Here is a 55,514-nt window from a genome sequence, read left to right on the forward strand (position 1 = left end):
CGCGGGTCGTGCCGAAGGCGCTGCCGACCTCCGCGCAGGGCGGCTAAGCCGCGCGGCTCCTCCTGGAGCCTGTGAAGAAAACCACTTCCTGTGGTTTTCTTCTATCGCGAGCCCGGTACACGCCCGGACTCGCTCACATGAAACAGTCACTTGCATGACTGCTTCATGCTCGGCCCTCATGGCCGACCTGAGAGGTTGAAAAAAACTCACAACCTCTCAGCCGAACAGGTCGCCGTGCGCGATGCGCTGCTCCAGGTTCAGCAGGTAGCGCTTCGTCGGCAGGCCACCGCCGAAACCGGTGAGGCTGCCGTCCGCGCCGATCACGCGATGGCAGGGCAGCACGATCGGCAACGGGTTGCGTCCGTTCGCGGCACCCACCGCCCGCACCGCCAGCGGCTTGTCGATGCGCCGGGCCAGTTCGCCGTAGCTGATCGTGATGCCATACGGAATCCGTCCCAGCTCCTGCCACACCTCCAGCTGGAACGGCGTGCCCACCGGATGCAGCGGCAGCTCGAAGTGCTGGCGCTGGCCGGCGAAATATTCCTCCAGTTGCACCCGGGCGAACTGCAGCGGCGCCGCCGCGCGTACCCAGCCCGGATGCGCCTGCTTCGGGTGCCGTTCGCGCTCGAACCAGACCTGGCGCAGGCCATGCTGGTCCGCCACCAGGCGCAGCGTGCCGACCGGGCTGTCCATCTCGTCGTACCAGATCGTGTCGGGGCCAGCGGTCATGCCATCGTCTCCGTCTTGCGTGGGCGAGGTGGCGTGTCCGCGGCACCGCGCCAAAGGTGGATCACGGCGTACGCGCGCCACGGGCGCCAGCGGTTCGCCAGTTCGGTCAGCGCCTTCGTGCCCAGCGGCGTGGCGGATGTCGTCGCCTCGCGGCGCAGGATCAGGTCGGCCGCGGGGAACGCGTCCGGATCGCCGAGCGCGCGCATCGCGATGTAGTGCGCGGTCCACGGGCCGATGCCCGGCAGCGCGACCCAGCGCGCCACGAACTCGTCCAGCGATTGGCCCGCCCGAAAATCCACGCGGCCATCCAGCAAGGCCTGCGCCACGCCGCTGATCGTCGCGGCGCGCGCGGTGGTCAGCCCGACCTCGCGCAGATCCGCCGCGGCCAGCGCGGCCGGTGTCGGAAACAGTCGGGTCAGGCCGGGCCACGGCGCCGTCGGCAACGGCTCGCCCCAGCGCTGCACGATCCGGCTTGCCAGCGTGCGCGCCGCCGCCACGCTGATCTGCTGGCCCAGGATCGCCCGCACCGCGATCTCGAAACCGTCCCAGCCGCCGGGCAGGCGCAGGCCCGGCTCGCGGCGGCGCAGCGGGCCCACGATCGGGTCGGCGCGGAACGTGTCGGTGATCGCCTGCGGGTTCGCATCCAGGTCGAACATTCGGCGCAGCGTCGTCACCACGCCGAGGATCTGCGTCGGCTGCGGGCAGTGCAGTTCCAGTTGCAGCGCATGTTCGCCACCCGGCCACGCGCGCAGGCGCAGCCAGCCCGGCGTGTTCGCGGGGCCGAACACGCGTGCGTAGCTGTGCTCGTCGACCTGTTCCACGCCAGGCAACGCGCGGGTGCGCAGGAACGCGAGCAGCGCATCGAACGCATACGGTGGCCGGTAGCCCAGCCGCAACCGCAGCGGCGCGCCCGCCATCGCGCGCGGATGCCGGCGCAATTCGCGCGGCGCGATCCGGTTCGCCTGCGCGAACGCGGCGTTGAACCGGCGCAGGCTGCGGAAGCCGGACGCGAGTGCGACTTCCGTCACCGGCAGCGCCGTCTCCGTCAGCAGTTGCTTCGCGAACAGCAGGCGACGCGTCGTGTGCACGCTGATCGGCGGCGCGCCGACATGCTCGACAAACAACCGGCGCAATTGCCGCGCGCCCACGCCGACCTGGGTGGCCAGCGCGTCCAGCGATTGCTCCGCCAGCGCGCCGGCCTCGATCAGCTTCAGCGCGCGGGCCACCGCCCGGTTGCCGCGCTGCCCTTCGTCGCTGCCCGGCGCCAGCTCCGGACGACAGCGCAGGCACGGTCGGTAGCCGGCCACCTCGGCCGCCGCCGCGTTCGCGAAATAGCGCACGTTCTCGCGCTTCGCGGAAGGCGCCGGGCAGACCGGGCGGCAGTAGATGCCGGTGCTGCTCACCGCGACGAAGAACAGCCCGTCGAAGCGCGCGTCGCGGCTGCGTCGGGCCTGTTCGCAGATGGATGGCGTGGGCAGGGAAGGGGCGGGACTCATGACCTCAGGCTAGCACCGCCGCGTCGTGCAGACTCGCCGTTTTCGGACATCAATACCGCGCGCCTCGATGCGCATGCATCAATGCCGCAGCATCAATGCCGGATGACGGGCAGCGCTGCAGTGTCGCCGTGCGGGCACGCCGCCTCGCGGCCGGCGCGAAATGCATCCGCGTCCGCCGCACTCGCCGGCCTGCCTTCATCACCGCCATCGAACGCGGCGCGCCACACCCCATCCGCCGCGCGCCGCCACGTCGTCGCGAACCGGCCGATCGTGTAGCGTCGCTTCGCGCCCGGTGCCGCGTTCTCGAACAGGTACGCACCGCTGGAATACGCGAGCGTGCCATCGCCGCTCACCACGACCTGTTGCGGATACCAGTCCAGGCGCACCGTCCTGCCCTCGATCATCGGGGCCCAGTGCTGCAGGATCGCCGCACGACCGCGCGTCGGCTGCGACGTATTCGCATCGAACACCGCGTCGGCCATCACGTGCCCGGCAAACGCCGCCGCATCGTGCTTCTGCACGCTCTGCGCGAACGACAACTCGCGCTGCCATACCGCGCACTCCGGCGTCGCCGCCTGCGCCATGGCCGGGGCGATCGCGCACGCCAGCAACACCAGCCCACTCCCACGCAACGTCATCAGCCTGCTCCCCGCGGACCGCCCGCCGCCGCAGGATTCTCCTTGTCCGGGCACACGGCCAGTGCAGGACGGCAGGGGGTGGATGCTTCAGGCCGCGACAGGCGCGGCCGGCGCAGTATGATCGTCGGCGTCGCCAGGGCTGGGGGAGGCCCGCATGACTGCACTGCAACGCGGTTTGCTGATAGCGGCCCTGATCCTGCTGGGCCTAGGCGAGTGGATCTGGAACATGCACCTGGTGCAATCGCAGGTCCGGCAGATGATGCAGGCGCAGGCGTCGAAGCCGCACGACCGCCCGTCGTCGCTGCCCGCGCACAAGTTCACTCGCGAGCAAGGCTATGCGTTCATCGCCGCGCTGAAGAAGGCCGAGGCGATCGCCGATCCGCTGCAGCGTTGCCTGGCCTATCCCGATCCGCCGGACAGCCACTGGTCGCGCGATGCGGTGGTCGCGTATTGCCATTACCGCCTGCAACCGCGGCTCACGTTCGCCGAGGCGCAGTCGCTGATCCAGCACGGCAAGGCGGCCGAGCTCGATCGTCGCCTCGCGGCCGCCCTGCATGCGCAACAGACCGACCCGGACTCACGTGGCCTGCTCGATCGCATCTACCAGGATGCATTCCAGAACGGCTCGTTCGAGGTGCGGCCCACCCTGGACGCGTGGAAGCGCGATGCGCCGGACAGCGCGTTCGCGTTCGCCGCCAGCGGCACGGCCTACGTGTCGATGGCCGCCGAAGCGCGCGGCGAGAACTACCTGAGCGACACGCCGGACAGCCAGGTGCAGGCGATGGACAAGCTGCTGGCCCAGGCCGACAGCGACCTGCGCCGGGCGATCGCGCTGGACCCGAAGGTCACTCCCAGCTACGCCGCGCTGATCCACGCCGGCGGCATGGGCTACGGGCGCGACTATGTCGACGCGGCGATCCGCGATGCGCTGGCGGCGGTGCCCGACGACTATTCCACCTACAGCATGGCGCTGTGGGCGCGCCAGCCGAACTGGGGCGGTTCATACGAAGCGATGGACCAGCTGGCCGCGCAAGCGCGGGCCCGGGCGCCGAACAATCCGCTGATGAAGGTGCTGTCGACGGAGCGGCCGTTCCAGCAAGTCTGGCGCTGCGACTGCAGCGATGCGGACGAGATGGCGGCGTATCCGCATGCGGTCGACGAACTGACCAGCAGCAGCAACCTGCTCGGCATCGGCCGGATGGCCAGCAAGTACCGCGACCAGACCATGGCCCTGATCTACCAGTCCGAAGCGCTGCGCTTCACGCCCGGCGACGAGGACGCCCTCGTGAACCGGGCGTTCGCCCTGGTCGACTACGACGAGTCGGCCTGGGCCGCGGCCGACCTCAGCCAGCTGCTGGACCGCTCGCCCGGCAACACGAGGGCGCTCGACGCGCGCGCGAACGCCTACGAGATGCAGGGTGACTACCGGCGTGCCGAGCAGGACTTCCGCGCCATGCTGGCGCTGAACCCGGGCGACACGCGCGCGCTGGGCAAGCTCGGCGACATGTTCGTCAACTGGGAAAAGAACTGGGACAAGGGCTGGGCCGTGGCCGACCAGCTGATCCGCGAGCAGCCGCAGAACCCGTATGGCCTGCTGCTGCGCGCCGGCATCCAGGAACAGCAGCCGCGTGGCGGCCTGGACGCGACCGTCCAGCAACTGCAGACGCGCTTCGGCAAGGACCCGAACATGGCGAAGATCATCGTGCGCATGCGCGCCGCGGTGGCGCTGCGCAAGCACACCGGCATCGACGGCAAGCCCGCGGCGCCGTGAGCCGGCCTCCGGTTCGACCCGGCCGCTGACCTATACTCGGTGGTCTGACTCACCGGAGCCCTTCGTGATGAACGCACCCACCCGCATCGACACCACCCGCACCATCCGCGCACCGCGCGGCAGCGAGCTTTCCTGCAAGAGCTGGCTCAGCGAGGCGCCGTTCCGCATGCTGCAGAACAACCTCGATCCGGAGGTGGCGGAGAACCCGGCCGAACTGGTGGTGTACGGCGGCATCGGCCGCGCCGCGCGCAACTGGGAGTGCTTCGACGCGATCCTGAAGTCGTTGCGCGAGCTGAATGACGACGAGACCCTGCTGGTGCAGTCCGGCAAGCCGGTCGGCGTGTTCCGCACGCACAAGGATGCGCCGCGCGTGCTGATCGCGAACTCCAACCTGGTGCCGCACTGGGCCACCTGGGAGCACTTCAACGAGCTCGATAAGAAAGGCCTGATGATGTACGGCCAGATGACCGCCGGCTCATGGATCTACATCGGCTCGCAGGGCATCATCCAGGGCACCTACGAAACCTTCGTCGAGATGGGCCGCCAGCACTACGGCGGCAACCTGAAAGGCAAGTGGATCCTCACCGCCGGCCTCGGCGGCATGGGCGCGGCGCAGCCGCTGGCCGCGTCACTCGCTGGCGCGTGCAGCCTCAACATCGAATGCCAGCAGAGCCGCATCGACTTCCGCCTGAAGACCCGGTACGTCGACGAGCAGGCCAGCGACCTCGACGACGCGCTGGCGCGCATCGCGAAATACACCGCCGCCGGCGAAGCGAAATCCATCGCCCTTCTTGGCAATGCCGCCGATGTGCTGCCCGAGCTGGTCAAGCGCGGCGTCAGGCCCGACGCCGTCACCGACCAGACCAGCGCGCACGACCCCGTCAACGGCTACCTGCCGCAGGGCTGGACGGTGGAGCAGTGGTTCGAACGCCGCAAGGCCGACCCCGTCGGAACCGCCAAGGCCGCCAAGCTGTCGATGAAGACCCACGTCGACGCGATGCTGGCGTTCCATGCCCAAGGCATCCCCACTTTCGACTACGGCAACAACATCCGCCAGATGGCCCAGGACGTCGGCTGCGAAAACGCGTTCGCCTTCCCCGGCTTCGTGCCCGCCTACGTGCGCCCGCTGTTCTGCCGCGGCGTCGGCCCGTTCCGCTGGGTGGCGCTCTCCGGCGATCCGGAAGACATCTACAAGACCGACCAGAAGGTCAAGGAACTCATCCCCGACGACGAGCACCTGCACCGCTGGCTGGACATGGCGAAAGAGCGCATCAGCTTCCAGGGCCTGCCCGCGCGCATCTGCTGGGTCGGCCTGGGCCTGCGCGACAAGCTCGGCCTCGCGTTCAACGAGATGGTGCGCAACGGGGAGTTGAAGGCGCCGGTGGTGATCGGGCGCGATCATCTGGATTCCGGCTCGGTGGCCTCACCGAATCGCGAAACCGAGGCGATGAAGGACGGCTCGGACGCGGTATCCGACTGGCCGCTGCTCAATGCGATGTTGAATGTTGCAGGTGGCGCGACCTGGGTTTCGCTGCATCATGGCGGCGGGGTGGGTATGGGCTACTCGCAGCATTCCGGGGTGGTGATCGTTTGCGATGGAACGAAGGAAGCGGATGAGCGGATTGCGCGGGTGTTGTGGAATGACCCGGGGACCGGGGTGATGAGGCATGCGGATGCGGGGTATGGGGTGGCTGCTGAATGCGCCACGGAGATGGGGTTGAAGTTGCCGATGGTATGAGTGCGTGCTAACCGGATCGGGAGCTAAGCAATTATTGCAAGCATTTTGCTTGCAATAATTGAGACGCAAGGATAAAGTGGCCCGTACACCACCGGAGTACGGCTATGAATGAATCTATCGGCGGCAAGGCAATCGGCGGCAAAGCGCGCGCCGCATCGCTTACTCCAGAGCGCCGTCGGGAGATCGCCCGCAATGCAGCGGCGGCCAAGGCAGAACTCGCCAAGCTGCCGAAGGCTACACACGAATCCGCCGATCACCCGCTGAGGATTGGCGACGCAGAAATCCCATGCTATGTGCTCGATGATGGAACCCGTGTTCTATCTCAACGCGGCATGGTTGCGGGGCTTGGCATGACCTACGGCTCCGGTCAGGGTGGTGCTGATCGGCTTACTGGTTTCGCTCTCGGAAAAGGCATATCCCCTTTTATAAACAAGGAGATACTGCCGCTGATCCAGAGCCCTATAAAGTTTCGTCACAGCTCTGGTGGTGGCGTGGCATATGGCTATCCAGCAACCTTGCTGGCGGACCTTTGCGACGCAGTGTTGGCAGCTCGAAAGGCAGGTGCGCTCCAAAAGCAACAGGAGCACATCGCCCAGCAGGCAGAAATTCTGGTCAGAGGTTTCGCGCGAGTCGGAATCATTGCGCTGGTTGATGAAGCGACGGGATACCAAAAGGAACGCGCGAAAGACGCACTCGCCGCCATCCTTGAGGCTTTTGTGGCTAAGGAACTCCAACCCTATATTAAAACCTTCCCACCAGAGTTCTACGAACAGATGTTTCGACTTCGGGGCCTGCCGTATCCTCCGGCACGCGCGTCTTACAAGCCTCAGTACTTCGGCGTTCTGACCAATGACGTCGTGTACAAGCGTGTTGCACCGGGATTGCTGCAGGAACTCAAGAAAGAAGCCGCGAAGGACGAACGCAAAGGCAAGCTCCATCAGCGCTTGACGCCTACAATTGGGCATCCGAAGTTGCGCGAGCATCTTGCGTCGGTGACAACCGTGATGAAGTTGAGCAAAGACTACGACGACTTCATCGACAAACTGGACACGGTACTGCCACGTTACGGCGAGACGGTCAAAATGGATCTGTAACCCCAGCCGCGATGCCCTCCGGCCTTTGTTGCATACCAATCCGGCATCTCCTGCGAAACCGCGATAGAAATAATAGAAATAAGGGGTCAGGTTCATTTAATTATGGTTTTAAATGGTTCACTTAATCCAGTTCCTGAAGTGAACCTGATTCAAGTCTGGTAGCTAAAAGGCCTATTTCGTGGTGGCCGGGCCCAGAATCCCTCCCGGTCGGCCGGCACTTGCAAGGACGCGTCGATTAAGGTTATTGCTTCACTGCCGACTGGCCCAAAATAAAGGGGGGGCTTATGCGGGGCACAGCGGAAGCGAAGGGACGCCTGTCCTGGTGGTTGGGGCGAGCGCTATGGGTTGCGGCATGGATGGTTCCAGCCATGTGCGTGCAGTCGGCGGAGGTGCCGTCGCACAGTTGCAATGATCTGATCGAGATGGCCACCGGTCATCCGGCGGGCCAACCCGGTCCCGGCATGAAAGACAGCGTACTGATCGACCTGTACGGGTCCGGACGCCGCGAGAAAATGGAACTGCCCGGTTCCGAAGAAGCTACGTGCCTCATCTGCTCAGGCAAGCCGGTCAGGCCATTCGTCGCTGATGACTACACGCACCTGGCGGCGCGCGCTGGCGGCCCGTCGCTGCAGCCGGGTGACTTCCTTGCGGAAATCCTGCCCCCGGATCGGCAGCGGGTGCTGGTGGACGGCGAACCGGAATTCGACAGCGGCACGTCAGGAGCCGTGATCCTGCGGCGGATTGGGGACGAGCAGGGGCAGCCGATCGTGATCCATTCCGGAGCGCGAGCCCCGGGGACCCTGGCCAGGTTGCCTTCTCTGCTCATGGCGCCAAGCGAACTGGACCGGTTCATCGGCACCTTGCTGGGCACGCGGAGCGAATTCGGCGGCGATACGCGAACCTGGGAGGGCGAGCGGTTCGCGCTGGGCGACGACAGCGACTGCAGGGCGGCCACGTTCGAGCCATTTCATGTACGGGTGGTGGGAGCCAAAGCCTCGTGGCGCGAACGCCATTTCGGCGCCCGTTTCGGCGCGTCGGTCGCGGCTGTCGCCGAGCCGGAGCGGGTCGTGCCCCTTGCAGTCGTCGATGCCGACACGATCGATCGGGCGCAGCTCACCGCGGGCTTGAATCCGCTGGGTTTCGACCAGCGACTGCTTCCACTGTTCAGGGCGATCGATCGCCAGTCAGCATCGATCCGCGCGGTTGTCGCGCAGTCGTTGAACGATGACGAGCGCCTCCGCCGGCTGACCTCCCTGAACCAGGAGACCCGCGACACGCTGGGCGAAGCATCCGTGCTGCTCGAAGGCCTGCGCGAATCGGCACGCATGCCCGATTTCCAGTCCTCCGCCACCTCGTGGCCGGCGGTCATCCGGTTGCTTGAGCAATCCATTTCAGGTTTGGACGAGCTGAGCGACAACGAGGTCGCTCCTGTGCTGCTGGCCGGCGACTCGGGGAGCGTGGTCAAGACGCTGTGGCTTCCTTCCTCCGGGCAAGCACAGACCACCGCTGTCTGCCGGCTCGATCCGATCGTCAGGCGCGTTCCTGCGCAAGTCATCCCGCTGCCGCTCCCGGGCGGCGTGCGCCCGATCAGCGTGGAAGGGCAGGCGCGCTTCTGGTTCACACCCGTGCCGGCCTTGCCGGGGAGCTATCGACTCGACACCTCGCTGCGCCTGGATGTCGGGCCCTTCCGGAAGCTCCACCGGCAGATGGCCGGCGAAGTCGTGGACCGGATGAAGGCGTTGGTGAACTCATCGTGCGAACAACGCATCTCGCTGCGCGAAACCGATCAGGCGGCGGGCCAGAACGGCGCGCTCTACCTGAAGGCCAATGTGCGCGAGGAGGCCTGGTGGTGCGGCTGGTACAAGTATCCGTGCGGCCTCAGCATCCATGGGACGAAAAGCTGCCGCAAGAACGTCAGGACGCGGCTGTTTTCTTTTACTAAGGCGGTCAGGCAGCAGGTGGAGACCGAAGTCGCCGGCACGACCGCCCGTTTCCGGATGGAAGGGGAGGGCATCGGTCAGCCGGTGCAGGCATCGTTCGACCTTGCCGGCATACCCGGCCTGACCTCGCTGATGACCATGGCCGGATTGCGGCCGATCCGTGCGTCCTTCGTCGAGTGGAACGCCGGACTCTGGCATGCCACGGAGCTGCGGGGCGAAATCGACCTCGATCCTGTGGTTGCCTGTGCAATCGCCGATCAACTGGGAAGAAACTGAGATGGGTATCGGAAAGCCGCTGTTGTGGGTCGGGCTTGGCATCTTGGCCGGATGCATGCAGGAGGACATCGGCTCGCGCCAGCATGCTCCGGTGCCTACGCCACCGCGCTGGGACGTCGTCGCCTACCGAGGCGGGACGTGCGCCTGCCCGAACGCCAAGCAATACTTCCTTGTCAACAAGGGCGACAAGCCGGCATCGATCGCGCTCGTCGAATACAAGAACTACATCGCCGAACCACGGCAGAAATCGACGGCACGCAAGTTCGAGGATGTATTGCCGGGTGATTCGGGCCGCAAGTTCCTGCAGTGCTCGCCAGACAACACGACCACCCACGTATGCGGCGTGGAGTACCAATGGCTGGTCGACGGCAACATTTTCAACCGGGACCGTATCATTCCGGTGACCTTACTCGAGGCTGGTCATTCGCTGCATACCGGCCTCGCCAATGCGATGGCCCGCACCGGTTTGGCCGGTACGGCGCGGGCCGATCTGCTGCGGCTGCGCTCAATGACAGAAGGGACCGCGGAAGCCACCGCGGGAACCTCCTGTGTGGATGCCTGCCGGGAGGGCAGCGCGCAATGCCTGCGCGTCTCCCTGGGCAATGCCGGCTCGGACCCCACGGTACGGATGGTTTCGCTGATCCGGGCCCGGGGGGAACAGGGCTACATCCCCGTCGAGACACTGCTCGATGCCCTGGGCCAGAAAGGCAATCCATGCGAACGCACAGGGTTGTCGGTCAGTCACGGCTTGCTGAGCAATTCCGGCCAGGCCTGCTATTGGACCGGCGGTCGCGACACGGCCTTCGAAGTGCAGTTGCAGATTCCGGAGACGCTCGCGGGTCACCTGGGCGGTTCCGCGGACGCAATGACGCTCACCTTCCCGCGGCCGGAACTCTACGGGCCGAGCCTGCACTTCGCATCCGCATCGCTCGATCAGCGTTTCGGTGGGCCAGTTTCCCGCGCAGAAGAAGTTCGTCTGCAGGAGAGTGGCGCGCCGGCGCCGTTTGTCGTGTTGTCCGGGCCGCAACGGTGCGTGGCCATCAAGGCCGGATCGGCGGGCAACAACAAAGAGGACGTCAACAACAAAGGGAACGTGGCCAATTAAATTTGGAGCAAATAGCAAAGGCGAAAATAGCGAAAATAGGGGTCCGAAAATAGGGGTCAGAGTGCACTTTCTTGAAGCGTGCGCAGTGAAAAGTCGACTCTGATCCCTGTTTTTGTTTTGGGTTCCGTGCCGGGCGCTATACGAATTGGCGATGACTGCACCGCGCGACTTGGGTGTGATGGACACAGTACGTGCAAAGCCGTGGCGCTGCCGTATCGTGGTGCATGCCAAGCCAGCGAAGGGACGCAAACAACGCAATCGTCAGGGCATGCCCTCACGCACCAAGAAGAGCAAGCAAAACGCGGCGCGCGAACGGGAGCCGTGGTTGCTCGTCGCCTCTCCGGCACTGTGTCACTTGAGCGCCCGACAACTGGTCGTGTTGTACGCGCGACGCATGCAGATCGAGTTGTCCTTCCGAGACCTTAAATCGCACCGCTACGGCCAAGCCTTTGAGGACAGCCTGACCCGCAAGGACAAGCGCATCGAGGTGTTGCTGCTACTCCACACGATGGCGGTCTTTGCCAGCTGGCTGGTCGGCATGTCCTGCGAAACGGCAGGCATCCACCAATGGTTGACGCCGTTTCGATCCAAACGACGGCTATACTCGAGCATGCGGCTTGGCCGTGAGGCACTGGTGCGACGATGGTCAAATGCCAGGCTCGCAGAACTCATGAGGCAGATACGAAAGCCAAGTCCGGCGCTGCTCGACCAGATGGCCGTGGCAGCATGAAAACGTGGGAAAACCTCAGCCTCCGTCCCGGTTTCGCCTGTCCCGGTTTCGCCCCGGTTTCGCCGTCCCGGTTTCGCCAAAAGGAACTAATTTCTGATAGCCGGGCAAAACCGTGGGCAGGTCTCTGTCCCCCGTTTTGGCCCCGGTGAAGGGCTGCAGTGAGCCTAAGGGAGCCGGCCGCCGCTGCGCCGGTTCTCGCCACCCCACCTAGGCAAGACCACCGCATCACGGCAAGATGCAGCGGACGATAGTCGGGGATCGGTCAGGGGAAGGGGCAGGGGAAGCTGGGCAGGTTCATTGAACCGCTTTGCTGCTCGACTGCGACAAATGGGGGACATGGCTCATCAGATTCACGAACCGTCTTCCGGGTCGGGCTCGGCCGTGCCGTCCTGATTGGCCACTTTCCGTTTCGATCGGCTCGATCGCGATGCAGGCATTCCGCAATCCCATCCACCGACAGGAGCTCCCATGCTGTTCAGTCAACCCAATTCATACCGGGGCAAGATTCCCCTGGAGTTGTACGTCGAATTGCAGAACAAGTTCCCGCAGGACGAGCTGGAGTCCGATCTGGCCTGGCTTCGACGCATAAAGAAAGATCCGTCGCTGTACCAGAAGATGTTCGGGACACCGCAGTTCAAGCTGGAGTTGATCCAGGCCGTGCAGCGCCGGGCGGCGATTGCAAAGATGGCCGCCGCCGGGGCGACGCGACAGGGAAAGGACTGGAAGGCGTGGTCTCCCGCTGCGCGTTATCAGGAGGATATGGCGCGTGAGGTCCAGAAGTCCGGCAAGCAACCGTCGGAGTATGCCAAGGAAGCCTACGCGCAGTTGCTGGAGCAGTTCGACGCCACGACTCCAGTCAACGGGAGCGTGTTCTGGAACGGCATCAACGAACTTGCCCTCATGAAGAAGATCGACAAGTGGAACAGCAGTGGGGAGATCTTCGGCCAGCTGGAGGCCACCACGGCCGCCCGCTATGTGAACAAGCAATTCGTGTGGGAGCCGGGCGGTGCTTTCGCCAACTACTTCACGAGTGTGTCCGGCAAACTCGGGCACGCGGCACGAGGGCATGTCACTGCAGTTTGCCGGTGTGGACTTCGCAACGATTCCATCCTGACCACGACCGAACTTCCGGCCATGGTCAAGTTGATGACTGACCAGATCAAGGCGAAGAAAGAGCCCGTCATCACCGATTTCACCATCGTCGTGATCGAGCCCATCCTGCTGCCGGACCAGCCGTACGCGATATACACCAACAACGATCTGGCGAAGGTCTCGATCGTCAGCCCGAAGCCGGGGAAGCGCATCAGTGGTCGAGACGATTGCAACGTGGACGGCCAGCTTTCCATCAGCAATCCCTTCCTTCAATACTACTGGGCTGCCCGGGGACGCCGGCCCGAAACCGCGGCTGTGACCAAGATCAAGGAAGACCTCAAGTCCCTGATCACGTGGCCGTGACTCGGGCGAGCGGAAACCGGGTAGGGACGGGGGAAGTTAAGAACGTCGGATTTAACTTTCTTCGTCCCGGTTTCGTGCGGTCCTGGTTTCATGCGGTTTCGGTGCCGTACAGAAGTACCTATTGAGGCATGTCCCCGTGACTGGACAGAAGCAGGATTTTTTTCATCATTATCGGGCAATGGATACGAGCATCCTGTTGGCTCGTTACCATGGCGGCGGGCTGTTGCCGGATGCCGAGGCCGCGTTGCTGGAGGTACTCGCGGACCGTGGCTGCGCCGTGGAAGCGTTGGAAGGCAGAGGCGCACCTGGGATCGCCACGTCACGGGTTGATGAAGTGGCCGATGCGTACTCGGTGTCAATAAAAGCGAAGCGATCGCTTCCCATGGCGTGGCGATGGCTCGAGATAAAAGTAGCGGCTTTCGCTTTACGGACTAGAGAACGGGGCCGCCTTCGGGAAACCTGGGCGCAGGTCGCTCGGTTCGGCCTGCTTGCGGCGTGCGTGTGGTCGGTGCAGCTAGCCACCTCGTTCGGCCTTGGGCTCTTCGTGGTAGCGAATGTTTTTTGCGACTCCGGTCCGTTGGCGAAGTGCTTTCACACGGGACTGAGCTTTCTTGAGGTCGGCGCGGCGGCCGATGTTCTGTTGATACCCGCCGCGGTTGCTCTGCTGTTTCCGAAGAAGTGGTCTGCCTGGTATCTCAAGGCAGTTCCCGTGCTTTCGTTGGCGGTATTCATTGCGGCCATCCACTGGTACCGCATACTTCCCACGTTCAGTGCGAAAGCAGCGGAGCTGAGCGCCTTGATCGCGTTCCTTGCTATCGCCTATCTGATCCTTTCACGGACAAAACCGGGCCCAGTAACTGAGGTTTCCCCACGAATCTCCTCGATCAATAAAGACAAATAAGAAGTCGGGTTAATTGCCCCATGTTTCTAAATGGACCTAGCCACTTTGTTGTAGATATCTGCTCCGGGTGATTGGCGTGAAATTCTATTGTTCTATGATCGTTTCCATCGTGGTCGATATTTTCGTCCCGGGCTGCTGGTGAACGGTCGGCCCGATCCCCGCTGACCTCGGACCCCTGTCCGCGCGGACGGTGTTTTTGTCCGCGGACAGTGCCGGCGCGACCGTGGGGCGCGGCCGCAGGCGTCTGGAACGTTATGTGCTTGGAGCACGGGACCTCGATACCGTGGAAGCACGCCCATGTTCGTCACACCGCCACTGCCGCCGCCAACCATCCCGGCCCCGGTCATCCGGGAGGATGTCCGCTACTACGTGATCGAGGGTCGAAGCGAATCCGAACTGGTTGCGCAGATGAACGCGAGGGGTAACCAGGATAAGGATGGCCGTTACTGGGGCTACACCTCCGCGGCGCAAGGGGTCGCAGCCCTAGCCGCACGCCGGAAAGCCATCTGCATCTGGTCGACCTCCTCGGCGGCTGGCCGGGCGCGTTGATTGCCCAGCAACAGTTCCGCCACAAGACGGAAGCGCACTTTTCAGTTCGCTTTCTGGGTGACCGTTGCGGTGAATCTGGCGGGCTGTGCCTGGCTGATCAAATCCGGCTTCGCAGCCGACCTGCTTCGATCGCCTGCAGGGTGACGGCGGCTGCCAAGAATAGTTGGATGCATCGCCGATCATTGCAAATCTATCGTTTTACGATATATTGCGATCTCCGGACGATAAGTGGAGAGCGGCGATGGGGAATCTTGCGGTGCTGGCGTTGCGGGTCGTGATCGCGATCGCCCTGGCGGGTTCGCTGGTGGTGCAGGGGGTGATCGCACCGCTGTTGTGGCAGGACCTGGAATCGGCGCGAGCGGACGTGCGGATTCCGCTGGTGGTGATCGTGATCCTGGGCGTGTTGACGATGCAGGTGACCGCGGTGTGCATCTGGCGACTGCTGACCATGGTCCGGCGCGGCACGGTGTTTTCGCTGGCGGCATTCCGTTACGTCGACGTCGTGATCGGCGCGATCGCCGCGGCCTCGGTGCTGACCTTCGGCATCGCGGTGGTGGCAGCGCACAGCAACCGGACCACGCCGGGCGACGAAATCGCTCCCGGCCTGGTGGCGATGGTCTGCGGCGCCTCGCTGGTGATCGGCGGCGTGGCGCTGATCGTGCTGGTGCTGCGGATGTTGCTCAAGCAGGCGGTGGCGCTGGATTCCCAGGCCAGGCATCTGCAGTCCGAACTGGACGAGGTGATCTGATGGCCATCGTGGTGGACATCGACGTCATGCTGGCCCGGCGCAAGATGGCCGTCGGCACGCTGGCCGAACGCATCGGCATCACCCCCGCGAACCTGGCGGTGTTGAAGAACGGACGGGCCAAGGCTGTTCGCCTGGCCACCCTGGATGCGCTGTGCCAGGCGCTGGACTGCCAGCCGGGTGACCTGCTGCGCTGGGAACCGGATGCCGCGCCCCTGCCGCAGCAGCAGTGAAGGCGTTCGCGTCGACCAGCGGCTGTGATCCGGCGGATCGGCCGGCGCCGAGCGGGTCGCGATTGCAGGCACGGACAAGGCGTTTGATGATGGACAGCATCGAACGCAGCGCATGTCGTGCGGGCGACATGGTCCAACGAACAGCGAAGGTCGGGAGGCAACGTGCATTTTCCTGTCGGAAGGTCTGCAGTCACGTCGGTGCTGATGCTGCCTTGCGTGGCGGCGTTGGCCCTGGCGCTGACCGCCTGCGGCGCGATGCCGGTGCGGGATCGCCTGGTGCCGGTGCGCGTCGACCATCATGTGCACGTGAACTCGCCGGCGATCCGCGACTTTCTGCCCGGCTATTGCAGGAGCGTCGAGCGTTATGGCGGCTGCGATCCGGCCATCACCGCGCCGTTGACGCCTGACGACTTGCTGAAGGCGATGGATCGTGCCGGTGTCCGGCGCGCGCTGGTGATGTCGACGGGCTACCTGGCCGAGAGCCCGATGATGGTGCCGCAACGCGCCGACGCCGCGGCGCTGCTGCGCGCCGCCAACGACTGGACCGTGAATCTTGCGCGCGAATCCGGTGGTCGCCTGGGCGCGTTCGTGGCCATCGATCCGCTCAGGCCCGACGCCCTGCCGGAGATCATGCGCTGGCGCGGCAACCCCGCCGTGACCGGCATCAAACTCCACCTCACGGCGTCCGGGGTGAGCCTTCGACGCGACCGCGACCTGGCGGCGTTGAGGGCGGTGTTCCACGCGGCGGCCGATGCCCGGCTGGCGATCATGATCCATCTGCGCACCGCAACCATGGACTACGGCGCGCGCGACGTGCAGCGATTCCTGGCTGACGTACTTCCCGCTGCCGGCGATACGCCGGTGCAGATTGCCCACGCGGGAGGTTGGGGCGGGCTGGACCAGGCCACGCTGTCCGCGCTGGGCGCGTTTGCCGATGCTTTCGACAAACACCCCGAAAGATTCAGGCACGTCTGGTTCGATCTTGCCGACGTGTGGAGGGACAACAGCAGCCCCGCCGACATGCAGGCGCTGGTGGCGCTGATCCGGCGCATCGGGCTGCGCCATTTCCTGCCTGCTTCGGACTGGCCGTTCAGCGGCGACCTTGCCGACTACTACAGCCGCCGATACCCGGAGCTGCCGCTGACCGCGACGGAATGGAAAACCCTGCGCAGCCAGGTGGCGCCGTACGCGAAGCGCTGAAGACGCCGGCGAACAATGGCCAGAGGCCCGATTCGATGCGAATCGTCGCTGGCCCTCCTGGCTGAAAGCGTATTCGGCGGTTCAGGGGACCAGACGAACGGAGCTGCACGCGATGCAAGGGAACGGATGCAGCAGGCTGCGCAGGCATCCGGTCACTGCTTCGGCGACGGGCCGAAACGCTCGATCAGGAAGTCGATGACGGTGCGCAGCTTGGCGGTGGGATGCAGGTTCTGCGGATAGATCAGGTACATCGGCGAGGGTGCCAGCGACCACTCGGGCAGTACCGGCAGCAGGCGCCCGGTGGCCAGGTCATCGGCCAGCACTGCCTCGGGCTGGAGCACGATGCCGATGCCGTTCAGCGCAGCGACGCGCAAGGCATCGCCCTGGTTCGCCGTGAAGCGGCCCCGCACGGCGACGTTGCAGGTGGCTCCGCCGGGCCCGACCAGTCGCCAGAGGTCGTGCCGTCGCCAGTACGACAGGCCCAGGCATTCGTGCGCAGCCAGTTGCTGCGGATGATCGAGCTGGCCATGTCGCGCCAGGTAGGCCGGTGCCGCGGCCAGGCGTCGACGGTAGGGCTGCAGCGGGCGGGCGACCAGGCCGGGCTCGTTGATGTCGCCAATGTGGATGCCCAGCTCGAAGCCTTCGTCGACGAGGCTGGGACGACCATTGTCCAGCGTCAGTTCGACGCCGACTTCGGGATAGCGCGCCATGTATTCGCTCAGCGCCGGCACCAGGCTGTGGCTGCCGAAACTCACCGGCGACACCAGCCGCAGGCGGCCGCGCGGGCTGGATTGCAATTCCGACGCGCTGGCCTCGGCCAGTTCCACGTCGGCCAGCGCCTGCTTGCAGCGCTCGTAGTAAAGCCTGCCCACGTCGGAGAGCTGTTGCCGGCGGGTGGTGCGGTGGAGCAGGCGTGCGCCCAGTCGATCCTCGATGGCGCGCACGTGCTTGGCGACCATGGTGGGCGAGACCCGGCTGAGCTCGGCGGCGGCAGTGAAACTGCCGCTTTCCACCACCCGGACGAACATTTCCATGCCGGCCAGCTTGTTCATGATTGACAACCTGAAGGTTTGAAATGGGTCAAATCATGGCATGTTTATCAAGTTGCAAGCAGGGCGCACCATGGCGGCCGCCTCGATCCGGGGCCTCATCGGAGAACACCATGCCCACCTTGCACCTCGAAATGCTGCCCGGCCGCACCGTGGAACAGAAGCGCGCCTTCGTGCGCGAAGTGACCCGCGCCACCGCCGAGACGCTGGCCTGTCCGCCGGAAAGCGTGGATATTCTGATCAGCGAAGTGCCGCGCGACGGCTGGGCCAAGGCCGGCAAGTTGATGGTGGATGCGTGAGGCCGGCGAGCGGAGGATCGACATGAGCGAACACGAAGCGCCCTGGCACGCGCACATCTACTGCACGCCCGGAACGCGTGCCGCGGCCGAGGCCATGCGGCGTGACCTGATCGACCGCATGGGCTCGGGTGCGATCCCCCGGCTGCTCTTCGTCGGGCAGCTCAAGGACGGCAAGGCCGGCCCGCATCCGATCCCGCAGTTTGAGATCCACTACACCGGAGAAGCACTGCCGGCCATCCTCAAGCTGATCGAAGCCTCCGGCCTGACCGCGCTGGTCCATCCGCTCACCGATGACGACCTGGCCGACCACACGACGCTGGCGCACTGGATCGGCACGCCGATCGAACTCGACCTGAGCACGCTCGATCCGCCGGGCATCAACCAGGGTGTCGCGCGTTTCGCCAGGTCGGACTTCTGAGGCCGGGGAACGTTTGGCAGTCGTCGTGCCTGCATCTCCGGAAACTTTCACCCGATCCCGCCACGGCGGATCACCGGGACAGTTTTCAGGTGGGCGATGAACAACGGTGTCTGCCTCGCCTCGATTCGGGGGTGGGCAACGGCTCTGCGTTGCCTCGACCCGGGCATCCATGCCCTCCCCATCCCTTGTCTTGCCGTCTCCGGCTTCGAGGCTGTGAAGTCGCAACCTCAGGGCACCAGCAGCCAGTTCGCCTGATGCGTGTTCGGCGGGGGCGGCAGCCACCAGCCCGCGGCGGGGTAGCCGTACTCGTAGGTCGTGGTGTCCTGCATGGCGAAGGAGTGCATGGGTTTGGCCTGGCAGACCACGTCGCGGGCAGGCATGTCGCCGGAGCTCAGATAGGCGAACTCCGCGTTGGTGGTGCAGGTGTTGTCGTCGAACATCACGCCGTGGGTGGTGGCGTTGTTGACCAGCACCATCCGCGCGGCGGGGCCATCCAGGAGGCGATCCTTGAGCGCCTCGGAGTAGGGCGTGGACGGATCGAATTCGTTCTGCACCATCAGCGCATGCACCCGGGTGCGCGACTCCAGCTGGCGGTCCAGCGCCGGCTGCCACGGCCAGTGCTGGCACTTGTCGATCAGGGTGGAGGCGCCGATGGCCCAGTGGGTGCGGACGTCACCGATCTTGCGCTCGATGCTGCGCGTATCGGTGGAGCCGGAGTCGTTGCATTGCAGGACATCGGCCATCGGGTTGAAGCCGGGCTGGCTGCGCAGGTCGACCGAGGTCATCGCCCCCATCTGTTCGGCGGCGGCGATGTGGGCCGGATCGCCATCCAGCGCCTGCGACATCGCGCTCAGCGACGGCGACACCAGCAGATCCCAGAACACCCACATGCCGGTGCCATCCAGCGAGGCCAGCGCCTGGTCCGGCGTCACGCTGCCCATGCGGTGCTGCGAGGCGGCCTGGTAGATCCGCTGGAAGGTGGTCATCACCTGTTGCGGCGTCGTGCCCATGTGGAACTGGTCGTCGTGCCGCGCCACGAAGGGAATGAATGCCTGCTGCACATTCAGCTGATCCATCGACATCCGCTTCAGGTCCTGCTGCTGCCAGTCCAGGTGCAGCCAGTTCATGTTGCTGTCGAGCACCACGCGCTCGAAGCGATCGGGAAACAGGCGGTTGGCATACGCCATCAGGCTGCTGCCGCTGGACACGCCGAGCAGGTCGGCGCGGGGGAAGCCAAGCACGGCACGCACCAGGTTCAGGTCGCGGGCGTGGTTGGGCGTGTTGATGCTCTTGAGGAAGGCGGCGTGCTGTTGCAGGCAGGCGCTGATCGAACGATGCCACCAGTCCTGCTGTGCCTGCACGCTGGCGGCCGTGGGATTGCGGCTGTCGCCGTCCATGAAATTCTCGGTGCCGCTGCGCGGTGCGTAGTCGCAGCTCACCTGGGTGCCCAGGCCATCGGTGATGCCGCGCAGGTCGACGCCGACCACCAGGTGATTGGCCTGGACTTGCGGCTGCAACTGTTCGAGCATCTCCGCCTGCGAAGCGCTGGAGTTGTCCGGGCCGCCGGCGTTGACCAGCAGCAGGCGTGCGTCAGGCGGTGAATGCAGCGGCCGGGAAATGCCGATGGTGATGTCACCCTGGCTCGGATCGGCCCAGTCGATCGGCACGGTGATCAGGGCACACTGGATCGTGCTTCCATCGGTGAACAACGAGGGCGGGCAGCCGCCCCAGTTCACCGCCTGCTGGTAGTACCTGGCGTAGGCCGGGTCGGTCGAGTGATCGTCCGTAGCCCTGGCATTCGCCAGCCCCGAGCACGCTACGCAACCGATCAACACCGCCAGCTTGCGTGCGGACAACTTGAGCAACTTCATCGTGATGCTTCCCCGGTCAGTGGCCATGGCATGATGATCTGCAGGGTTGGCGGGGGCGTAAATGACCGGTCGCCCGCTTTTTCGATGTAACCACTTCGAGCCGCCCCGGGGAGCATGGATGGCGAACAGGCGGCAAGACGACAAGCCGATGTATGTCCGGATCGCCGAGTCGATCCGGCGCGATATCGATGCCGGTCGTTTCCCGGCAGGCGCGTGCCTGCCCGGCACCCGCTCGATGACCGTCGCCCTGGGTGTTTCCCGCACGGTAGTCCTGATGGCTTATGACCAGCTGGAGAGCGAGGGCTACCTGGAGTCACGCTCGGGTAGCGGCACCTACGTGAGTGCGCGTCGCATCGATGCATCCGCCGGCGGTGCGCCGCTCGACGAGTTGGTCGCGGCGCCGGGAGAGCCACGGCTGTCCCGCCTGGCCCGGTGCGCCGTGCTGCCAGCCACGCCCGGGAGGAATCCGCCGGCGCTTGACACAGGCGTGATCGAAGGAGGGCTGGTCGATCTGGCGCAGCCGCGCGTGAAGTCCGATCCGCGCAGCCTCAAGGCGTGGAAACAGAACCTGGTGGCGCTGCTGCGTCGTCGCGACACGCCCGACTTCCCGGAACTGCAGGGCGCCATCGAATTGCGCAAGGCGGTGGCCGGTTATTTGAGTGTCGAGCGGGCGATCGAGGTCGACCCGGACGACATCCTGATCGTCAGCGGCACCCAGCAGGCGCGCGATCTGATCGCCCGCGTCCTGCTTGACGAGGGCGACGGTGTCGGCGTGGAGGAGCCCTGTCACTGGAGCGTGCGCCACACCTTCGAGGCGATGGGCGCGCGGATCGTGCCGTGTCCCGTCGGCCCGCACGGCATGGACATCGACCGCCATGCCGCGGCGCTGGATGGCGTGCGACTGGTCAACCTGTCGCCGTCATTCCAGTTCCCGACCGGCGTGGTCATGCCCGAGGATCGACGCCGGGCACTGCTGCATTGGGCCTGCACCCACGACGCCGTGCTGGTCGAGGATGATTTCGACTGCGAACACCGCTTCGGTGTGCGCACGGCCCCGTCGTTGTGGTCGCTGGACCGGCATGGCCGGGTCATCCACGTCAGCAGCTTCGCCCGCTCGATGTTTCCCGCCTTGCAACTGGGCTACATGCTGGTGCCACGCCAGCTGCGCGAGCGGTTCCTGGCGGTCAAGTGGCTAGCCGATCGCGGCAGCGTATCGATGCAGCAGCACGTGCTTGCGGCGTGCATCAACAGCGGCCAGTACCTGCGCGATCTGCGGCGCATCGCCCACCGCCTGGCGCCCCGCCATCGGGCGCTGTGCGCGGCCTTGCATGCACGTCTCGGCGACGCGATGACGGTGACCGATGCGGTGGCGGGAGGATCGCTTTTCGTGCACTTGCCCCGGTTGCCACGCCATGCCACCGCGGCATTGCTGGCCGAGGCGCTGGCGCGCGGCGTGCACATCCGTTCCGCCGAGTGCTTCCATCGAACCCCGCCCGATCACGTGACCCTGGTGCTGAGCTACGCCGGGGTGTCCGAGGCGGCCCTCAAGCGGGCCGGGGCACGGCTCGCCGAGGCCTGCCTGGCGGTCGGGGAAAAATTCGCCATGTCGTCGCCGAAGCGAAACCGGCGGATCGAACTGGCCAGTGCCTGACGGGACCGCGGGAGCCGGAGCGCTTCCGGATGGCTGCTTCATCCTGCGCAACGCCGGCGATCCACGGCCCCACTGCGTGTTGCGCGGGGAGCCAGGGCGAATGACGGTCAGCCCGCCGCGCGGCTGTTCTCGAACACGGCCAACTGCGCCGCAAAAGCCCGCTTGAACGCAGGCCGGGCTTCGGCGCGGGCCACGTAGGCGGCGAGATTCGGGTAGTCGTCCAGTATTCCCGTGGGCTTCGCCCGGAACAGCACGCCGACCATCATCAGGTCGCCCGCGCTGAACGCGCCGTCGAGCCAGTCGGCCTCGCCAAGACGGCGGGACAGCAGGCCCAGTGTCTTGCGCGCCCGCTCCTCGAGCATCGGCTGGCGTTGCTCGTACCAGGGCTTGTTGCATTCGAATACCTTGGCCATGCTGAACTCGACCAGCGGCGGCTCCACCGTGTTCAGCGCGGCGAACATCCAGGTGATCGCGCGTGCGCGGGCATTCGCCTCGTCCGGCAGCAGGCCCGGGCGCGTCTGCGCGAGGTGGAACACGATGGCGCCCGACTCGAACAGGGCGAGCTCGCCTTCTTCATAGGTGGGGATCTGCCCGAACGGGTGCAGCGCCAGATGCGCAGGCTGTTTCATCGCCGCGAACGAGACCAGCCGTACCTCGTAGGCCTGGCCGACTTCTTCCAGCGCCCAGCGGACGCGCATGTCGCGGGCCAGGCCACGGCCGCGATCGGGCGACGATTCAAAGGCGGTGATGGTGGGATTCATGGTTGGCTCCTGTTTATGGCATGACGCCGCGTGCGTCACGGGGGGATGGCGGGAAAACTTCATGATGTTCAGAGATAGCTGAGCCACCAGTCCCTGCGTCGCCGCTTGATGTCGGCATACCAGCGACACAACGGATACAGGGCAAGCACGACGATGACCCAGAGCAGGTAGATCACGGGCAGGCTCGCGGCCCAGCCCGCCGGCGCGGTGAACGGAAAATGCCCGAGGTCCGGCGATCGGAACATGCCGTCGACGTTGCCGAAACGCAGGTAACAGGCGACCACCGCCAGCAGGTGGATCAGATAGAAGTGCAGGACGTAGAAGAACAGCGGCACCTTGCCGATGGTCAGTGCGGGGCGCAGCCAGCGCGGAGCGCCACCGTCGAACACGCGCAACAGCAGCAGGGCAGGGCCCAGCGTCATCAGCAGAAACAGCAGCGACGGCGGGTATTTGTTGGTGTCGAGGAAGGACAGCAGCGTCCACAGCGGAGACTTCTGCACCGACCAGGCGAGCGGGTCGCCGTACACATTCAGCAGTCGCAGCAGCACGAAGCCCGCGACGAGTCCGGTGCCGAATCGAAGCAGCAGTGCGCGGCGACGCTCGTCGCTCCAGCGATACGCCTGTCCCAGCGTGTAACCCAGCGCGGTCACACCCAGCCACGGAATCAGCGGATAGGCGATGAACACCACGTGCTGCGGGGTGTTGATCAGAAAACCCGGCGCATGCAGCACTGACCACAAGGGGGCGAAGGCACCGAAGGCAGTCGCCGGGATGCCGTCCAGCAGGTTGTGGCCGGCCACCAGGATCACGCCGAACGCCACGATCACCCGGTCCGGCAGATGGATCAGCCCGGCCAGCACGATCATCGACCAGCCCAGCGCCCACAGCACGGTGATGATGGTCACCTGGTAGTCGAGGTTGAATTGCAGCGCGAAGCGCATCACGACCACTTCGAGGAACAGCAGCCACAAGCCGCGCGTGAGCAGGAAACGCGACAGCTCGTTCTTCGACAGTCGCTGCAGCGCGAGCCGGGCGCCGGTGCCGGTGAGCAGGAAAAACACCGGCGCGCAGAAATGGGTGATCCAGCGGGTCAGGAAGAGCGGCGCCGTGGTGGTGGCCAGATCGGTGGGGTTGGCACCGGGCGCGCCGAAGAAATCGTGTACGTGGTCCAGCGCCATGATGACGATGATGATGCCGCGCAGCAGGTCGACCGATTCGATGCGGAACCGGCCGGAAGGATTGCCGGAGGCCGTCCGGCCTTCGTTGTGCATCGTGGTGATGGTCGTTGCCATGGTCAGCCGCGCACGGCGGCTTCGATCGCGGCGATGTCGATCTTGCCCATCTTCATCATTGCCTCGAACGCGCGCCGGGCAACGGCAGGGTCCGGGTGGGTGACTGCAGCGATCAGCATGCGGGGGCTGATCTGCCAGGAAACGCCCCACTTGTCCTTGCACCAGCCGCAGGCGCTGGCCTGGCCGCCGTTGTCGATGATCGCGTTCCACAGGCGATCGGTTTCAGTCTGGTCGTCGGTGGCCACCTGGAACGAGAAGGACTCGTTGTGCAGCATGCCCGGCCCGCCATTCAGGCCCACGCAGGGGATGCCCATGACCGTGAAGTCGACCATCAGCACATCGCCCTGCTTGCCGGCGGGGTAATCGCCTGGCGCGCGATGGATCGCCCCCACCGAGCTGTCCGGGAAGGTCCTGGCGTAGAACGTAGCGGCCTCCAGGGCGGCGCCGTCGTACCAGACGCAGATGGTGTTCTTGGCGAGCATGGGATTCTCCTAGCTTGGGGGCGGGATGCTTCCTTGTTGCGACGAACGAGGTGCAGACGGATCGACACCGGGATCGGGCCGTCGCAACACCATCTTCATGGAGCGCACACACCCTTGCCAGCATCTTTGGCGTCGACGCCGGCGTGGCACCGGCAGTGACGAGATGGACGGGAGCAACCCCATGCAGACGAGCAGAGGCATTTCCCTGGTCACGATCCTGGTCGTCCTGGCGATCCTGGTCGTGGTGGCGGCGTTCGCCATCCCCGCGTGGCACGACCGGGTCGCCCGCGACCATATCGAGGAGGCCATGAAGGCCACCGATGCACCCAAGCTGGTGGTCATGGAGGCGGCGACGACAAAGGGCGGCCTGGCTCATGTCACCCTGAGCGACCTCGCCTACAACGCCGGGCCGCCCAGCGACTACGTCGACAAAATCGAACTGGCGGACGGTGGCCGGATCACGCTGACCACGCGAAACACCGGCATCAAGCCCGACCCCGTGCTGGTCCTGCTGCCGGTGGAACCCGCCGCTGACAACCCCAACCGCACCATCAGCTGGACCTGCACCATGGTGGTCGGCAACCAGTCGGCGGCCCCCGGCGCGTGCGCCGGCACCGGTCAGGTGACGGAGGTCGCGCCACCCGCCACCGCGCCCGCGCCCGCGCCCAGCGTGCACTGACCGCCGGGGAGTCGACTGCATCGCGGTGCACTGCATGCGGCCCCGGCTCACGAGAGATCACGCCGAAAGCCCATTGCAGCCGGCTCCGCTGCGCGCGATGCTTGCGCACCTGACAAGCGTGGTTCGGAGTGAACCGGGGAGCGCAAGGTGCACGAGCATTCGGATACCTGGACGGCGGCGGACCTGCTGTCCTATGAGAAGTACATCGAATCGACCACCGGCCTGGAGCGATTGAGCCGTGTGGCCACGGCAGACGAGGAGTGGGTGCTCAGCGACTGGGATGGCGAGCGCTACACGATCCGCTTCGACAAGAATTTCTCCAAGAAGCACCTGGCCACGTTCTCCAAGGATCGCGAGCGCACCGAACGCGAGGCGTATTTCGAATGGCTGAACTCGGGCAAGACCCGGGAGGCCGGCGAAAACTGGCAGCGGGCCGAGCATGGCTTGATGAACCAGAAGATGAAGACGACGGCGGACAATCGCAACGTCGCCGACCTCTGCGGCTGCGGCCATCGCTTCAACAGGCATCCCGGCGGCGGTGCCTGCACCCAATGTAGCTGCCCGCGATTCGTCACCACATTTGCGGCCAGCCGCATCGTCCAGGGCAAGCCGGTGGAGGATCCGCTGGCCGGCATGAAGACGGCCCGCACCACCTTCATCGTGCTCAACTGGGTGCCGAAGGCCGACTTCGAGAGTGTCGTCGTGCAATCGATCCAGGCGCACGAGAAGCCGAGCGGCTGGAAGCGTGGTGATCCGCTGGCCAAGGCGGTCAATGACGAAGCGGTGCTGAAATGGGACTTCGGCGTTGCCCGCGTCGGCGCCGTGGTCCAGGCCCAGGCCGGCACCGATCCGGCGACCTGGGTCAGGAAGCAGGGCTGCTACATCAAGGCCAGGAAAATCGCCACCGACTGGGGCCGGCAGACCTGGCAGGTCTTCCACATGGAAAGCGGGCCGGCGCATCCGGCGTTCTGAGCGGTGCGGCGGCAGGATCGTGCCTGTCACGACGGCTCATTGACGATCCACCGTAGAGGGCTGCGATGAAAGAGCACGCCGCATGAAGTCCTTTGGCAAGCCGCCGCAGGGCGAGCGGCTGGAACGGCTGCACGATCTGCCGCTGTGGGACGGCGAACGTCTGCGCAACATCCATCCGGTCCTGCCGGGACTGCGCGATCCGGATGCGCCGCGGCCCACGCTGCGGGATTTCTTCTGCGGCGACGAGAACCGCACGCCACCCGCGCCGCTGCCTGCGCAGGACCCGCGTAGCGGCTGGGCGAGAAAGCCGGCCAGCGGCTTGCGGGCCACCTGGCTGGGCCACTCCACCGTATTGCTGGAGATCGACGGCTTTCGGGTGCTCACCGATCCGGTATGGGGGCAGCGGGCCTCGCCCTTCACCCTGCTGGGGCCCAAGCGCTTCCAGCCGGTGCCGATCGGCTTGCGCGATCTGCCGCCGATCGACGCCGTGGTGATCTCGCACGACCACTACGACCACCTGGACTATCCGACGATCCGCGCGCTGGCGAAATCGAAGGTTCCGTTCGTCACCTCGCTTGGGGTCGGCGCTCATCTCGAAAGCTGGGGCATCGCGCCGTCACGCATCACCGAGCTGGTCTGGTGGCAAAGCCATCGCGTGCCGGGCACCGGGCTCACCATCACGGCGGCGCCGTCGCAGCATTTCTCCGGCCGCGGCCTGAAGGATCGCAACCAGACCTTGTGGTCATCGATGGTCATGGCCGGCGACCGGCATAGGGTATTTTTCAGCGGTGACACCGGGCTCACCACCGAGTATGAAGTCATCCGCGACCGGCTCGGTCCGTTCGATCTGGTGATGCTCGAAGTCGGTGCGTTCCATCCTTCCTGGGGCGATATCCATCTGGGGCCGGCCAACGCGCTGGCCGCTCACCGCCTGCTCGGCGGCGGCGTGCTGATGCCGGTGCACTGGGGCACGTTCGCGCTGGCCACGCATGCCTGGGACGAACCCGTCGAGGATCTGCTGAAACTGGCCGCTCCGAGCGGCACCGATCTGCTGTTGCCGCGTCTCGGCGAACCGGTCGAACCCGTCGAGCACCGGGAAGTGCAGCCTTGGTGGCGTGGCGGCAAACCCGCCGGCAACAGGCGTTCGATGGAACGGGAACCCGCCGAAGCCGCCGTCGCCGATCAGCTGGGTGACCAGTTGCCTTGGCCACTGGATTGAACACCGCGGCAGCAAAAAGCAAGGTCAGGGCGCGCGCTTTTATTTGAGCGTGGCCCGTGAAAAGTCACCTCGGATCCTGTTTTCCACCCACGACTGCTCAGTCTTCCGCACGCGATTCCTGATGCGCCGCTACCTTGTCCAGGATGCGCCGCAGCGTCTTGATGTCCGTGGCTGACAGATCCTGCAGGGCAGGTGGAGTGGCTTCGACGACTCGGCGGGTGGTGGCCATGACGCTGCGGCCCGCCGCCGTGATCGACACCAGCTTGGCACGCCGGTTTTCAGGGTGGGGATAACGTTCGACGAGACCACGGCTTTCCAGGTCGTTGATGGCGACGGTCGCCGCCGGAGCATCGGTGGACATGGCGTCCGCGAGGTCCTTCAGGGTCATCGGGCCGGTGCCGAGCCGCTTGAGTGCGCGGATCCGGCTGAAGGGCAGCCCGGTGGCGTCGGTGACCTTGCGGCGCCAGTCGCCGCGGCTGTCCATCACCCATGCCACCAGGGTTTGCCAAATGACGTCGGAATCATTCTGTTTCGGTACTGCCTTGCTCACACCGCTGCTCCCGAGGGCGCCTCCTCCAGCAAATGCGCAGCGTGGCGCCTGCTGTCGTGGGCCCACGATGTGCTGGAAAGCCAGCCCAGAAAAACGACTGCCGCACCGCCGGCAACGACCAGCCACCAGAACGGATGCGTTGCTTGAGGGAAGTTGCGCAGCACTCCCCGGGTTCCGGCAATGGTACCGGCAATGGCCACGCCCAGCGACGCCCCGACCTGCCGGCTGGTGGAAGCCACCGCGGCAGCCAGTCCGGCTTGTGCCTTGGGCATGCCTGAAACGGCGGTGTGGGTGATGGGCGCATTTACCATGCCGAAGCCGATGCCGAAGATCACGTAGCCCGCCACCAGCAGACCCAGCGGGGTCGTCGCGGTCAATTGCGTGAGCATCAACGCGCTGATGGTGGTCGCGGTGCCGGAGATCAACAGGGATGGCCGGGTGCCGTGGGTGCCGAGCAGTCTTCCGGAGAAGGGTGAGCAAAGGATGGTCGCAAGAGCCATCGGCAGCGTGCACAGCCCGGTTTGAAAGGCGGAGTAGCCACGAACTTCCTGCAGGTAGATGGCATTGAGGAACAGGAAGCCGGAAAACGCGGAGAAGCTGCAGATGGCGATCAGAGTGGCACTGCTGAAGGGGATGCTGCGGAAGAAGCGCAGGTCGATCAGCGGCTCTCTCCGTCGCGGTTCATAAACCAGCAACGCCACGACGGCAAGCACCGCCAGGGCGAACAGGCCGGTGATGGTCAGCGTATGCCAGCCGATGTGCGGACCCTCGATAACGGCATAAGTCAGCGCAGCGAGTGCAAGAAAGACCAGCGTCTGCCCGACCGGATCCACCCGTCGCGCCTGGGCCGCCTTCGATTCGGGTATGTAGAGGGCCGCCAGGATCATCGCCGCCGCACCGATCGGCAGGTTGACCCAGAAGATCGAGCGCCAGCCGATGCTTTGCGTGAGGGCGCCACCGATCAACGGGCCCAGCGCCATCGAGACACCGGCCACGGCACCCCATATGCCGATCGCGCGGGCGCGTGCCTTCGGCTCATGGAAGGTATTGACGATGATGGACATGGCCACCGGGTTCAGCATGGTGGCGCCCAGCGCCTGCAGGATGCGGAAGGCGATCAGGCCGTGGATGTCCGGGGCCAGGCTGCACAGCAGCGAGCCGAGCATGAAGATGGCCATGCCGGTCTGGAAGACACGTCGGCGCCCGAAGCGATCCGCCATCGAGCCTGCCAGCATCAACAGGCTGGCCACCACCATCGTGTAGGCATCGATCACCCACTGCAGTCCGGATATCGACGCGTCCAGGTCGCGGTGAATCGAAGGCAGCGCGACGTTGACGATCGTGATGTCCATTCCGACCATCAGCAGGCTGAGGCAGCAAATGGCAAGGATCAGGTTCGGGTGCGACCTGAACTGCCGGATGGGGTCATGGATTGTGTTCATACAAAAATTGTATAAATACAATTATTGTAAGTCAACAATTATTAGTGTCGAAGCGCCTGCGCCGGGAGAGGGGACGTGGACAAACGCCGGGCGAGATCTCTTGTGGATTTCCCCGCGGTGAGTGAATCTGACTTCGCTGGTGCGCATCGTCATTGATCATGCGGCCATGGGCATATCTCGGGAGATGCATGTGTCGATGGGTGGAAGATTCGCGCGCTGGCTTTTCGCGCCATCGTTGTGCTGGATTTCACTGGCTGGTGCGCAGCAGGCGCTTGCTCCGGTGGAAGCGCGCGTGCCGTTTGCCCCGGCCGCGGTGACGGGCAGCGATGACCGGATACACCTTGCCTACGAGCTGCATGTCACCAGCATCTACGGTGACGCCGGCCCGCTGACGCCGCGGGAGCTGGAGGTGTATGCGGACGATGACCGTACGCCGCTCGCCCGCTTCGATGCTGAAGATCTGGCGGGGATGACTCGACCGGCACCGGCTGAACATGCGCCGGTGACCATCGACGCCGGCAAGCGCGTCGTCTACGTCTGGCTGACCCTGCCCACGGCGAGCCCGTTACCACGGACCTTGCGCCATCGGATGACCTTCGCCACCGCGAAGCAGAAGACCGAGTTGCTTGATGGCGTGCGTGTATCGTTGAGTGCCGAGGCACCCGTGCTTATCGGGCCACCGCTGCGCGGCGGACTCTGGCTGGCACACGAGGGGCCGGGCAATGCGCATTCGCATCACTGGGGCAGCCTGGTGGCAGTGAACGGGCAGGTGACCATTCCGCAACGCTACGCACTGGACCTGGTGGGGATTGATCCGCGCGGGCAGGTGGTGCGTGCGGGCGTGAAGGATATCGGCAAGTCGCGGCATGCGGACTGGGTCGGCTACGGTGCGGAGGTGCTCGCGGTGGCGGACGGGGTCGTGCGCGATGCACGCGACGGCGAGCCGGAACACCCGCCACTCAACCCGCAGTCGGAGCCGGAGTCATTGACGGCACATGGCCTGTTCGGCAATTACGTGGTGCTGGAGATCCAACCAGGCGTGTTCGCCAGCTACGCGCACCTGCAACGCGGTAGCGTAAAGCTGCGTATCGGCGATCATGTGCGCAAGGGACAGCTGCTGGCGCGTCTGGGCCAGTCCAGCAGTTCCAGCGCGCCGCATCTGCATTTCCAGCTTTCCAGCGCGATGACGTTCGAAGGTTCCGAAGGCCTGCCGTTCCTGTTCGACCGCTTCGACTTGCTCGGGCCGGAAGCCGAGGCGCAGCTGTTTGGCCAGGGCGAGCCATGGGTACCGCTGCCGCTCCGGCACCGGCAAGCCGAGATGCCGCTGGACGACATGGTGATCGGATTCCCCGCCTTGCGTTGACGTCCCTGGCGGGGCGCAAGGCGACCACGCTGGCTTGGCCGATGATCCCTACAATTGCATGTAGTGGTATCCCTGTTGCTCGTACACGACCGGAGCGGTGAGCGCCGACAGGGTGACGGTGACGGCCGGATCGAGCTCATTGTCCTGGATGCCGCGTTCGGCCAGGGCCTGGCCGCAGACGAGCAGCTTGACGCCGGCCTTCTTCAGCGCGTGCAGGATTTCCAGGTTCGGATTGCCCTTCTTCAGGTGTTTGTGCGAAGCGGCATCGGTCAAGCTCGCGGCGCCCGCTCGTTGATCGAGCAACGCCACGATGTGCATGCGCTCCGGCGGCACACCGGAGTAGGCCAGCAGATTCACCAGTCGCGCCAGGCGCTCCAGCGATGGATACGGTTTGCCCTTGTCGGTTCCGGTGGAAATCACGTCGACGAGGATCTTGTAGTCGGCCTTCGGGTCGGGCTGGGCGTCGGCATCCGGACGCGGATGCACGCCGCCGAATTTCGGGATCAGCGGATACACCCAGGTCGTGGTGGGCGAGGCCTTGGCGGCAGCCGCGGCTGGCTCCGCAGCCTGCGCCGGCAGCGACATCGCCACCAGCGCCATGCAGGACAGTACCCGGGCGAGCGAAAGCTTGATCTTCATGATTTTCCCCTTGCCGCGGGCTGCGGCTGGCGCATCATGCTAATCCCCTTGCGGCTCGTCCGGTAATCCGCTCAGCCCGACGTCGACGCACGGTCCTTCGCCCGACTGCGGTGACCGCGATGATCAGTCGTCGTCCGCGCTGCTTTCTTCGCTCTGGCGGAGGCCGCTTTCGCGTGACGATTGCTGATGCTTGACGGCGTACATCGCACGGTCGGCCTGGGCCAGCAGGGCTTTCGCGTTGGCTCCATCGTCGGGAAAACAGGCGATGCCGATGCTGGCGTCCAGCCGGAACAGGCCGTCGGGCAGGCTGAAGGGAATGGTGAGACGGGCGCGCAGGGTTTCGGCAACTGCCCGGGCGGTCTGTGCGTCGCGGCAGCCGGGCAGCAGGGCGACAAACTCGTCGCCACCGACCCGGGCCACCAGGTCGCCCTGCCGAACGCCCTGCTGCAGGCGCGCGGCCACCTCGCGCAACAGATGATCGCCGGCGTCGTGGCCGCCACGGTCGTTGACGTCCTTGAACCCGTCGAGATCCAGATACAGCACCGCCACTCCATGACCGGTCTGCCTGGCGTGATCGATCGCGGACTGCAGTTCGATGCGCAGGCGGTCGCGGTTGGCCAGTCCGGTCAGCGAGTCGTGGTTGGCGCGGTGCTCCAGTTCGCGCTCCAGGCGGCGCAGTTCGGTCACCTCGCGGCCGACGCCGATGCGCACGCCATGCTGCGGCAGCCAGCGCGCCGACCACTGGATGTCGACGCTGTGGCCGTCCTTGTGCAGGTAGCGGTTGCGGAAATGCAGTTGCAGCTTGCCCGACATGACCTGCTCGGCCTGTGCGGCGGTGGCGGCGCGATCGTCGGGGTGAACCAGCTCGAAGATGCGCCGGCCCAGCACTTCCTCCGGGGTGTAGCCGAAGATGCGCTTGAAGCTCGCGTTGACGAACAGCAGGTGTCCCTCGGTGTCCACCACGCAGACGGCATCGGGCATCAGGTCGAGCACGTCGGCGAGTGGAGGAAGCGTCGGGATCATCTGCCTGCGGTGGTCGTCTGTTCCGGTGGTGTGCGCAGAAAGGCGTCATCACCATCGTGCGTCCCGTCGCAAGCTATCAGAATCACCGTGCCTGTGGGTGAAGGCAGGGCGCAGGCGCCACGCGCATAAGGTCGGGAGCCATCGGCGGCGCGATGGCTTCCGACATCATCCGGCGAACATGGATGGTTCCCGCCGGCGGTCAGTCCGGCAGGCTGACCACCGGCACGAAGCCGCCGAAGATCATGCGCTTTCCATCGAAGGGGCAGGCGCTGGCCGCTTCCATGCGCGGGTCCTGCATGAACTTTTCCATGCCGGCATCATGGGTGGCCTTGTCGGGCCATTCGACCCACGAAAACACCACCGCTTCATCGGCCTGTGCCTGCACGGCGCGGCGGAAATCGGTGAGCTTGCCATCGGGCACATCCTCGCCCCAGCACTCCATCACCCGGGTGGCGCCGAATTCCAGGAAAATGCTGTCGAACGTGCGGGCGTGTTCGATGAACTGCGCGCGGTTGGCATGGGGAACGGCGATCACGAAACCATCGATCCAGGACATGGTTGTCTCCTTGCGGGAATGGGGGCCGACAAGGCCACCTTCACTACAGCGACGAACCGGTGCCCGGGATATCGACACGCGCGCGGCTTCCGTTGCAGCGTCGATATACTGGCCCGACCTTTGCCGGGAACAGGCTTCATGCGCAGTTTCGACGATACAAACGGCAATCCATGGCAAGCGGCAGTGCTGGATGCGTCCTACGGCAACATGCTGCTGGTGTTCTCCCACGCCGGCGACCTGACGGTTCGCAAGACCGTCATGGCCGCGGAAAACCTTCGCCTGGCGGAGCAGCAGCTGCTGGACATGGACGAGGCGCAGTTGCGTGATCTGCTGGCCGAATCGGTGCCGTGGGACTAGAGCGTCACGCCGCGTCTCCGGGCTTTCTCAGCCTCGAAACCCCATCCTCAGTTGCCGGTGCTCAACGGTTGTCCGTCAGCACTGATCGCAGACGGCTGCAGAGGACTGTCCAGCGCGACAGCTTCCCCGAGCGGTTGCGAGGACAAGGCGAGATCGGTCTCCGCATGACGCAGCAGCTTCAGCGGTTGTACTCGCTCTTTGCAGCCACCATCGCGCCCCAGGCAGAACTTCATCGGCAACTGGATGCGTGTTGCCACCGGGTGGCCGTCGACGTATTCGGGGTCGGCCTGCCACTGCTTCACGGCCTGTTCGGCAGACCGGCTGAAGAGCCCCTTGCGCGGACCACTGAAGTGAGATTCCACCACCTTGATGTCCTCGATTCGACCATCGGGCTTCACGGTCGCCTCCATGAGCAGGCTGCCCTCACCATGATTGGTTTCCCGAAGCGGATAGTAGGGTGCGACGGATGGCTTCACCCGGGGACCGTTCGAGCTGTACACCACCTGCACCCCAAAGGTGCCGGCATCGCGCTTGACGACCTGCACCTTTACGCGCGCATAGGTCCGGGCGCTCACCGCGTGGCCGTCGACGAGTACGGGTTTGAAGCGCCAGCGGGATATCACCTCGCGCGCCGATGTCGCGAGAACATCGGGGATCGTGTCCGGCAGCTCCACCGCAACGACCTGTCCGGCCTGATCCACGTCAAGCGCGACTTCGGCGCGCCATTCCCGGGCGGCAGGCTGTTCGGCCGAGACGCGCTGAAAGGGGCAGGGCGTTGACAGTGTGGCGATCAACAACACGACAGCGAACTTCCCTTTCATGCACATTCCCGCCTTGATGATGGCAATGGCCGGAAACATAGCAGCAAATCGACGGTCGTGACTTGCCGGTCGCGCCCCGGCGACTCGGCTACTCCTCGGGTAGTTCCGCCTCCACCAGCCGACCGAGCTGTGCCAGCGATTCCTGCCAGCCGACGTAGCACTGCTCCAGCGGAATCACTTCAGGCAGGCCTTCCTGCACCACGTGCAGTTCGGTGCCGCAGGACACGGTCTTCAAGGTGATGGTCACCGTGATTTCACCGGGCAGGTTGGGATCGTCGAACTGGTCGGTGTAGCGGATGCGTTCGAACGGCGTGAGCTCGACATAGGTGCCGCCGAAGACGTGGCTGTGGCCGGTCGAGAAGTTGGTGAAGGACATCTTGTAACTGCCGCCGACGCGGGCATCCAGATGATGCACCCTGGCGGTGAAGCCGTTCGGCGGCAACCATTTGACCTGGGCCTCGGCGTCGAGGAAGGCGCGATAGACGCGTTCGGCCGGTGCGCGCAGTACCCGGTGCAGGCGGACAGTGTTGGACATGGCGGTTTTCCTGGCTGGAGGAGTAGCCCTCATGGCAGCAACGAACGGGCGGGGCGGAAATCGACAGCCAGTGTCCGATGGGTTCATCGCCCCGGTCGATTCGATATCGCGTTGCCTGCGGGCCTGGTCCCGGCCGTTTTGCAGTAGCCTGAAGCGCGGTCACCGACATCCGCGATGGCCGGCACATTCCCGCGCAGTGATGAAAGGTGGTTCCATGATCGACACTTCGATGGCAACTCATCCGCATGGCCGGCCGGGGCCGGAACCTGCAGGCGCACGACGGGCGGTGACGGCATGAGCACGCGCGAGGTCGACGTCGCCATCATCGGGTCCGGCACCGCGGGCATGTCCGCCTATCGCCAGGCGCGCAAGCGCACCGACCGCATCGCCCTGATCGAAGGCGGCCCGTTTGGCACCACCTGCGCCCGGGTCGGCTGCATGCCCTCGAAACTGCTGATCGCCGCGGCCGAGGCGCGGCACCGGCTGGCAGCGCTGCCCGCGTTCGGTATTGCCAGCGACGCGGGCAGGGTCGATGGCCGCGCGGTGATGAAGCGGGTGCGTGACGAACGCGACCGCTTCGTGGGCTTCGTGCTCGATGCGGTGGCGGGTTTCGACCCTGCCCACGTGCTGCGGGCGCACGCCGAATTCGAGGACCCGCATACGCTGAAGCTGTCGCCAGCGATGGACGGCAGCGTGCCGACGGTCGAGCGGGTCCGTGCCGGGCGCATCATCATCGCCACCGGTTCGCGGCCGGCAATTCCCGCGGTGCTGCGGGCGGCGGGCGACCGACTGATCATCAGCGACGACGTGTTCGACTGGCAGGACCTGCCCGGCTCGGTGGCCGTGTTTGGTGCCGGCGTGATCGGCCTGGAGCTGGGCCAGGCCCTGCATCGGCTGGGGGTCCGCGTGCACCTGTTCGGTCGTGACGGACGGATTGGCGCGATCAGCGATCCGGTGGTGCGCGCCGAGGCCACGCGGTTGATCGCGGCCGAACTGCCGCTCAGCCTGGATGCCGCTGACGTGCGCGTCGAGCGGGACGGCGAGGCGGTGGTCGTGCACTTCACCGACCCGGGCAGCGCGGCGACCAGCGAGCGCTTCGATTACCTGCTGGCCGCCACCGGGCGCACGCCCAATGTCGAGATGCTGGCGCTCGAACATTCCGGGCTCGAGCTCGATGCCAGGGGTTTGCCGGTGTTCGATCCGCAGACCACCCGGGCCGGCGACAGCCATGTCTTCATCGCCGGTGATGCCGATGCCGACCGGGTGTTGCTGCACGAGGCGGCCGACGAGGGCCACCTGGCCGGCGAGCAGGCCGCGCGGTATCCGGCGGTCTACCGGCATACCCGGCGCACGCCGCTGGGCGTGGTGTTTTCCGATCCGCAGATCGCCTACGCCGGGCGACGGCATGCGCAACTGCTTGCCGACGGCGTCGATTTCGCGGTGGGCGAGGTGTCCTTCGAGGACCAGGGGCGTTCGCGGGTGATGCTGGTCAACCACGGCCTGCTGCGCGTTTATGGCGAGCAGGGCAGCGGCCTGCTGCTGGGCGCCGAGATGATCGGCCCGCAGAACGAGCACATCGCCCACCTGCTGGCCTGGGCGATCCAGGCGCGCATGACGGTTGCCGGCGTGCTGCAGATGCCGTTCTACCACCCCACGATCGAGGAGGGCCTGCGCACCGCGTTGCGCGAACTGCTCACCGCGCTGGGCATGGGCGCCGCGCCCCCGCTGCACTGCATCGACTGCGGACCGGGCGCCTAGGCCACGGAACCGGCGCGTGCCGGATGTATCCGGACGCTGGCTGAGGCACACTGCGCGTCGGCCGGCGATGGGGCCTGATCGGGAGACAACAGGTGGGCAAGGGCAGGCTGGAAGCATTCAGTGACGGCGTCATCGCCATCATCATCACCATCATGGTGCTGGAGCTGAAGGTGCCGCATGAAACCACGCTGGCGGCGCTTGGTCCGCTGGCGCCGGTGTTGCTCAGCTACGTGCTGAGCTTCGTCTACGTCGGCATCTACTGGAACAACCACCATCACATGCTGGCGATCACCCATCGGGTATCGGGCACGGTGCTGTGGGCGAACCTGCACCTGCTGTTCTGGCTGTCGCTGTTCCCGTTCACCACGGCATGGATGGGCGAAAACCACCTGGCCCAGGCGCCGACCGCCGTTTACGGCTTCGTCCTGCTGATGGCAGCGGTGGCCTACTGGATACTGGAGCAGGTGCTGATCGCGGTGGCGGGCCCGGACTCGGCGTTGCGCGGGGCCATCGGCTACGACTGGAAGGGCAAGATCTCGCCGCTGCTCTATCTTGGCGGCATCGCGCTGACGTTCTGGCGGCCCTGGGCGGCTCAGCTCTTCTACGCCCTGGCGGCGCTGCTCTGGCTGGTGCCGGATCGGCGCATCGAGAAGCTGGCTGCCCATTGAGCCCGCACACCTTTCAGCCGTCCATCGAGGAGGCGTCATCGTGAACGCAGGAAGGCTTCTGATCGCGCTGCAGATGGTGGTGGCGCTGTGCATCGCCAGCCCGCTTCGTGCAGCTACCCCCGACGCGGACGCCGCTGCCATCCGGCAGGTGCTGAACCAGCAGCAGGCGGCCTGGAACCTCGGCGACGTCGACGGGTTCATGCACGGCTACAAGGACGCAGCCGACACGACCTTCGTGGGCAGCAGCGTGCGCAAGGGCTACCGCGCGATCCTGGAGAGCTACCGCAAGCATTACGCCGGCAAGGGCCAGATGGGCAAGCTCACCTTCTCCGATCTCGACGTGCGCCTGCTGCCCGGACGCGATGGCGAGGCGCGTTATGCCGTGGTCACCGGCCGCTTCCACCTCGATCGCGCTGCCCACGGCGAGGTTGCCCAGGACGATGGCGTGTTCTCGCTGCTGTGGGAAAAGACCGCGGACGGCTGGAAGATCATTCTCGACCACACCAGCTGATGTCAGGGCTGATGCAGGAAGGCCAGTGAGGTGTCGCAGGGCGCGTCGACCTTCAGGCTCAGCAGCGCATCGGCGCGCGTGCGGCCGAGCGTGACGGCGGCGATCGGCTTGCCGGCGCGCGCGGCGGCATCGACGAAGCGGTAGCCCGAATAGACCATCAGCGACGATCCCACCACCAGCACGGCGTCCGCCGCCTGCCAGGCGCGCGCGGCGGCTTCCACCCGTTCGCGGGGTACTGCCTCGCCGAAGAACACCACGTCGGGTTTCAGGATGCCGCCGCAATGCGGGCAGGGCGGAACCTCGAACTGCGCGAAGTCATGGCCTTCCAGGTCGGCGTCGCCGTCCGGCGCATCGCCGGCATCCAGTGACATCCATGCCGGGTTGCGCTCCTCCAGCATCTGCTGGAACGCGTGGCGGCCCAGCCGTGCCTCGCAACCCATGCAGCGCACTTCGTCGAGGCGTCCGTGCAGGTCCAGCACGCGCTCGCTGCCGGCGTGCTGGTGCAGGCGATCCACGTTCTGCGTCACCAGCAGCTCGACCTGGCCGCGCCGCTCGAGCGCGACCAGCGCACGGTGGGTGGCGTTCGGCAGCGCACGACCGAAATGCCGCCAGCCGACCAGGCTGCGCGCCCAGTAACGCTGGCGCGTGGCCGGCTCATGCATGAAGGCGGCGTAGTTCACCGGCGGCGGGCGTTTCCACTGGCCGTCGCGGTCGCGATAGTCGGGGATGCCCGAATCCGTGCTGCAGCCCGCGCCGGTCAGCACGAACAGGCGCGGATGGTTGTCGATGAATTGCTGGAGCGGAGTCATGGCGCAGATATGGGTGCTGACGGCAAGGAAAAACAGGCGGCCTTCACGGCGGGCTTGCCGTGCCGGGAAGCGCCGACGATGATGGCGATGGACTGTAGCGCGTCCGCCTTGCGGCGGGCAGGGTCACGGACACAGGGAGCAAGCACATGGATCACGCTGGAACGGATGAAGTCACCGCTGCCCGGGCGGCGAAGCTTGACGATGACGCGTACAAGATGTGGCACGAAAAGCCCGCGGGGAAATTCGTGCTGGGCTTTTCCGTGTTCGTGCTGGCCGAAGTGCTGGTCTACGGAACCCTGCACTGGATCTTTCCGCTGATCTGAACCGGAAGCCAGTGAGCGTAGCCAGGACGCTGGTCGACGCGAGGCATCGGCGCGTTAGCATGGCCGGATGAAGCTCATCGCGATCGACTCCGCGTTCTCCTCGCCGTGGCGAGTGCCGGCCTGGCTGTTGGCATTGTTGCTGGTCGGCTGCGCTTCGCAGCCCGTGCAGAACGCGCGCAGCCCGGCGCAGGTGCGCAGCGACCTGCTGCGGCTGATCCCGGCCAGTGCCGACGATCGCGCCGGCTGGGCCACCGACATCCAGGTGGCGTTTTCCGCCCGGCAGATCGCGCCGAGCACGGCCAACCTGTGCGCGGTGCTGGCGGTGACAGAACAGGAGTCGGGGTTCAAGGTGGACCCGGTGGTGCCCGGACTGGGCCGGATCGCGCGCCAGGAAATCGACCGTCGCGCCGCGGCGAAGCACATCCCCGGGTTCCTGGTGGATGCGGCGCTGTGGCTGAAGTCGCCCGACGGCCGGCGTTACAGCGAGCGGCTGTCGGCGGCGCGCACCGAGAAGCAGTTGAGCGGGATCTTCCAGGACTTCATCGGCATGGTGCCGCTGGGCAGGCGGCTGTTCGGCGAGCTCAATCCCGTGCATACGGCCGGCCCGATGCAGGTGAGCATCGCGTTCGCCGAGGCGCACGCCCGGGACTATCCGTATCCGATCAAGGGCTCGATCCGCGACGAGGTGTTCAGCCGGCGCGGCGGCCTGTATTTCGGCATCGCGCACCTGCTGGGATATCCGGCGGACTATCCCGCGCCGCTCTACCGCTTCGCCGATTTCAACGCCGGCTGGTACGCCAGCCGCAACGCCGCGTTCCAGCATGCAGTGAGCGTCGCCTCGGGCATCCCGTTGGCGCTGGACGGCGACCTGCTGTCGCCGGATGCCGGTTTCGGCGATCGCCCGGGAGCGACGGAACTGGCGGTGCGGACCCTGTCTTCGCAGCTGGACATGAGCGACTCGGCGATCCATCGGGCTCTGGCACAGGGCGAGCGTCAGGACTTCGTGGACAGCAAGCTCTACGCCCGCGTGTATGCGCTGGCCGAGGGCATCGAACGCCAGCCGCTGCCGCGCGCGCAGCTGCCGGGCATCACCTTGAAGAGCCCGAAGATCACCCGCAAGCTCACCACCGCCTGGTTCGCCAAACGCGTCGACGAGCGCTGGCAGCGCTGCATGCGGCGCGCCGGGAAGTCACCCGGATAACGCCGGGGCAGTGTCGGGCGCAGCCTTTGCGCGGCTTGAAGCGTTCGCCTGACGTACCCACGTTCAAGCGTTCCCCCCAGCATGCAGGAGTGTCACGTGAGCAAGCTTGTCGACTTTCCGATCACGGCGCGGTGGCCGGCCGCCCATCCCGAGCGCATCCAGCTGTACTCGCTCAACACGCCGAACGGGGTGAAGGCGTCGATCATGCTGGAGGAAACCGGGCTGCCGTACGAGCCGCACCTGGTCGACATCATGAACAACGAGAGCCACACGGCGGAGTTCCTCGCACTGAATCCGAACGGCAAGATTCCCGCGATCATCGACCCGGACGGCCCCGGCGGCGAACCACTGGCGCTGTTCGAATCGGGCGCGATCCTGCTGTACCTGGCGGACAAGACCGGCCAGTTCATCCCGGCCGATGCGGCGCGGCGCTGGGAAACGATCCAGTGGGTGTTTTTCCAGATGGCCTCGATCGGCCCGATGTTCGGTCAGGTCGGTTTCTTCAACAAGTTCGCCGGCAAGAGCTACGAGGACAAGCGTCCGCTGCAGCGCTATGTCGACGAATCGAAGCGCTTGCTCGGCGTGCTCGACGCGCAGCTGGATGGTCGCGACTGGATCATGGGCAACGACTACACCATCGCCGACATCGCCACGCTGGGCTGGGTGAACAACCTGGTGACCTTCTACGAGGCGCGCGAACTGGTGGCGTTCGACAGCTTCGGGAATGTCTCGGCCTGGCTCGAACGCGGCCTGGCGCGGCCGGCCGTGCAGCGCGGCCTGAAGATTCCGGCGCGGGCCTGAGGCCTGTCAGCATTTCGCCTCCCCGAAGGCCGCCGGGCGCCTGCCTGGCTGACTAGTCTCTGGCGTACCGGACCGCTGGCGTCCCATCACGAGGAGATCCGATGAATCGTCGAAACCTGTTGCAGGGCATCCTGCTGGGTGCGGCGGCGCTGCCGCTGCATCGCGTGGCATTCGCGATGCCGGCGGCGTCACCTGCGGTGGATGCCATCGCGGCACGCCTGGCGGCGCTGGAGCGAAAACACGGCGGGCGACTGGGCGTGGCGATGCTGGATACCGGCAGCGGGCACCACGCCGGGCGCCGCATCGACGAGCGCTTCCTGATGTGCAGCACCTTCAAGCTGCTGGCAGTGGCTGCGGTGCTGGCGCGGGTGGATCAGGGCAGCGAGCAGCTGGATCGACGCATCATTTTCGGCAAGGACGTGCTGCTGGCATGGGCGCCGGAAACGTCGCGCCACGTGGGCGCGCCGGGCATGACGGTCGGCGAGCTCTGCCAGGCCGCGATCACGGTGAGCGACAACACCGCCGCCAACCTGCTGCTGGCCAGCCTCGGCGGTCCCGCGGCGGTGACCGCGTTCGTGCGCACGCTGGGTGATCCGCTGACCCGGCTCGATCGCACCGAGCCCGAGCTCAACGTCGGCGGTCCGGGCGAGCTGCGCGACACCACCACGCCGCAGGCGATGCTGGGCGACCTGCGCGCCCTGCTGCTGGGTGATGCGCTTTCTGCCGCGTCACGCGCACGCCTGACCGGCTGGCTGCGCGCGTGCACCACGGGTTTGCACAAGTTGCGCGGCGGCCTGCCATCGGGCTGGCAGGCGGGCGACAAGACCGGCAGCGGCACGCAGGGCGAGAGCAATGACGTGGCGATCCTGTGGCCACCGCAGCGCGCGCCCGTGCTGGTCACCGCCTATTACGCACCCACATCGCCTGATGCCGACGTGGGCGCCCGCGTGCTGGCCGAGGTGGGTCGCATCGCGGCCAGCCTGTAAAAAAAGCCATTCGGGCTGCCGTGAAGGCGGCCCGGTCGCGCTCCGTCATTCTCCCGGGTGATAGACCCGCTCGGTATGCCCCTGCAACTGCTCGGGCCAGAAGTACACGGTGCGCAGGTTGCCGGTGGTGTAGCGCTCGGCCTCGTCGTTGAAGTGCTTCGATGTGGGATGGCCGCTTTCGCCGCCGGCCGTGATCGCGCGGGCGCTGACCTTGGGGCCGAACTCGACTACCGCTACGAAGCTGTTGCCGCTGGTGCCGTAGTAACGCTTCGTGCCGGGCCAGCGATGCGCGCCGAACGAGGCCAGCGAACCCCAGCGCGAGGAGACGAACGGCACCGGGATGCTCGGCTTGCCGTCGTCGAAGCTCTGCACGATGGCGCCGTCGTTGCGCTGGAAGCGGTTGATCTCGCCCCACGGCACGCCCCAGCTGCCGAAGTCGTGTTCCAGTCGGTCGGAGGCGGCGACCAGCGCGTCGAGGCGCGCCTTCGGGCCCGCGTCGCCGGCCATGAAGTCATACACCGACTGGTCTTCCGATTCGGCCTGGGCATGCACGCGATCCCACAGCGTGTCGCCCCAGAACACCGCCAGCGAGGTCGGCATCGAGGCGATGCCCCAGCGATAGTCCCAGCCCCGCAGCAGGGCGATCTGGCCAGCCAGGCGGGGTTTCAGCGGATCGTTGTCGGGCAGCCTGTCGTAGTCGGACACCAGCACCGGGATCAGTTGCGCGAAGGCGGGCAGATAGGAGTCGAACGCCGCGGTGATCAGCGAGGCCTTGCTGAAGTCGCGTACCCGATCGAGCACGCGGGTGGCGTGGACGCCGCGCGGGTTCTCGCCGAAGGTATCCATGTAGCGCGGGTAATCCTTCTGCTGCGGGCTGAACTTGCCCGCGGCGGAGTAGGGCCAGTTGTTGGTGTTCATGATCCAGCCGTTCGGCGGATCGAGCAGGTGCGGCGCCTCGTCCAGCGTGTGCAGGCCCTGCCAGTCGGTGGCCGGGTCGCTGCCGTCGACCGGCTGGGTGTAGTCGAAGCGGTTGTCGCGCCTGGGGATGAATTGCGGATGCATGTACGCGATCTCGCCCTTGTCGTCGGCGAAGATCGTGTTGTTCGAGGAGTTCGCCTTGAGCTCGGCCACCTTGCGGTAGCTGGCGTAGTCGCTGGCCTTGGTGCGCAGCCAGCTCTGTTCGAGCGCCGCCATCGGCTTGTTCATCAGCGCGATGGCGATCCACTTGCCGTCGGCCGCGCGCACGATCGGGCCGTGATGGGTGAAGCGGGCGGTGAAGCTGCGGCTGGCCAGCGAGCCGTCCTTCGCCCGATAGCGCAGCCTGATCGTGCGCGAGGTGAGCGGACGCAGTTCCTTGCCGTAGCGATAGAACAGCTGGTCGCCCTTGTGCACGATGGTCTCGGCGAATTCGTCGACCACGTCGGCGCCGGTGGAGGTATGCATCCAGCCGATGTGCGGATTGAAACCCTGGTAGATGAAGAACTGCCCCCAGGTCACCGCGCCGTAGGCGTCCAGCCCCTCGTCGCTGGACATCTGCAGTTCGGAGCGGAAGAAGAACGAGGTGTGCGGGTTGATCCACAACAGCGCGTGGCCGTCCACGGTGAGCTTGGGCGCGATCGCGAAGCCGTTCGAGCCGGTCGGCTCGACCCAGCTCGACGGCGTCTGCACGCTGGCCAGTTTCGTTCCGGCCTTGCCGTAGAACGCGGCGAGCCGGTCGAGCGAGACACGCTCGATGTCGCCGCCGATGCTGCCTTCGCTGAAGCTCAGCGCCATCCACGGCTCGAACTGCCGGATCACCCGCGGATGCACCTCGGGATGGGTGGCCAGGTAGTAGTTGAGGCCGGCCGCCCAGCTGTCCATCAGGGCCTGCAGCCAGGCCGGACTCTTCGCGTATTGGGCCTTGAGTTCGACGGGATCGATGAACAACTGCTGGCGCAGGTCGCTCCAGATCGCCGACTCGCCCTCGGCTTCGGCGAGCCAGCCCAGCGAGTTCAGGTAATTCGTCTCGACCCGGTTGAAGTCGTCCTCGGCCTGGGCGTAGGCCATGCCGAAGACGGCGTCGGCATCGGTCCTGCCGTGCACGTGGGCAATGCCCCAGTCGTCGCGGGTGATCGTGATTGCCTGGGCCTGGCGCTGCCAGTCGGCCAGCTCCGGTGGTGCGCTGCGGGCGGTGGCCAGCAGGGTCGTCAGCATCAGCGTGGCGGCCAGCAGGCCTCGCGGCAACAGGGTGGATGGCGCCGATCGGCGCAGCTTGTTCAAGATGGTTGCGTGCATCTGTTTGCGATCCCCCGGGTTCGTTGGCGCCGCCGTACCGCGTGGAGTTGACCACTACCGGGCCGTCTGTGCAAAGCCTGGTTCGACGGAGTCGACGGCGCTCCCGGATGCCGTTGATCGAATCGCATTGCTCGCGGAGCGAACCCGCATCTGCTGGCGATCGGGACTGCAACTGAACTCGGCATTAATTCACGCGGGCAAAATACGTCGCCGGGTTCGCAGACTGTGCAGGTTCGCTGGGGCAGGATCGGACAGGTTGTGGCGAGTATTCGTGCATCACCGCCGCAGCATTCCGATATGAAGAGGAGAACTCCCCATGTTGAATCGATCTTCCCGAGGCGCCTGTCTCGCTCTCGCCCTGGTGGCAGTCACATCCCTTGCCGGCTGCAGCGGCTACGTCAAGCGCACCGACTTCGACGCCGCCATCAGCAAGCTGCAAAGCACCGATGCCCAGATGCAGCAGCAACTGGACGCGCTCACTGCCGACATGCAGCAGCGATTCTCCAAATACGATGCCACCCTGACGGAAATGCAGGGACGCCTGCGCGTGGACACGGTGGCCCATTTCGATTTCAACAAGGCCGATTTGAACGAACAGGACAAGGCCATGCTGAAGGACTTCGCCCAGGTGATGCAGGCGCACCACTCCAGTGCGGTGGTGACGGTGGAAGGCTTCACCGATCCGGCCGGTTCGCGGGCCTATAACCAGCGGCTGGGCCAGAAGCGCGCGGACGCCGTGCGTGACTACCTGGTTTCCAGTGAAGGCATGGCCGCCGGCCAGGTTCGCGCGGTCAGTTATGGCGAGGCGAGCAACCGCCAGGTGGAGAAGGGTGCATCGCGCGACGCGGGCACAAGCAACCGCCGCGTGGCCCTGGTGGTCGATTACGCCGGTTGATCAGGGCGGGGCGCGTGAGCCGCGCCCCGTTCCAGTGGTGCTGCTTGCCGCGCAGGCGAGCATCGTCTGCGCGGCAAGCGCGACGGCTTTCCGAGTTTCCCGAGCTGTACCGAGGCGGTTGTGGGGTTTGTCCAGACCGTCATGTAGGCGGGTGACCGGCGTCCACGCAGGACACGGCTCAAGTTCGATCCGGCCTTGCGCTCGCCCTGCAAATGGGCGTTCCGGGGCCTCATGCCGTGGCTATAGTCCGCCTGATCGTGGGGACGTTCGTTTCGATGCCTTGTCGCCACGCTCTTCCGGCCGAGGATACGAACATGCCCAGCTCCAGCGATTACCGGCAGAACGCGAGTTTCTTTCGCAGCCGCCTGAACACGATTGCTGCCCGCACCCGGGTGGGCAAGAGCCGCATCCATATCGATTCGGGCGGCAATCACACCCGACGCCAGCCTTCGCGGTCGATGGAAGAGAAGCTCAGGAATTACGGCGAGCGCCGCTATCACTCGGTGGCGCGCATCCTTGCCTTGTTTGAGATCGTCAGGAAGACCGAGCGGCTGAGTGCCCCGGTGCTGGTCGAAAGCAAGGGCGCGGTGTGGCAGGCCTACGTGGACCGCAGCGGCGGCGTCGACAATGCCTGCCACACCTGTCCATGCCATCTGCAGCTCGATGGCAAGCTGCCGACGATGATCACCGGCAACAGGGGCCTGCGTCGGCATCTGGTGCTGGAGTTTGCCGACTGCGTCTCGTTGCCCCGCAGCGTGAACAACATCGACAGCATCGTCGACGAGATCGCGGGCCGGCAGGCCTTTGTCCGGGCGGCCAGCCTGGTGCTGAACCAGCCGGACACCGGCTGGGCGGAGGGGCTGGATCTGTTCCGCGAGGACATGCGCGAGTTGCTCGGCGACATGGTGGAGACGATCACCCGGCCGCCCGGGCCCGAGTACCGGGCCTCGAGCGAACTGAACCAGGAGCGGCTGGACGTGCTGCTGGCGTACTACGAAGGCATTTTCCTGACCAGCACCGCTTCCATCCGGATGGGCCATTTCATCGGGCAGGTCGAGGCGGAGATGCGCGTGCCCTGAGCGCCCGCGCTTTCCATTCGACTTTTTCGCGTGCCCTGATGCCTGCCGCTGCCTGACGGCGGGCCGGCTGGGAATGCCTGCGCCGCGGTGCCGGCCCCCGTTCATTCCGAAACACGATGCTGCCCGCCATCGGCGGTCTTCTGCATCCTCCCCCTGTCGCCGGTTTTCGCGATGCCGCGCCCGGCGCCGACGCCGCCGTGCGCGCGTCTCACGACAGGTTCAGTCGCATGGCGTGACGGTCGAAAGTACAAGTCCCGCAGGATTGCGGCATCGTAGGCCTCTGGCCTGCCTTCACGAAGGCAGTTTTCCCGTCGTGATCAGCGGCGCAGGAAAGCCGCTGCCGAAGCTGGCAGTGCCTTCGGCGAGTGGCGGATGCAGATTTTCCGGTGGTGCCCAGCGGCATGCCGGGGAAACGGCCGGCGTCGGGATTCCGGGTCGGTCGAATGACAGTGACTCATGAACCGCCCAAACCGAGGAGAACGCAATGCACAACGAATTCAAACTGACCGGCCCGCAGACCGAGCTGACCAGCTACCCCCAGTGGGCCCAGGACATGGTGGCCGATTGCGAGAGCACCAAGCGCAGCGTGATCGAGCACCCGCTGTGGGAATCCATGATCAATGGCAGCCTGGGCAAGGCCGGGACCACCAACTTCATGGTCGGCATCTGGCCGGTCATCGAACGGTTCCCGGCGTACATGGCGCAAAGCCTGCTGAAGACCCGGTTCGGCCGCAGCGCCGGCGACAACCTGGCGCGACGCTGGCTGGTACGCAACATCCGCGTCGAGCAGAACCACGCCGAATACTGGCTCAACTGGGCCGAGGGCGCGGGTATTGCCCGCGAGGAAGTGCTGCAGGGGGTGGCCCCGCACGGCACCGAGACGCTGGCCAACTGGTGCGAGGACGTGAGCCGCAGGGATACACTGGCCGCGGGCATTGCCGCCACCAACTATGCGGTGGAAGGAGCCACCGGCGAATGGTCGCAACTGCTCTTCGACAGTCGTCGTTATGTCGAGCGCTTCCCGGAGAAGAGCCGGGCCGGATCGCTGCGCTGGTTGCAGTTGCATGCGGCCTACGACGACACCCATCCGTGGGAGGCGCTGGAGATAGTCTGTACACTGCTGGGAACGGAACCTTCCGCCGATGAAGTGAGCCACGTCGGCGAATGCATCAAGCGCAGCTATACCAGCATGAGGATTCTTGCTGATCGCTGCGTCAAACCGCATCGTGTTCTGGATGTACTGAACGAAGCCGCAGCCTGAGGGAACCAGGTTCCGGGCAGTGTCTTGCCAGAACGTGATGTGTCGATCACGAACCAAGGGACGCCATGCGAAGTTCGCGACTCAGCTTGCAACGACCGTTGTCACGACGCTTGATGCCGTTGGTGTACGGGCTCGTGGGCATGCTGGTGCTGATCCTGGCACTGACCTGGGGCGCACTGCAGCTGCAGGTGGCTCTCGCCGGTTTTCTCAACGGCGAGAGCATCTGGTCGAAGGCGCAGAAGCAGAGCGTGATTGCGCTGGAGAGTTACGCGATCTCCGGCGATCCGGCCGACCTGGCCAACTACCGCGAGAATTACGGCGTGCTGATGGCCGATCGCTCGGCCCGCGACCAGATCCTGTCCGGCAGCTACGACTACGAGGAAGTGGCCGGCGCCCTGCGCCGCAGCAATACCGTCACCATCGCGATCCCCGGCGTCATCTTCATGCTGCATCATTTTTCCGGTGCGCCCTACATGCGCGACGCGCTGGATGCCTGGCGTTCCACCGATACCTCGATTCAGGACCTGAACACGATCGCCGACGCGCTGGCCGCCGGTTACGCGAGCGGCACGCCGGGACAGGCGGAGATTGCCCGCCAGCGCGCGCGCATCCACGCGATCAACAGTTACATCGAGCCGCGCAGCACGCTGTTCTCGCGCAAGATCGCCGATGGGGCGGTCTGGATGGGCCAGGTGCTGTTCTGGGGCGTATTCGGCGCCGGACTCATCGCCGCGCTGCTCTGGCTGGACATGGCGCGGCGGATTCTCGCCAGCGTGCGCGGCAGCGAAGAGCGCTATCGGCTGCTGTTCGACAGCGCCGCCGATGCGATCGTGATGATCGACGAGTCCAGCGGACGCATCCTGGACGTCAACCGCACCACCTCCAGCTGGACCGGCCGCAGCGCCGGCGAACTGGTCGGTGACCGTTTCGTGCACCTGTTCGTGCAGTCGATGGCCGGGCAGCAGGCCGGGCGGGCAGCCAGCAACCTGCTGCTGGGCGAGCAGGGCAGCACGCGTCCGGTGGAGTTGCAGACCAGCCTGGCCAACTGGGGCAGCCAGCCGGTGCGCCAGGCGATCATTCGCGACATCTCCGAGCGTCTGAAGATGGAGCAGGAGCGGCGCATCGCGGCAGAGGCGCTGGCGGGCATCGCCGAGGGCGTGATCATCGCCGATGCGGAACGACGGGTGCTTTCCACCAACGAAGCCCATGTGGGGCTGACCGGGTTTTCCAGCCAGGCGCTGATCGGCCGCCGCCTGGACGAGCATCGCCGCCTGCTCGATGGCAAACCGTTGCCGCAGTCGATCTGGGAGGGCGTGGCGGCCGGACAGAACTGGAGCGGGGAGGTGCTCAGCAACCGCAACGACGGCAGCAGTTACCCCGAACACCTCAGCATCAGCGCCACCCGTGACGGGGAAGGGCAGCCGCAATATTACGTGGCAGTGTGCACCGACATCCACGAGGCCAAGGCCAGCCAGCAGCGGCTGGAACACATGGCGCGGCATGACCCGCTGACTGGCCTGGTCAACCGGGCCGAATTCGAGCGCCATTGCAGCGAGGCGATCGCGGTGGCCGAACGCGAGCGGCTGGCGGTGGTGGTGCTGTTCATCGACCTGGATGCATTCAAGATCGTCAACGACAGCTACAGCCACGCGATCGGTGACCGGCTGCTGGTCAAGGTGGCCGAGCGGATTCGCCGGCAGCTTTCCGATGGCGACGTGGCTGGCCGCATCGGTGGCGACGAGTTCACCGTGCTGATCCCGCGGCTGATCCTGCGCGAAGACGCCCGCGCCATCGTCAACCGCCTGCTGGTCAGCCTGTCCGAACCCCTGCTGATCGACGATTACGAGATCGTGCTCAGCGCAAGCATCGGCGTGGCCGGCTATCCGCTGGACGGCGCCAACGCGGCGGCGCTGATCACCAACGCCGATGCAGCGATGTATGCGGCCAAGGCGGAAGAGCGCAACGCCTGCCGCTTCTATACCCCGATGATGCACGCCGACACGCGTCGGCGCCTGCAACTGGCCACCGAGTTGCGCCAGGCGCTGGCCCGCAATGAATTCCACCTGGTGTTCCAGCCCAGCGTGGAACTGCGCAGTGGGCGCATCGTGGCGGTGGAGGCCCTGCTGCGCTGGCAGCATCCGGAGCGCGGCGAAATATTGCCGGGTGAGTTCATTCCGGTCGCCGAAGGGCTGGGCCTGATCCGGCGCATCGACGAGTGGGTGATGCAGACCACTTGCGCCCAGATCCAGGCATGGGACCTGGCCGGGGTGCCGCCGATTCGGGTGGCGGTGAACATCTCGGCCCGCTGGTTCGGCCACCCCGCCTTTGTCGACGGGGTCAACCGCGCGCTGCAGTCGAGGCAGCTGTCGGCAAGCCGCCTGCTGCTGGAGATCACCGAGAGCGCGATGCTGCGCCTGGGCGACGACATCGAACGCACCATGCAGACCCTGCATGCGCTAGGGATCGAGGTGGCGATCGACGATTTCGGCACCGGTTATTCGTCGATGGCTTACCTGAAGCTGCCGGCGGTGGCCTATCTGAAGATCGACCGCTCCTTCGTCACCGGTCTGCCCGGCGACGCCAACGATGCGGCGATCACCGAAGCGATGCTGGTGATGTCCAAGAGCCTTGGCCTGATAACCATCGCCGAGGGCATCGAGACCGAGGCACAGCACGACTTCCTGTTGCGCAGTGGTTGCGTCGAGGGGCAGGGTTACCTGTATTCCCGTCCGCTGCAACCGGATGAGGTGCGCCATCTGTTGTGCCCGAACCAGCCGCTCGTGCCCGCACGGCTGAAGCTGGTGCCGCCCAAGCGCAGCTGATCCTTCGCGCCTGCGCGCGATTCCGCGCGCAGGCAGCGCTCAGAACCGGTTGATCTGTATCAGTGCGCCCGTGCACCGTGTGCGCGACAGTGCATGAAAACCATCGGGAGGTGGACAGACATGGTCAGCCACGATTGCATGCCACTTCGCCACCGGCCGGCTCCGCGCCAGGCTGGCGCTCCCCTGATTGCGGCGCGGTTTGGTCGTGATCTCGATGCCGAAGTGCAAGCCCGCGAACGACGCATCGACGAGGAACTGGCGCAAAGCTTTCCCGCCAGCGACCCGCCGGGCTGGGTGCAGGGTGCCGCGCCCCCGCCGCATTGATACCCGTCGACGACGAGGCCGAGCCACCCCATTCCGGATCATCGAGGAGGATGAAATGGACGTATCGATGTATCCGCCTGCCACGGCGGAAACCGCGCGCAAGCGGCGCGAGCTGGCGCCTGCGCCGCTGCAGGCCTTCAAGGCTTTCAGCGCGGCAGTCTTCGCCGATGGCGCCTTGCCGAATGTCACCAAGCAGCTGATCGCGGTGGCGGTGGCGCATGTCACCCAGTGTCCCTACTGCATCAAGGGACACACCGCCGAGGCGTTGAAGCAGGGCGCCAGCGAGGCGCAGATCATGGAGGCGATCTGGGTGGCTGCCGAGATGCGTGCCGGCGGGGCGTACGCGCACTCCACGCTGGCGCTGGACGTGATGTCGCACCAGCATGGAGCCGCCTGACATGGCCACGCGTTACGCTGGAGTATCTGACAACATTCTCGACGCGGTGGGCGACACGCCGCTGCTGGAGATCGAGGGCGTCTACGCCAAGCTCGAATTCCTCAATCCTTCCGGTTCGATCAAGGCGCGCATCGCGAAATACATGATCGAGCGCGCCGAGCAGGAGGGCCTGCTCAAGCCCGGCGACACCATCGTCGAGGCGACCAGCGGCAACACCGGCAATGCGCTGTCGATGGTGGCGGCGGTGAAGGGCTATCGCATGCTGGTGGTGATGCCCGAGGGGCTGTCCAGCGAACGGGTGGCGATTTCGCGGGCATTCGGGGCCGAGGTGCTGTTCTGCGGCAACTTCCACGTCAACGAGGCGCTGAAGCGGGCGCGCGAACTGGGCCAACAGCCGGGCTACTTCGCCCCGGCCCAGTTCGAGTCGGAATGGAATGTCGAGGAAAACCGGGTGGTGCTGGGGCCGGAGATCCTGGCCCAATTGCCGAGTGGCCGGTTGCCCGATGCGCTGGTGCTGGGCGTCGGCACCGGCGGGACCCTGATCGGCGTGGGCCAGGCGTTCCGCGCGGTCAATCCGGACGTGCGGCTGTTCGCGATGGAGCCGTCCGAGTCGTGCACGATCCTGTGCGGCGAGATCGCCACGCATACCATCGAGGGCATTTCCGACGGCTTCGTGCCAGGCATCTTCCAGCGCCACGCGAGCCTGGTGAACGAGGTGCTCAGCGTGTCCAGCGCCGACGCGGTGGCCGAGATGAAGCGGCTGGCACGAACCCACGGCCTGTTCTGCGGGCCGAGTTCGGGAGCGCACCTGCTGGCCGCCAAGCGGATCCGGCAGAACTTCCCCGAACTGAAGACCGTGGTGACGGCATTCTGCGACGAGGGCGAGAAGTACCTGCACGAATACTTCATGCAGCCCGCAGCGGCCGAAGTCGACGCGACGCACTTTCGCTGAGCGGTGCCTGCGGCACTCCCGCAGGCACCGCCCGCCGGCATTTCGAGCAGGACCTACAGCGCTGCGCAGTGGCGGTTCAGCCACTCCAGGTCTGCTTCGTCCAGCAGCGGACTGAGTGCGGCGCGCACGCTGGCGTGATAGTCGTCCAGCCAGGCGCGTTCTTCCGGATTGAGCAGGCCCGGCTCCAGTGCGCGGCGGTCGAACGGGCACATGGTCAGCGTCTCGAAGGCGAGGAACTCGCCGAACTCGGTCTGCTCGGCCTCGACCACCACCGCCAGGTTCTCGTGGCGGATGCCGTGCCGGCCTGGCTTGTACAGGCCCGGCTCGATCGAGCTGATCATGCCAGGCTCCAGCGCCACCAACGCCCCGCCGGGTACCGGCGCGCGGATGCCGTGCGGGCCTTCGTGCACGTTGAGGAAGTAGCCCACGCCGTGACCGGTGCCGTGGCCGTAATCCATCCCGGCCGCCCACAGCGGCGCCCGCGCCAGGGCATCCAGCTGCGGGCCGCTGGCGCCTTTCGGGAAGCGCGCCCGCGACAGGTTGATCATGCCCTTCATCACCAGGGTCGCATCGCGGCGCTGCTCGGCGGTGGTCTCGCCCAAGGCCAGCACGCGGGTGATGTCGGTGGTGCCGCCGAGATACTGGCCGCCCGAATCGATCAGCAGCAGGCCCTTCGCCTGCAGCGTGCTGTGCGCTTCGGGCGTGGCGCGGTAATGCGGCAGCGCGCCGTTGGCCTGGTAGCCGGCGATGGTGGCGAAGCTCTCGCCCACCCAGCCCGGCTGGGCCGAGCGCTCCTCGCGCAGCACCGTGTCCACGTCCAGTTCGGTGACCGTCATGCCCGCGGCCAGGCGCTGCTCCAGTCGACGGAACCCGCGCACCAGGGCGGCGCCGTCGCGGCGCATCACGTCGCGGACATGTTCGAGTTCGGCGGCGCTCTTCACGGCCTTGAAGGCGGTGCTGGGGTTGGCCGCCTCGATCCGCGTCACCGCTGGCGCGATCGCCGCCGCGATGGTATCGACCACCCGACTGCTGTCCAGCAGCAGGCGCTCGTTCGCCCCCAGCTCGTTCAGCACGGAGGTGACCGAGGCGTAGTCGGCGATGGCGATGCCGTCGGCGGCCAGTCGCGCGACCAGGGCATCGGTGAGCTTGGCGCGTCCGACGAACAGCGTGGCTCGCTGATCGGCCTGGACCAGCAGGTGGGCCAGGAACACCGGGTTGCACTCGACATCGCTGCCACGCAGGTTGGTCAGCCAGGCGATGTCGTCGAGGCTGGACAGCAGGTGATGGGTGGCGCCGAGCTTGTGCATCGACTTGCGCAGGCGGCTGAGCTTGTCCGCGCGCGCAATGCACGCGTAAACGGGGTCGTGTTCGACCACCGCCGCCTGCGGCAGCGCGGGTCGATCCGGCCAGATCGCACCGGGCAGGTCCAGGTCGGTGCGCAGGCTGGCGCCGGTGCCGGCCAGATGCCGTTCGATCTGCTGGCGCGTGGTGACCGACACGCTGTCACCGGCCACGGCCAGCACGTCACCCTGGTGCAGGTGCTGCTGCAACCACGCCAGGTGTTCGGGGGTATGCGGCACGCGCAGTTTCATCAGGCGGATGCCGCTGCCTGCCAACTGCTGCTCGGCCTGGGAGAAATAGCGCGAGTCGGTCCACAGTCCGGCCTCGTCGCGGCTCACGATCAGGGTGCCGGCCGAGCCGGTGAAGCCGGACAGCCATTCCCGGGCGGACCAGTGCGCGGGCAGGTATTCGGACAGGTGGGGATCGGCGCTGGGAACCAGCACGGCGGCAACGCCATGCTGCTGCATGGCCGCGCGCAAGGCGGCAAGACGGGCGGGGACGGGGCTGTTCATCCGGTCATGCTAGCAGGCCGCCCACGGCTGTTTCACGCTCCCAGGGGGCGCGTAAATGAACTGATCGCGAGGAAAATTCATCTGCCATCTCGCAGTGAAACGCTTCTGCAGCTAAAATGCCTAATTTCCGCACGGCTGCTTTCCATGACCCCCCTGATTTTCGTCACCGGCGGTGTGGTGTCCTCGCTTGGCAAGGGCATTGCTGCGGCGTCGCTCGCTTCCATCCTCGAAGCCCGCGGCCTCTCGGTCACCATGATGAAGCTCGATCCCTACATCAATGTGGATCCGGGCACGATGAGTCCGTTCCAGCACGGTGAGGTATATGTCACCGACGACGGCGCCGAGACCGACCTCGACCTTGGCCACTACGAGCGTTTCCTGCGCACGCGCCTCACCGGCAAGAACTCGATCACCACCGGCAAGATCTACGAAAGCGTGATCCGCAAGGAACGTCGCGGCGACTACCTGGGCGCGACGGTGCAGGTGATCCCGCACATCACCGACGAGATCAAGCACTGCATCCACGAGGCCACCCGCGGCTTCGACGTGGCGCTGGTGGAGATCGGCGGCACCGTGGGCGACATCGAATCGCTGCCGTTCCTGGAGGCGATCCGCCAGCTGCGCATCGAGCACGGCCCGGAGAAGGTGGTGTTCATGCACCTGACCCTGGTGCCGTTCATCAAGGCTGCCGGCGAGATCAAGACCAAGCCCACCCAGCACTCGGTGAAGGAACTGCGCTCGATCGGCATCCAGCCGGACATCCTGCTGTGTCGCTGCGAGCAGCCGCTGCCCGAAGGCGAGCGCCGCAAGATCGCGCTGTTCACCAACGTGCCGGAGCAGGCGGTGATCAGCGCCGCCGACGTGGACATCATCTACAAGCAGCCGCTGTACCTGCATGAGCAGGGGCTGGACGACATCGTGGTCAAGCGCCTGAACCTTGACGCCAAGCCGGCCGACCTGTCCGAATGGCAGCGCACGGTGGACGCGGTGGAGCATCCGAAGGACGAGATCACCGTCGCCATCGTGGGCAAGTACGTCGAGCACAAGGACGCCTACAAGTCGCTGGGCGAGGCGCTGCGTCATGGCGGCATCAAGCAGCAGACGCGGGTGAACCTGGACTGGATCGACTCCGAGCAGATCGAGGCCGATGGCGCCGCCAGCGTGCTGGGCAAGGTCGATGCGATCCTGGTGCCCGGCGGTTTCGGCAAGCGCGGTTTCGAGGGCAAGGTGCTGGCCGCGAAGTACGCCCGCGAGCACGGCGTGCCGTATTTCGGCATCTGCTACGGCATGCATGCGGCGGTGGTGGACTTCGCCCGGCATGTCGCCGGCCTGGCTGACGCCGACTCCAGCGAGAACGATCGCAATACCGCCAATCCGGTGATTGCACTGATCACCGAATGGACCACCGCCACCGGCGAGGTGGAGCAGCGCAGCGACCGTTCCGACCTCGGCGGCACCATGCGCCTGGGCGCGCAGGAATGCCGCCTGAAGGCGGGCACGCTGGCGCGCGAGATGTACGGCCAGGACGTGGTGCGCGAGCGGCATCGCCATCGCTACGAATTCAACAATCGCTATCGCCAGTCGTTCGAGGACCTGGGCCTGGTGATCTCGGGCAAGTCGATGGATGACCTGCTGGTGGAGATCGTCGAGCTGCCGCAACAGCAGCATCCGTGGTTCCTCGGCTGCCAGGCGCATCCGGAGTTCACCTCGACCCCGCGCGATGGCCATCCGCTGTTCAGCGGCTTCGTGCACGCCGCGCGCGAGTTCAAGGCCGTCCATGCAGGCGACAAACTGGCGCAGGAGTCCGTGGCATGAAGCTTTGTGGCGTTGAGGTAGGCCTGGACCAGCGACTGTTCCTGATCGCCGGCCCCTGCGTGGTCGAGTCCGAACAGTTGCAGCTGGACACCGCCGGCACGCTGAAGGAGATCACCGGCCGGCTGGGCGTCCACTTCATCTTCAAGTCCAGCTTCGACAAGGCGAACCGGTCGTCGGGCGACAGCTTCCGTGGCCCCGGCCTGGAA

Annotated in this window: 56 protein-coding genes (2 of these 56 running past the window's edge); 38 read left to right on the forward strand and 18 right to left on the reverse strand. The window is 65.9% G+C overall.

The window, feature by feature from the left end; genetic code table 11:
- On the forward strand, window positions 1-47 hold the end of the coding sequence (locus tag AC3A56_RS08780) for a hypothetical protein (protein ID WP_487770066.1). 373 nt of this gene lie to the left of the window's left edge; 47 of the gene's 420 nt are visible here — the last part of the coding sequence; its start codon lies beyond the left edge, outside the window; it ends in the stop codon at window positions 45-47.
- A 169-nt stretch (window positions 48-216) separates the two neighbouring features.
- On the opposite strand, the gene AC3A56_RS08785 is transcribed toward AC3A56_RS08780, so the two are convergent.
- The 3 genes from AC3A56_RS08785 to AC3A56_RS08795 all read right to left on the reverse strand — a co-directional run bounded on the left by AC3A56_RS08785 (window position 217) and on the right by AC3A56_RS08795 (window position 2,863).
- Window positions 217-729 (reverse strand): methylated-DNA--[protein]-cysteine S-methyltransferase, encoded by a 513-nt coding sequence (locus AC3A56_RS08785; RefSeq protein ID WP_056766106.1) that lies wholly within the window; start codon window positions 727-729, stop codon window positions 217-219.
- A complete protein-coding gene (locus tag AC3A56_RS08790; RefSeq protein WP_487770067.1) occupies window positions 726-2,225 on the reverse strand; it encodes a DNA-3-methyladenine glycosylase 2 family protein in 1,500 nt (499 codons plus the stop codon). The genes AC3A56_RS08785 and AC3A56_RS08790 overlap by 4 nt, the downstream gene beginning before the upstream one ends.
- Before the next feature lie 92 nt (window positions 2,226-2,317).
- The gene (locus tag AC3A56_RS08795; RefSeq protein ID WP_487770068.1) at window positions 2,318-2,863 is read right to left on the reverse strand and encodes a YybH family protein; all 546 of its coding nucleotides are present in this window, start codon (window positions 2,861-2,863) and stop codon (window positions 2,318-2,320) included.
- Between the two features lie 154 nt (window positions 2,864-3,017).
- Here AC3A56_RS08795 and AC3A56_RS08800 point away from each other — a divergent pair, with 154 nt between their 5' ends.
- The 13 genes from AC3A56_RS08800 (at window position 3,018) to AC3A56_RS08860 (ending at window position 16,600) form a co-directional block, all read left to right on the forward strand.
- A complete protein-coding gene (locus AC3A56_RS08800; protein WP_487770069.1) occupies window positions 3,018-4,634 on the forward strand; it encodes a tetratricopeptide repeat protein in 1,617 nt (538 codons plus the stop codon).
- Between the two features lie 67 nt (window positions 4,635-4,701).
- A complete protein-coding gene (gene hutU / locus AC3A56_RS08805; RefSeq protein WP_487770070.1) occupies window positions 4,702-6,372 on the forward strand; it encodes a urocanate hydratase in 1,671 nt (556 codons plus the stop codon).
- A gap of 104 nt (window positions 6,373-6,476) precedes the next feature.
- The gene (locus tag AC3A56_RS08810; protein WP_487770071.1) at window positions 6,477-7,466 is read left to right on the forward strand and encodes a P63C domain-containing protein; all 990 of its coding nucleotides are present in this window, start codon (window positions 6,477-6,479) and stop codon (window positions 7,464-7,466) included.
- 368 nt (window positions 7,467-7,834) lie between these two features.
- Window positions 7,835-9,682 carry a hypothetical protein gene (locus AC3A56_RS08815; RefSeq protein ID WP_487770072.1) on the forward strand — a complete coding sequence of 616 codons (1,848 nt, stop codon included), beginning with the start codon at window positions 7,835-7,837 and terminating at the stop codon, window positions 9,680-9,682.
- A gap of 1 nt (window position 9,683) precedes the next feature.
- Entirely contained in the window at window positions 9,684-10,787 is a 1,104-nt protein-coding gene (locus tag AC3A56_RS08820) for a hypothetical protein (RefSeq protein ID WP_487770073.1), read from the forward strand.
- Window positions 10,788-10,938: 151 nt separating this feature from the next.
- The gene (locus tag AC3A56_RS08825) at window positions 10,939-11,517 is read left to right on the forward strand and encodes a transposase (RefSeq protein ID WP_487770074.1); all 579 of its coding nucleotides are present in this window, start codon (window positions 10,939-10,941) and stop codon (window positions 11,515-11,517) included.
- 468 nt (window positions 11,518-11,985) lie between these two features.
- A complete protein-coding gene (locus tag AC3A56_RS08830; protein WP_487770075.1) occupies window positions 11,986-12,972 on the forward strand; it encodes a hypothetical protein in 987 nt (328 codons plus the stop codon).
- 136 nt (window positions 12,973-13,108) lie between these two features.
- Complete coding sequence (locus AC3A56_RS08835; protein WP_487770076.1) at window positions 13,109-13,873, forward strand: hypothetical protein; 765 nt, start codon at window positions 13,109-13,111, stop codon at window positions 13,871-13,873.
- 297 nt (window positions 13,874-14,170) lie between these two features.
- Window positions 14,171-14,422: a hypothetical protein gene (locus tag AC3A56_RS08840; RefSeq protein WP_487770077.1), complete on the forward strand. Its 252-nt coding sequence runs from the start codon at window positions 14,171-14,173 to the stop codon at window positions 14,420-14,422.
- A complete protein-coding gene (locus AC3A56_RS08845) occupies window positions 14,386-14,700 on the forward strand; it encodes a DUF1294 domain-containing protein (RefSeq protein WP_487770288.1) in 315 nt (104 codons plus the stop codon). The genes AC3A56_RS08840 and AC3A56_RS08845 overlap by 37 nt, the downstream gene beginning before the upstream one ends.
- The gene (locus AC3A56_RS08850; RefSeq protein WP_056718330.1) at window positions 14,664-15,170 is read left to right on the forward strand and encodes a DUF2975 domain-containing protein; all 507 of its coding nucleotides are present in this window, start codon (window positions 14,664-14,666) and stop codon (window positions 15,168-15,170) included. Before AC3A56_RS08845 ends, AC3A56_RS08850 begins: the two co-directional genes overlap by 37 nt.
- Complete coding sequence (locus AC3A56_RS08855) at window positions 15,170-15,400, forward strand: helix-turn-helix domain-containing protein (RefSeq protein WP_056718331.1); 231 nt, start codon at window positions 15,170-15,172, stop codon at window positions 15,398-15,400. Before AC3A56_RS08850 ends, AC3A56_RS08855 begins: the two co-directional genes overlap by 1 nt.
- A 204-nt stretch (window positions 15,401-15,604) precedes the next feature.
- Window positions 15,605-16,600 carry an amidohydrolase family protein gene (locus tag AC3A56_RS08860; RefSeq protein WP_487770289.1) on the forward strand — a complete coding sequence of 332 codons (996 nt, stop codon included), beginning with the start codon at window positions 15,605-15,607 and terminating at the stop codon, window positions 16,598-16,600.
- 152 nt (window positions 16,601-16,752) lie between these two features.
- On the opposite strand, the gene AC3A56_RS08865 is transcribed toward AC3A56_RS08860, so the two are convergent.
- Window positions 16,753-17,652, reverse strand: a complete 900-nt coding sequence (locus AC3A56_RS08865; protein WP_487770078.1) for a LysR family transcriptional regulator — start codon at window positions 17,650-17,652, stop codon at window positions 16,753-16,755.
- 110 nt (window positions 17,653-17,762) lie between these two features.
- On the opposite strand from AC3A56_RS08865, the gene AC3A56_RS08870 reads away from it, so the two are divergent.
- Together AC3A56_RS08870 and AC3A56_RS08875 are read left to right on the forward strand one after the other, a co-directional pair.
- Window positions 17,763-17,948, forward strand: a complete 186-nt coding sequence (locus tag AC3A56_RS08870) for a 4-oxalocrotonate tautomerase (RefSeq protein WP_056718334.1) — start codon at window positions 17,763-17,765, stop codon at window positions 17,946-17,948.
- 22 nt (window positions 17,949-17,970) lie between these two features.
- On the forward strand, window positions 17,971-18,366 hold the full coding sequence (locus AC3A56_RS08875; RefSeq protein WP_487770079.1) for a DOPA 4,5-dioxygenase family protein: 396 nt from the start codon (window positions 17,971-17,973) through the stop codon (window positions 18,364-18,366).
- Window positions 18,367-18,593: 227 nt separating this feature from the next.
- Here the strand turns inward: AC3A56_RS08875 and AC3A56_RS08880 are convergent, their stop codons facing one another.
- Window positions 18,594-20,237, reverse strand: a complete 1,644-nt coding sequence (locus AC3A56_RS08880) for an alpha/beta fold hydrolase (protein ID WP_487770080.1) — start codon at window positions 20,235-20,237, stop codon at window positions 18,594-18,596.
- A gap of 118 nt (window positions 20,238-20,355) precedes the next feature.
- Between AC3A56_RS08880 and pdxR the strand changes: the two genes are divergently transcribed.
- Window positions 20,356-21,888 carry a MocR-like pyridoxine biosynthesis transcription factor PdxR gene (pdxR, locus tag AC3A56_RS08885; RefSeq protein WP_487770081.1) on the forward strand — a complete coding sequence of 511 codons (1,533 nt, stop codon included), beginning with the start codon at window positions 20,356-20,358 and terminating at the stop codon, window positions 21,886-21,888.
- A gap of 107 nt (window positions 21,889-21,995) precedes the next feature.
- On the opposite strand, the gene AC3A56_RS08890 is transcribed toward pdxR, so the two are convergent.
- From AC3A56_RS08890 to AC3A56_RS08900, 3 genes are all read right to left on the reverse strand, one after another.
- Entirely contained in the window at window positions 21,996-22,649 is a 654-nt protein-coding gene (locus AC3A56_RS08890) for a glutathione S-transferase family protein (protein ID WP_487770082.1), read from the reverse strand.
- Between the two features lie 68 nt (window positions 22,650-22,717).
- A complete protein-coding gene (locus tag AC3A56_RS08895; RefSeq protein WP_487770083.1) occupies window positions 22,718-23,941 on the reverse strand; it encodes an acetyltransferase domain-containing protein in 1,224 nt (407 codons plus the stop codon).
- 2 nt (window positions 23,942-23,943) lie between these two features.
- A complete protein-coding gene (locus tag AC3A56_RS08900; protein ID WP_056764682.1) occupies window positions 23,944-24,423 on the reverse strand; it encodes a VOC family protein in 480 nt (159 codons plus the stop codon).
- A gap of 181 nt (window positions 24,424-24,604) precedes the next feature.
- On the opposite strand from AC3A56_RS08900, the gene AC3A56_RS08905 reads away from it, so the two are divergent.
- The 3 genes from AC3A56_RS08905 (at window position 24,605) to AC3A56_RS08915 (ending at window position 27,293) form a co-directional block, all read left to right on the forward strand.
- Window positions 24,605-25,102, forward strand: a complete 498-nt coding sequence (locus tag AC3A56_RS08905) for a hypothetical protein (protein WP_487770084.1) — start codon at window positions 24,605-24,607, stop codon at window positions 25,100-25,102.
- Window positions 25,103-25,249: 147 nt separating this feature from the next.
- Window positions 25,250-26,074, forward strand: a complete 825-nt coding sequence (locus tag AC3A56_RS08910; RefSeq protein WP_487770085.1) for a hypothetical protein — start codon at window positions 25,250-25,252, stop codon at window positions 26,072-26,074.
- A gap of 82 nt (window positions 26,075-26,156) precedes the next feature.
- Window positions 26,157-27,293 carry an MBL fold metallo-hydrolase gene (locus tag AC3A56_RS08915; protein WP_487770086.1) on the forward strand — a complete coding sequence of 379 codons (1,137 nt, stop codon included), beginning with the start codon at window positions 26,157-26,159 and terminating at the stop codon, window positions 27,291-27,293.
- Window positions 27,294-27,390: 97 nt separating this feature from the next.
- Here AC3A56_RS08915 and AC3A56_RS08920 read toward each other — a convergent pair whose 3' ends face one another.
- Both AC3A56_RS08920 and AC3A56_RS08925 read right to left on the reverse strand, forming a co-directional pair.
- Window positions 27,391-27,843, reverse strand: coding sequence for a MarR family winged helix-turn-helix transcriptional regulator (locus AC3A56_RS08920; RefSeq protein WP_487770087.1), 453 nt, complete (start codon window positions 27,841-27,843; stop codon window positions 27,391-27,393).
- Complete coding sequence (locus AC3A56_RS08925; protein ID WP_056764687.1) at window positions 27,840-29,285, reverse strand: MFS transporter; 1,446 nt, start codon at window positions 29,283-29,285, stop codon at window positions 27,840-27,842. The genes AC3A56_RS08920 and AC3A56_RS08925 overlap by 4 nt, the downstream gene beginning before the upstream one ends.
- Before the next feature lie 196 nt (window positions 29,286-29,481).
- Here AC3A56_RS08925 and AC3A56_RS08930 point away from each other — a divergent pair, with 196 nt between their 5' ends.
- Window positions 29,482-30,648 (forward strand): M23 family metallopeptidase, encoded by a 1,167-nt coding sequence (locus AC3A56_RS08930; protein WP_487770088.1) that lies wholly within the window; start codon window positions 29,482-29,484, stop codon window positions 30,646-30,648.
- Between the two features lie 48 nt (window positions 30,649-30,696).
- Here the strand turns inward: AC3A56_RS08930 and AC3A56_RS08935 are convergent, their stop codons facing one another.
- The 3 genes from AC3A56_RS08935 to AC3A56_RS08945 all read right to left on the reverse strand — a co-directional run bounded on the left by AC3A56_RS08935 (window position 30,697) and on the right by AC3A56_RS08945 (window position 32,866).
- Window positions 30,697-31,287 (reverse strand): DsrE family protein, encoded by a 591-nt coding sequence (locus AC3A56_RS08935; protein WP_487770089.1) that lies wholly within the window; start codon window positions 31,285-31,287, stop codon window positions 30,697-30,699.
- A gap of 123 nt (window positions 31,288-31,410) precedes the next feature.
- Entirely contained in the window at window positions 31,411-32,310 is a 900-nt protein-coding gene (locus AC3A56_RS08940; protein WP_056764693.1) for a sensor domain-containing protein, read from the reverse strand.
- Window positions 32,311-32,509: 199 nt separating this feature from the next.
- Window positions 32,510-32,866, reverse strand: coding sequence for a DUF1428 domain-containing protein (locus tag AC3A56_RS08945; RefSeq protein ID WP_056718348.1), 357 nt, complete (start codon window positions 32,864-32,866; stop codon window positions 32,510-32,512).
- A gap of 138 nt (window positions 32,867-33,004) precedes the next feature.
- Between AC3A56_RS08945 and AC3A56_RS08950 the strand changes: the two genes are divergently transcribed.
- Complete coding sequence (locus AC3A56_RS08950) at window positions 33,005-33,223, forward strand: hypothetical protein (RefSeq protein ID WP_056718349.1); 219 nt, start codon at window positions 33,005-33,007, stop codon at window positions 33,221-33,223.
- 47 nt (window positions 33,224-33,270) lie between these two features.
- Here the strand turns inward: AC3A56_RS08950 and AC3A56_RS08955 are convergent, their stop codons facing one another.
- Both AC3A56_RS08955 and AC3A56_RS08960 read right to left on the reverse strand, forming a co-directional pair.
- Window positions 33,271-34,083, reverse strand: a complete 813-nt coding sequence (locus AC3A56_RS08955; RefSeq protein WP_487770090.1) for an energy transducer TonB — start codon at window positions 34,081-34,083, stop codon at window positions 33,271-33,273.
- A 49-nt stretch (window positions 34,084-34,132) separates the two neighbouring features.
- On the reverse strand, window positions 34,133-34,579 hold the full coding sequence (locus AC3A56_RS08960) for an SRPBCC family protein (RefSeq protein ID WP_487770091.1): 447 nt from the start codon (window positions 34,577-34,579) through the stop codon (window positions 34,133-34,135).
- Between the two features lie 294 nt (window positions 34,580-34,873).
- On the opposite strand from AC3A56_RS08960, the gene AC3A56_RS08965 reads away from it, so the two are divergent.
- The 3 genes from AC3A56_RS08965 to AC3A56_RS08975 all read left to right on the forward strand — a co-directional run bounded on the left by AC3A56_RS08965 (window position 34,874) and on the right by AC3A56_RS08975 (window position 37,516).
- A complete protein-coding gene (locus AC3A56_RS08965; protein WP_487770092.1) occupies window positions 34,874-36,337 on the forward strand; it encodes a dihydrolipoyl dehydrogenase in 1,464 nt (487 codons plus the stop codon).
- Between the two features lie 92 nt (window positions 36,338-36,429).
- Complete coding sequence (locus tag AC3A56_RS08970; RefSeq protein WP_056718352.1) at window positions 36,430-37,005, forward strand: TMEM175 family protein; 576 nt, start codon at window positions 36,430-36,432, stop codon at window positions 37,003-37,005.
- Window positions 37,006-37,045: 40 nt separating this feature from the next.
- Window positions 37,046-37,516, forward strand: coding sequence for a YybH family protein (locus AC3A56_RS08975; RefSeq protein ID WP_487770093.1), 471 nt, complete (start codon window positions 37,046-37,048; stop codon window positions 37,514-37,516).
- 2 nt (window positions 37,517-37,518) lie between these two features.
- Here the strand turns inward: AC3A56_RS08975 and AC3A56_RS08980 are convergent, their stop codons facing one another.
- Entirely contained in the window at window positions 37,519-38,325 is an 807-nt protein-coding gene (locus AC3A56_RS08980; RefSeq protein ID WP_487770094.1) for an NAD-dependent protein deacetylase, read from the reverse strand.
- A gap of 146 nt (window positions 38,326-38,471) precedes the next feature.
- Here AC3A56_RS08980 and AC3A56_RS08985 point away from each other — a divergent pair, with 146 nt between their 5' ends.
- The 4 genes from AC3A56_RS08985 to bla all read left to right on the forward strand — a co-directional run bounded on the left by AC3A56_RS08985 (window position 38,472) and on the right by bla (window position 41,636).
- Window positions 38,472-38,648: a hypothetical protein gene (locus tag AC3A56_RS08985; protein WP_157598883.1), complete on the forward strand. Its 177-nt coding sequence runs from the start codon at window positions 38,472-38,474 to the stop codon at window positions 38,646-38,648.
- Window positions 38,649-38,715: 67 nt separating this feature from the next.
- A complete protein-coding gene (locus tag AC3A56_RS08990; protein WP_056764703.1) occupies window positions 38,716-39,849 on the forward strand; it encodes a DUF1615 domain-containing protein in 1,134 nt (377 codons plus the stop codon).
- Between the two features lie 96 nt (window positions 39,850-39,945).
- Complete coding sequence (locus AC3A56_RS08995; RefSeq protein WP_056764704.1) at window positions 39,946-40,650, forward strand: glutathione S-transferase N-terminal domain-containing protein; 705 nt, start codon at window positions 39,946-39,948, stop codon at window positions 40,648-40,650.
- Window positions 40,651-40,751: 101 nt separating this feature from the next.
- The gene (gene bla, locus AC3A56_RS09000; RefSeq protein ID WP_056764705.1) at window positions 40,752-41,636 is read left to right on the forward strand and encodes a class A beta-lactamase; all 885 of its coding nucleotides are present in this window, start codon (window positions 40,752-40,754) and stop codon (window positions 41,634-41,636) included.
- Window positions 41,637-41,681: 45 nt separating this feature from the next.
- Here bla and AC3A56_RS09005 read toward each other — a convergent pair whose 3' ends face one another.
- The gene (locus AC3A56_RS09005; protein WP_487770095.1) at window positions 41,682-43,910 is read right to left on the reverse strand and encodes a penicillin acylase family protein; all 2,229 of its coding nucleotides are present in this window, start codon (window positions 43,908-43,910) and stop codon (window positions 41,682-41,684) included.
- Window positions 43,911-44,226: 316 nt separating this feature from the next.
- Here AC3A56_RS09005 and AC3A56_RS09010 point away from each other — a divergent pair, with 316 nt between their 5' ends.
- From AC3A56_RS09010 to AC3A56_RS09040, 7 genes are all read left to right on the forward strand, one after another.
- Window positions 44,227-44,805 (forward strand): OmpA family protein, encoded by a 579-nt coding sequence (locus AC3A56_RS09010; protein WP_056718358.1) that lies wholly within the window; start codon window positions 44,227-44,229, stop codon window positions 44,803-44,805.
- A 314-nt stretch (window positions 44,806-45,119) separates the two neighbouring features.
- Window positions 45,120-45,884, forward strand: coding sequence for a hypothetical protein (locus AC3A56_RS09015; protein WP_487770096.1), 765 nt, complete (start codon window positions 45,120-45,122; stop codon window positions 45,882-45,884).
- 484 nt (window positions 45,885-46,368) lie between these two features.
- The gene (locus AC3A56_RS09020) at window positions 46,369-47,145 is read left to right on the forward strand and encodes an iron-containing redox enzyme family protein (protein ID WP_487770097.1); all 777 of its coding nucleotides are present in this window, start codon (window positions 46,369-46,371) and stop codon (window positions 47,143-47,145) included.
- Between the two features lie 113 nt (window positions 47,146-47,258).
- Window positions 47,259-49,967, forward strand: a complete 2,709-nt coding sequence (locus AC3A56_RS09025; RefSeq protein WP_487770098.1) for a putative bifunctional diguanylate cyclase/phosphodiesterase — start codon at window positions 47,259-47,261, stop codon at window positions 49,965-49,967.
- 138 nt (window positions 49,968-50,105) lie between these two features.
- Window positions 50,106-50,291 (forward strand): hypothetical protein, encoded by a 186-nt coding sequence (locus tag AC3A56_RS09030; RefSeq protein ID WP_157599281.1) that lies wholly within the window; start codon window positions 50,106-50,108, stop codon window positions 50,289-50,291.
- A gap of 55 nt (window positions 50,292-50,346) precedes the next feature.
- Window positions 50,347-50,688: a carboxymuconolactone decarboxylase family protein gene (locus AC3A56_RS09035; protein ID WP_056718363.1), complete on the forward strand. Its 342-nt coding sequence runs from the start codon at window positions 50,347-50,349 to the stop codon at window positions 50,686-50,688.
- 1 nt (window position 50,689) lies between these two features.
- A complete protein-coding gene (locus AC3A56_RS09040) occupies window positions 50,690-51,640 on the forward strand; it encodes a PLP-dependent cysteine synthase family protein (protein ID WP_056718364.1) in 951 nt (316 codons plus the stop codon).
- A 53-nt stretch (window positions 51,641-51,693) separates the two neighbouring features.
- Here AC3A56_RS09040 and AC3A56_RS09045 read toward each other — a convergent pair whose 3' ends face one another.
- Window positions 51,694-53,493 (reverse strand): aminopeptidase P family protein, encoded by a 1,800-nt coding sequence (locus tag AC3A56_RS09045; RefSeq protein WP_056718365.1) that lies wholly within the window; start codon window positions 53,491-53,493, stop codon window positions 51,694-51,696.
- Window positions 53,494-53,637: 144 nt separating this feature from the next.
- Between AC3A56_RS09045 and pyrG the strand changes: the two genes are divergently transcribed.
- Complete coding sequence (pyrG, locus tag AC3A56_RS09050) at window positions 53,638-55,308, forward strand: CTP synthase (RefSeq protein WP_056718366.1); 1,671 nt, start codon at window positions 53,638-53,640, stop codon at window positions 55,306-55,308.
- Window positions 55,305-55,514, forward strand: partial view of a 3-deoxy-8-phosphooctulonate synthase gene (gene kdsA / locus AC3A56_RS09055; RefSeq protein ID WP_007809120.1) — the beginning only. Its footprint extends 627 nt past the window's final position; 210 of the gene's 837 nt are visible here — the first part of the coding sequence; its start codon is at window positions 55,305-55,307; its stop codon lies beyond the right edge, outside the window. The genes pyrG and kdsA overlap by 4 nt, the downstream gene beginning before the upstream one ends.

This window comes from Rhodanobacter sp. Soil_C_14 (assembly GCF_057657335.1).

Coding starts and splice junctions, on each gene's coding strand:
- AC3A56_RS08785 (WP_056766106.1), bottom strand. CDS start 729: ATGACCGCTGGCCCCGACACGATCTGGTACGACGAGATGGACAGCCCG.
- AC3A56_RS08790 (WP_487770067.1), bottom strand. CDS start 2,225: ATGAGTCCCGCCCCTTCCCTGCCCACGCCATCCATCTGCGAACAGGCC.
- AC3A56_RS08795 (WP_487770068.1), bottom strand. CDS start 2,863: ATGACGTTGCGTGGGAGTGGGCTGGTGTTGCTGGCGTGCGCGATCGCC.
- AC3A56_RS08800 (WP_487770069.1), top strand. CDS start 3,018: ATGACTGCACTGCAACGCGGTTTGCTGATAGCGGCCCTGATCCTGCTG.
- hutU (WP_487770070.1), top strand. CDS start 4,702: ATGAACGCACCCACCCGCATCGACACCACCCGCACCATCCGCGCACCG.
- AC3A56_RS08810 (WP_487770071.1), top strand. CDS start 6,477: ATGAATGAATCTATCGGCGGCAAGGCAATCGGCGGCAAAGCGCGCGCC.
- AC3A56_RS08815 (WP_487770072.1), top strand. CDS start 7,835: ATGTGCGTGCAGTCGGCGGAGGTGCCGTCGCACAGTTGCAATGATCTG.
- AC3A56_RS08820 (WP_487770073.1), top strand. CDS start 9,684: ATGGGTATCGGAAAGCCGCTGTTGTGGGTCGGGCTTGGCATCTTGGCC.
- AC3A56_RS08825 (WP_487770074.1), top strand. CDS start 10,939: ATGACTGCACCGCGCGACTTGGGTGTGATGGACACAGTACGTGCAAAG.
- AC3A56_RS08830 (WP_487770075.1), top strand. CDS start 11,986: ATGCTGTTCAGTCAACCCAATTCATACCGGGGCAAGATTCCCCTGGAG.
- AC3A56_RS08840 (WP_487770077.1), top strand. CDS start 14,171: ATGTTCGTCACACCGCCACTGCCGCCGCCAACCATCCCGGCCCCGGTC.
- AC3A56_RS08850 (WP_056718330.1), top strand. CDS start 14,664: ATGGGGAATCTTGCGGTGCTGGCGTTGCGGGTCGTGATCGCGATCGCC.
- AC3A56_RS08855 (WP_056718331.1), top strand. CDS start 15,170: ATGGCCATCGTGGTGGACATCGACGTCATGCTGGCCCGGCGCAAGATG.
- AC3A56_RS08860 (WP_487770289.1), top strand. CDS start 15,605: ATGCTGCCTTGCGTGGCGGCGTTGGCCCTGGCGCTGACCGCCTGCGGC.
- AC3A56_RS08865 (WP_487770078.1), bottom strand. CDS start 17,652: ATGAACAAGCTGGCCGGCATGGAAATGTTCGTCCGGGTGGTGGAAAGC.
- AC3A56_RS08870 (WP_056718334.1), top strand. CDS start 17,763: ATGCCCACCTTGCACCTCGAAATGCTGCCCGGCCGCACCGTGGAACAG.
- AC3A56_RS08875 (WP_487770079.1), top strand. CDS start 17,971: ATGAGCGAACACGAAGCGCCCTGGCACGCGCACATCTACTGCACGCCC.
- AC3A56_RS08880 (WP_487770080.1), bottom strand. CDS start 20,237: ATGAAGTTGCTCAAGTTGTCCGCACGCAAGCTGGCGGTGTTGATCGGT.
- pdxR (WP_487770081.1), top strand. CDS start 20,356: ATGGCGAACAGGCGGCAAGACGACAAGCCGATGTATGTCCGGATCGCC.
- AC3A56_RS08890 (WP_487770082.1), bottom strand. CDS start 22,649: ATGAATCCCACCATCACCGCCTTTGAATCGTCGCCCGATCGCGGCCGT.
- AC3A56_RS08895 (WP_487770083.1), bottom strand. CDS start 23,941: ATGGCAACGACCATCACCACGATGCACAACGAAGGCCGGACGGCCTCC.
- AC3A56_RS08900 (WP_056764682.1), bottom strand. CDS start 24,423: ATGCTCGCCAAGAACACCATCTGCGTCTGGTACGACGGCGCCGCCCTG.
- AC3A56_RS08905 (WP_487770084.1), top strand. CDS start 24,605: ATGCAGACGAGCAGAGGCATTTCCCTGGTCACGATCCTGGTCGTCCTG.
- AC3A56_RS08915 (WP_487770086.1), top strand. CDS start 26,157: ATGAAGTCCTTTGGCAAGCCGCCGCAGGGCGAGCGGCTGGAACGGCTG.
- AC3A56_RS08925 (WP_056764687.1), bottom strand. CDS start 29,285: ATGAACACAATCCATGACCCCATCCGGCAGTTCAGGTCGCACCCGAAC.
- AC3A56_RS08930 (WP_487770088.1), top strand. CDS start 29,482: ATGGGTGGAAGATTCGCGCGCTGGCTTTTCGCGCCATCGTTGTGCTGG.
- AC3A56_RS08935 (WP_487770089.1), bottom strand. CDS start 31,287: ATGAAGATCAAGCTTTCGCTCGCCCGGGTACTGTCCTGCATGGCGCTG.
- AC3A56_RS08940 (WP_056764693.1), bottom strand. CDS start 32,310: ATGATCCCGACGCTTCCTCCACTCGCCGACGTGCTCGACCTGATGCCC.
- AC3A56_RS08945 (WP_056718348.1), bottom strand. CDS start 32,866: ATGTCCTGGATCGATGGTTTCGTGATCGCCGTTCCCCATGCCAACCGC.
- AC3A56_RS08950 (WP_056718349.1), top strand. CDS start 33,005: ATGCGCAGTTTCGACGATACAAACGGCAATCCATGGCAAGCGGCAGTG.
- AC3A56_RS08955 (WP_487770090.1), bottom strand. CDS start 34,083: ATGTTTCCGGCCATTGCCATCATCAAGGCGGGAATGTGCATGAAAGGG.
- AC3A56_RS08960 (WP_487770091.1), bottom strand. CDS start 34,579: ATGTCCAACACTGTCCGCCTGCACCGGGTACTGCGCGCACCGGCCGAA.
- AC3A56_RS08965 (WP_487770092.1), top strand. CDS start 34,874: ATGAGCACGCGCGAGGTCGACGTCGCCATCATCGGGTCCGGCACCGCG.
- AC3A56_RS08980 (WP_487770094.1), bottom strand. CDS start 38,325: ATGACTCCGCTCCAGCAATTCATCGACAACCATCCGCGCCTGTTCGTG.
- AC3A56_RS08985 (WP_157598883.1), top strand. CDS start 38,472: ATGGATCACGCTGGAACGGATGAAGTCACCGCTGCCCGGGCGGCGAAG.
- AC3A56_RS08990 (WP_056764703.1), top strand. CDS start 38,716: ATGAAGCTCATCGCGATCGACTCCGCGTTCTCCTCGCCGTGGCGAGTG.
- bla (WP_056764705.1), top strand. CDS start 40,752: ATGAATCGTCGAAACCTGTTGCAGGGCATCCTGCTGGGTGCGGCGGCG.
- AC3A56_RS09005 (WP_487770095.1), bottom strand. CDS start 43,910: ATGCACGCAACCATCTTGAACAAGCTGCGCCGATCGGCGCCATCCACC.
- AC3A56_RS09010 (WP_056718358.1), top strand. CDS start 44,227: ATGTTGAATCGATCTTCCCGAGGCGCCTGTCTCGCTCTCGCCCTGGTG.
- AC3A56_RS09015 (WP_487770096.1), top strand. CDS start 45,120: ATGCCCAGCTCCAGCGATTACCGGCAGAACGCGAGTTTCTTTCGCAGC.
- AC3A56_RS09020 (WP_487770097.1), top strand. CDS start 46,369: ATGCACAACGAATTCAAACTGACCGGCCCGCAGACCGAGCTGACCAGC.
- AC3A56_RS09025 (WP_487770098.1), top strand. CDS start 47,259: ATGCCGTTGGTGTACGGGCTCGTGGGCATGCTGGTGCTGATCCTGGCA.
- AC3A56_RS09030 (WP_157599281.1), top strand. CDS start 50,106: ATGCCACTTCGCCACCGGCCGGCTCCGCGCCAGGCTGGCGCTCCCCTG.
- AC3A56_RS09035 (WP_056718363.1), top strand. CDS start 50,347: ATGGACGTATCGATGTATCCGCCTGCCACGGCGGAAACCGCGCGCAAG.
- AC3A56_RS09040 (WP_056718364.1), top strand. CDS start 50,690: ATGGCCACGCGTTACGCTGGAGTATCTGACAACATTCTCGACGCGGTG.
- AC3A56_RS09045 (WP_056718365.1), bottom strand. CDS start 53,493: ATGAACAGCCCCGTCCCCGCCCGTCTTGCCGCCTTGCGCGCGGCCATG.
- pyrG (WP_056718366.1), top strand. CDS start 53,638: ATGACCCCCCTGATTTTCGTCACCGGCGGTGTGGTGTCCTCGCTTGGC.